This window comes from Olivibacter sp. EAT-5, assembly GCF_044784325.1.
GTDB classification, from domain to species: domain Bacteria; phylum Bacteroidota; class Bacteroidia; order Sphingobacteriales; family Sphingobacteriaceae; genus Olivibacter; species Olivibacter oleidegradans.
The window spans coordinates 692,058-749,728 of record NZ_CP173028.1 but is presented as its reverse complement, the minus strand read 5'-3'; the positions used below and the strand labels follow the sequence as shown (position 1 = coordinate 749,728).

The following is a 57,671-nucleotide window of genomic DNA, read 5'->3' as shown; positions in this document are numbered from 1 at the left end:
ATGAACGAACGGATCGCACATGGCCAACTACTTGGTTTGTACCGAAAACCACAGGAGAAGGCGCGTTTCGTGACGTTTATAGTGTAATGGCTGCTTGGGGCTCCAACCACGGCGCTATTAGTCATGGACATATCGGTGCCGATCTATTGACGCTGGCATCCATGCTTCGGATCCCTGTTTGTATGCATAACGTTGAATCCCCTCGCATTTTTAGACCCAGCGCCTGGAATGCCTTTGGTATGGACCATGAAGGTGCTGATTACCGCGCCTGTGCCAGTTATGGACCACTATATAAATAAGCCATGTTTATGAATAAAAAAACAACAGGGTCGCTTTTCCGAACCAAGGATGGTATAAACTACCTCGTTCCTTTTATGTTTATCTGCAGTCTTTTTTTGCTATGGGGCTTTGCTCATGGTTTATTGGACGTGTTGGATAAGCACTTTCAGGATACGCTACAGGTTTCTAAGGCGCAATCCGGATTTGTCCAATTTTCCCTTTATATCGGTTACTTGGCAATGGCCATCCCTGCGGGCATTTTTATGAAACGTTACGGATATCAAAAGGGAATTATTCTGGGACTAACCCTTTTTGGGATAGGAGCGTTTTTGTTTTATCCGGCAGCAAAATTTGAAGCTTTTATTCCCTTTTTGCTAGCCTTATTTGTAATTGCTTGCGGACTGGCCTGTTTGGAAACAGCCGCGAATCCCTATTCTACCGTGTTAGGCTCGCAAGAGGAGGAGTTTGCAGCACGGCGTATCAATATTTCCCAGTCGTTCAACGGACTGGGGTGGATTTTAGGACCTTTGATGGGTGGTTTGTTTATTTTCGGTGCCGAACAACAGGACGGCGCCGAAAAATTTGATTCGCTGGTAAAACCGTATATGGGCATCGGCTGTGTGGTTGTAGTGGTCGCTGTTATTTTTATGTTGATTAAATTACCCGATATTGAGGAAAAAAGCGAGGAAGAGTCTGAAGAGAACCCGAAAATGGGCCGACTGTTAAAACATCCTGCCTTTATTGCTGCAGTAATTGCTCAGTTTCTTTATGTGGCCGCCCAAACTGGTGTTAATTCTTTCTTCATTAACTACGTAACGGAAGAAATTCCAAACGTAACAGGCCCGGTCGCTAACATGATGCAACACTTAGGTTATTTTGGAGAGGTCTTTATGCCGAAGAATGCAGAGCAGGCAGCCTCCGTAATTCTTGCAATCGGAGGCATGGGCTTATTCTGGATAGGGAGAATATCCGGGGCGTATCTCATGAAATTTCTAAAACCTAAAAAATTGCTGGCTATTTATGCGCTTATTAATACAGCCTTAATGGTTTTCGTACAGTTAGCATTAGGTTGGGGCTCTGTTATCGCCTTATTTAGCTGCTACTTCTTTATGTCTGTCATGTTCCCAACTATTTTTGCTTTAGGAATCCACGGCTTGGGGTCGCTTACAAAAAAAGCATCCTCTTTTCTTGTTATGGCAGTAGCAGGAGGAGCCTTTTGTCCACCTATTATGGGCGTAGTTGCCGATCATTCAAGTATGTCTGTAGCGTTTTTCATTCCGATGCTATGTTTTGCGTTCATTGCTTGGTACGCGATCTGGGGGGTCGGCAAAATAGAACATGATAATGAGATTATCTTGCATCATCATTAATACGTTAAGTAGTTAAATAGTTGAGTGGTTAAATAGTCGACCAACTGTTCAACAACTCCTGTCTGAAAGGCACAACGAATAACCGGTAACTAATCACCAATAACGAACAACAAATAACCAATGGCCTATAGCTTACTGCTTATGGCATAAAGCTGAAGAAATGAATTCCAATTACTGTATAGGTGTAGATTTTGGCACGGATTCCGTGCGCGCGCTCATTGTTGATGCGCATTCCGGGGAAGAGATAGCTGCCGCCGTACACCCCTATCCGCGTTGGCGAGACGGTTTGTATTGCAATCCTATTCGTAATCAATTTCGTCAACATCCCAAAGATTATATAGAAGGCTTAGAACAAACTATTAAGGCTTGTCTGAAACAGGCGGGCAGCGTGGTGCGTGCTAATATTCGGGCCATTTCGGTAGACACGACAGGGTCGACACCTGTTGCAGTGGACGCTGCCGGTACGCCGCTAGCCCTTTTGCCGGGCTTTGCCGATAATCCCAATGCCATGTTTGTTCTTTGGAAGGATCATACCGCGGTAGAGGAGGCTGCTGCTATAAATGCTTTAGCAAAAAAATTTAATATCGATTATTTGAAGTATGTGGGTGGAATATATTCCTCTGAATGGTTTTGGGCTAAACTACTCCATGTAGTGAAGTCCGATGAAGCGGTGTATAAGGCATGTTATACTTGGGTTGAACATTGCGATTGGATGCCTTTTTTACTAACAGGTGGAAAGCACGCTGATCAAATCAAAAGAGGGATCTGCACAGCGGGACATAAAGGGCTCTGGTCAAGTGAGTATGATGGATTACCTTCTGATGATTTTTTTGCGACACTTGATCCTCGTTTGATGAAGGTGGTAAAAACTTATCCCAAAAGGGTTTATACTGCTGACCAACTGGCCGGAAGCCTAAGTGAGGAATGGGCTGATCGTCTGGGTTTATCCACACAGGTTTTAATCGGTATTGGGGCCATGGATGCGCATATGGGGGCTGTAGGAGGGCAGATAGAACCTTATTTTCTAAGTAAGGTGATGGGAACTTCTACTTGTGATATGTTAATCGTGCCGCCCCATGAATTGGGACATCGGGTTGTAAGAGGAATCTGCGGACAGGTAAACGGCTCGATCATCCCGGGGATGATTGGCTTGGAGGCCGGACAATCTGCTTTTGGGGATGTATATGCTTGGTTTAAACAACTGCTTTTATGGCCTGTACAACATTTGTCCAACTCCAATTCTGCAGACCCAATCTTAACGCGCCAGCTGTATGCTCGTTTACAGGACCAATTATTGGACGGACTTGCAAATGAAGCTGCTAAACTAACTTTCGACGAATCGAGCGAATTGGCGGTTGACTGGTTAAATGGGCGAAGGACACCGGACGCAAATCAGCAATTGAAAGGTCTTGTTAGTGGCTTAACTTTAGGAAGCAGCGCCCCTAGTATATATCGTTCATTGGTTGAAGCAACCTGTTTTGGTGCACGTAAGATAGTAGAACGATTTCAAGAAGAAGGCATTCCGGTAAAGGGGCTAATTGGTGTAGGGGGGATCGCTCAAAAATCGCCCTTCATTATGCAAATGTTAGCTGATATTCTAGGAATGCCACTTAAAGTGCATCGATCGGAGCAAACCTGTGCACTTGGCGCTGCTATGTTCGCGGCGACCGTAGCGGATATTTATCCTTCTGTGGAAAAAGCGATGGAAGCGATGGGGCCAGGATTTGATCGTGTCTACCATCCGAATATAACATATACCGAATTGTACGAAAAGCGTTATCAGCGATATAATCAGTTAGGCGTTTGTATAGAAAAGGCTTAACAGCCAGTTTTAAACCTAAAAATATGAATTATGCAACAGAAAAAAGATCGGCGGAACTTTCTTCGTAATCTCGCATTGGGAGGAGTTGCCGTAGGTGCGGCACCTTCAACGCTCTTTGCCTCTACCAATGAAAGCCCTATAGAAAAGGAACAGCAAAGCTGTAGACAATTCACGAAGGAGGAGCATGACCGAGTATTCAACGGACCATATGTTGGTCATCACCTCGATAAGATTGCTTTTCCCATTGGTGGAATCGGTGCCGGTATGTTCTGTTTGGAAGGCTCCGGCGCAATTTCGCACGTCTCCATCCGTCATAAACCGGAGCTGTTTCATGAACCTACCATTTTTGGCGCTGTAGCCATTAAAGGTCGAGCAAACAGTGCGAAAGTGTTGGAAGGACCGGTGCCGGACTGGAAGCTTTTCGGTTATAAGGATTATGGTGGCGGTAGTGGTGGTACAACTTATGGCCTACCTCACTTCGAGCAAGCTGAATTTTTAGCACGGTTTCCTTTTGCGGAGATCCAGCTACGTGATGATAAGTTTCCGTTACAAGTACGACTGGAGGCGTGGAGTCCTTTCGTTCCTTCTGATGCCGATAATTCCAGCCTGCCGGTTGGTGCTTTAACGTACCGATTCATTAATACTTCACAAGAAAACCTCGAGGCTGTTTTTTCTTTCAACAGCCGAAACTTTGTAGTTCAACCGGAAGGAGAGGGATCGATAAAGAAAATACAAAAAGGCTTCCTCCTATCGCAGGCTAAAACAGAGGGTAAAAATAATTTAGCGACCGACTTTGCCATTTTTGCAGATACCAGGGACGAGGTAATTGTTGATTATTGCTGGTTCAGAGGAGGCTGGTTTGATCCCCTAACCATGGTGTGGAATACCATTAAGGATGCCAATGTAAAAGCGGTAGATCCTATTGACAAGGATGCACCTGGAGCTTCCCTCTTTATTCCTTTTCAATTAGGGGCGAATGAAGAGAAGGAAATCCGAATCCTTATGGCATGGTATGTGCCCGAATCAAATGAGAAAGCAGGGCAAGCCATGCCAGACGACAAAACAGGCAAAGAAGCTTGTTGCACTACACCGGCCGCCTTAGGTATGGGGGAAGATAAGCCGATTCCTACAAATTATAAACCTTGGTATAGCCAAAGATTTAAGCATATGGAGGAGCTGGTTGACTATTGGAAAACCAATTACACAACACTTTATAAAAACACGGCCTTATTTCGGGATACCTTTTATGCTTCCACTTTACCGCCTGAAGTATTGGAGGCAGTAGCTGCTAATTTAAGCATTTTGAAAACGCCGACCGTAAGAAGACAGCACGACGGTCGTCTTTGGGCCTACGAGGGAATCTTTCCGCATAACGGTTGCTGTGACGGGTCTTGTACGCATGTATGGAACTATGCGCAAGCATTGCCTCATCTGTTCCCCTCCTTGGAAAGAAGCTTACGACTCACGGAATTTTGTGAAAATCAAAATGCAGAAGGGCATCAGGGCTTTCGAGCTAATTTGCCGATCAGTCCGTTGAAACACGATTTTCACGCTGCGGCTGATGGCCAATTGGGCGGGATTATGAAAGTTTATCGAGATTGGCGAATATCGGGTGATGATGAGTGGATGAAAAAGCTTTACCCGATGGTACAAAAGAGTTTGGATTATTGCATTCAAACTTGGGATCCCAACGGCAAAGGGATCTTGGAAGAACCGCATCATAATACCTATGATATCGAATTTTGGGGCCCAAATGGTATGTGCACAAGCTTTTATTTAGGAGCACTGAAGGCACTGATCGAAATGGGGCGCTATCAAAGGAAAAATATGAAACGTTACGAGACTTTGTATGATCGCGGAAGGGCCTATATGGAAGATCAGCTGTATAATGGCGAATATTTTATTCAAAAGATACAGTGGACAGGTTTGAAGGCCCCGGATCCAACCAAAGCGCAATCCTTTCATACACAGTATACACCCGAGGCCATCGAAATATTGAAAAAAGAGGGGCCAAAGTATCAATATGGTACAGGCTGTCTTTCGGATGGTGTAATCGGTGCTTGGATGGCGGCGATGTGCGGATTGGAAAATCCGTTAGACCAAGAAAAGGTAAACAGCCATTTACGTGCGGTGCATCAATACAATCTCAAAAACGATTTAACAGATCATATCAACCCACAGCGACCGACTTATGCGATGGGACATGAAGGTGGTTTGTTGCTCTGTACTTGGCCTAAAGGAGGCATGCTTTCGCTGCCTTTCGTGTATAGTAATGAGGTGTGGACAGGTATCGAGTATCAAGTAGCTTCGCACTTGATGCAGATCGGTGAAACTGATAAAGGACTTGAGATTATCAGCGCTTGCAGAAAGCGGTATGATGGACGTATAAGAAACCCATTTAATGAATACGAATGTGGAAGTTGGTATGCCAGAGCAATGGCTAGTTATGCTTGTTTACAGGCAATGACGGGAGTGCGCTACGATGCAGTGGACAAAGTGCTTTATATTGATTCCAAAATCGGTGATTTCTCTTCTTTCTTGTCTACAGACAAAGGCTTTGGATTGGTGAGTTTAAAAAATGGTCAGGCAAAGTTGGACGTTGTTTATGGTGAAATACCAGCGAAAGAAATTTCACTATCAGGTAAAAAAGTGAGACTTGGTTAAAATAAAGGCATATGCATTTAAATCTTTTAAGCGGTTTTTTGGGCAGTGGGAAAACTACGGCTATTAACCATGCATGCAAATTATTGCAGATGCAAGGATTTAGAGTAGGTGTTATTACAAACGATCAGGGAACGGAATTAGTAGACACCCAATTTATGGCTCGAGAAGGCATCCTCACTGAGGAAGTGACGGGAAGCTGCTTCTGTTGCAACTTCGAGTCGTTTACTCGTAATATGAATCAGCTGCTTGAGCAGCATCAGGTTGATTTGATTTTTGCGGAGTCGGTTGGTTCTTGCACGGATTTGATTTCGACGATTCTTAATCCTTTACGTCGATATTATGGTGAAATCAAAATAACCTTATCTGTTTTCGCCGATGCGAAGCTTTTGCCTATAGCTTTGGGACATTCCCGAATTTTTAAAGATAGTGTAAATTACATTTATAAGCGTCAACTGGAGGAGGCCGACTTGCTGATCATCAACAAAGTAGACCTTTTAGAGCCAACCGAATTAGCTGTTTTGGATTCGTTGATCAAAAAAGAATTTCCCGATAAGCAGGTGGTCTTTCAAAGCTCCTTACAGCGTGAATCTATTCTGAATTGGTTGCAGAAAACGGAAACATATGAGCATTTTAAGGAAAGAACATCACTTTTTATTGATTATGATATATATGGGAAAGGTGAGGCAGCCCTAACTTGGCTTGATTACAACTTGGAGCTGGTTTCTTCGGAAGGGCGTGCGGGCCACGCTGCTGAGCTATTGATTAGCATGTTAAACAGGATGATTCGCGAGCGCAATTTGCCTATAGGACACCTGAAATTTTTAATCGAAGGCGGAGAAGAGAGTCAGAAATTAAGTTTTACTACCATGGAAACAGCGGATTTTCGTATACAACTATCAGGCAAGCTTGACAAGCTTCGGATGCTTATAAATGCACGCGTCCAATGTCGGCCTAAATCGTTACAAGGTATTGTCGATAAAGCTTTACAGCGGGTTGCAAAACAGAACGGTGTAAAAATAGCCTTGCTGAAGACAAGTATATTTGTTCCTGGATATCCCAGACCTACACATCGAATCATTACCTAGATCATTATTGATTAGTAAGAAATCCTTATGAAGATAAAAAGAAATACGGTGGTGAGCTTGCGCTATAGAATGTCAAATAGCAAGGGTGAAATTCTTGAAGATTTGATGAATGGCCCGGCCATTGAATATCTCTATGGAGATGGAAAGATTGATCCACAATTAGAGCAGGAGCTGGCGGGTTTACAAAAAGGAGATCAAAAGAAAATTACGCTCGAAAAGAATGTAGGGAAAGGTCTTGATGATAGTTTTGAGCTGGAAGTGATTATCGATACGGTCCGCTTAGCTAATAAGGCGGAAATTGCAAGCGGCCTGCATGAGAAACTAGTCAACTGCGACGAAGACTGTGTTTGCTATAAATCATAAAATAATGAAGTCTTTTATTTTTTTCCTTACGTTTTTCTGTTTGCTGCATATTTCATTAAATGCGCAAGATCGTTGGATTAGACCGAATGATGTACACGATGTGGCGAAATGGGGAATCCGGCAAGGCATTGTTTTCAGTTTATGGCCCTACGGTCTCGAAGATGCGCATGCGATTTACGGTGGTGGTCCTAGGGGATTGATACGTGTTGGCGTTGAGCGAAGTGGAAAAATTTATCTACTTAATTTTTTAGCTATTGAACCACTTGTAGATGGAAAGATCGAATTTAGCGAAATATCGCCTTCATCAGTTGATAACCGCTGGGGGAAGATAATGTGGGCAAGCGATCACCCCAATCCCACTGCATTTTATCCAACGGCTAATTGCCGTGGTGTTATTAGTCACCCTGATGACGCTCGTCCCGAGTTGGAGGAATTGTCTATTTATGTATTCCTGGAAAAATATCACTCGGGGGCGCATCCCTACTTAAAACTCTCGATTCGAAGTGATCGACCGGATGAATTGGCTATTCAGTTATTCAATCGGGAGGATAGTAAGCAAATGGATTATTGCAATATCACAGCGACGATGGGAAACTATGCACGACTACGATCGCTACATTTAAAAGAAGGCGCGATTGATTCCCGAGTGCTCTATAAAGGCTATAATGGAATAGATTTTATCGAAAAGGAAAGCTATCCAGCGAGCAGCATGCTCCGTAGTCTTGACGGAAGTTATTTCGCATTTGCAACCGGTAATGAAGATATACAAGCCTTAAAAGCTTGGCCGGTTGATTCCTTGGCGAAAAGCAAATTGGGCTGGAGGTATCGCCCACCCCTGAAGTTTACGCAATACTGGCGTAGCGAACAAAACAATGGAAGTGATAATCGTTTAATGGTAAGAGTGAACGGCAGGTATCGTTATTGGAGCGGTGGAAGTCGGGATTCTACCCATTACATGAAAATCCCAGGAGGGGCAGCCTTTGAAAATTTTGAACTGCGCCAACCTTATCAATCCGGTCAAAAGATATTTTTTGGAATATCAGAACGCACACCTCAGGAAATTTTGGACAGGTTTTAGTCCCGTTATTGAAGACAATAATTAATTGGAATTTGAGATTTAATCGTTTAAACAGTAACTTGCGAACTAAATCTTCTGATAAGATTCTTTAAGCTAAATCATTATTCACGCCATTATATGAATAAAAAAGTTTCGTTAAAGGACATTGCCAAGGCTGTAGGAGTTTCTACCGCTTTAGTTTCTTATGTACTTAATAATAAGGAAAAAGAAGCGAGAGTAGGCAAAGAAATAGCCGAAGTGATTCGTAAAAAGGCAATGGAAATGAATTATCAACCAAATCAGTTGGCGAAAAGCTTGAAGAGTGGAAAGTCATTTACGATCGGATTGATATTGGCGGATATTTCCAACCCCTTTTTTGCAAATATCGCCCGCACTATAGAAGATGAGGCAAAAAAATATAATTATACCGTTATCTTCGGTAGCTCAGATGAAAATGCTGAAAAATCCCGAGATTTAATTGAAGTATTGATTGAAAGGCAAGTTGATGGGTTTATTATAGCACCCACAGAACGAACGGAGTCACAGATAGAGAGCTTAAAAAAAGCCAATATCCCTTTTGTCTTGATTGACCGGTATTTTCCCAAAATTCAAACCAATTATGTGATTACCGATAATTTTGGAGCTGCCTACAGGGCAACAAAGCATTTAATTGATGCCGGTTTCGAACGGATCGGTATGATAGCTTATAAAAATGGGCTTATTCATATGAAAGAACGGGTAAGGGGATATAAACAGGCAGTTAAAGATGCTGCATATGGAAAAGCCTTATTAAAAGAAGTTACTTATGAAATGGGTGAAGGCGAAATACAGGATAAAATTGACGAATTAATTAACGGAAAGCAAAAAATTGATGCGTTGTTTTTTGCTACCAACACACTTTCCATTCATGGCCTGAAATATTTAAACCGCAAAAAGCTAAGAGTACCGGACGATGTGGCCGTGGTCTGCTTTGACGAGTGTGACGCATTTGATTTTTTTTATTGTCCGCTAACTTATGTGAAACAGCCTTTAGTAGAGGTAGGACAACAGGCTGTCAATATTTTACTCAAGAAGATTAATAATCCGGAAAAAGAGGAAGAACAGGTTTCTTTAGCCTCTGATTTTGTTATTAAAAAGTCAAGTGCCAAGTGATAGGTCTCAAAAGTTTAGGGATTGGTCTCCAAATTCTTCGGCTACATCTACTTCTTCGCTAAATGCTTACGAAGCTTACTAATTTAGCTTGTGATCAGGAAATTGACGACTCAATAAGCGGCCTCGTCATAAACAAAAGGAGGAGTAACATGAAGGCTCACATAGAAAGAAAAATCATACGTTGGATACACATTATATTAAGTATTCCAATACTCGGCTACATTTACGGGCCGGTGGCAGCACTAACATATCCGGCTTTAGCCGTAAAGTTTGTATTCTTACCCATCATTATTCTTTCGGGATTCTGGCTTTGGAAAGGGAGTCTTGTCAAAAAGTGGATACGCAAAAGTGCCGATCGTAAGCGGGTGCTAAAATAACTCAATACTATGCTAATATAGTTTGATTGAATCTGCTTTGGGATGTGTATTTATGCATAAACCAAAAATTATATTATGAGAACCCTTCTATTAAATCTACTATTCATTGGATATCTTGGAGTTTCGATTGCGAGCGGACAAGGCAGCACTGAAACGCCCCCATGGGCGAAGGAAAGCCAAGAGCATAAAGATCAGCGTCTGGCTTGGTGGAGGCACGATCGCTTTGGGATGTTCATCCATTGGGGATTATATGCTGTATCGGCAAGACATGAGTGGGTACAGCAGATAGAACAACGGAGTACTGAAGAATATAAGGACAAGTACTTCAATATATTCGATCCGGATTTATACAACCCAAAAGAGTGGGCAGCGTATGCAAAAGAGGCTGGGATGAAATATATTGTACTCACCGCAAGGCATCATGAGGGTTTTAGTTTATGGGATACCAAGGTAAGTGATTACAAAGCACCGAACACGCCTGCAAAAAGAGATCTTTTGAAACCTTTCGTCGAGGCTTGTCGCGAGGCCGGCTTAAAGGTTGGCTTTTACTATTCGCTAATCGATTGGCACCATCCGGATTTTAAGGTAGACGGTACGCATGCTTTGCGCAATAACAAGGAAGCCCGCGAGAGCAACAGTAAGCGCGATATGAGTAAGTATCGGCAATTTATGAAAGACCAGATTACCGAGCTGCTTACTAACTATGGAAAGATCGATCTTTTGTTCTATGATTTCTCCTATCCAGGTCCGGATGGTAAGGGACATGATGACTGGGACAGCGAAGGGATTTTAAAGCTGACCCGCAAGCTACAACCCGAAATTATCGTGAACGACCGATTAGATCTAAACGATACGGATTGGGGCTGGGATTACAAAACACCGGAGCAGTTTATGCCAAGCAAATGGCCGGAGGTGAATGGTAAAAGAGTGCCGTGGGAAACCTGCCAAACGTTTTCCGGTTCGTGGGGCTATCACCGCGACGAAAATACGTGGAAAAGCACCAACCAGCTGATTGCTATGCTGATTGAAGTCGTAAGCAAAGGCGGAAATCTATTGTTAAATGTAGGGCCAACTGCCAGAGGGTATTTCGATGATCGGGCTACTGATCGGTTGGCTGGTATGGGCAAATGGATGAAATACAATAGCCGGTCCATCTATGGATGTACGGCCGCCCCTGAAGCATTTAAAAAACCTGATAACTGTTTTCTGACCTACAATCCGGATACCAAGCGTTTGTACGTCCACCTATTACAATGGCCGTTTAAAACACTGTATTTACCCGACTATAAGGGCAAGGTAAAATATGCGCAGTTTCTGCACGACGGCTCCGAAATTAAGTACACCTCGCGTTCGTCTGCCGCGTCCGGTGCACACACAACAGCAACAGCCGGTGAAAACGATCTCATTGTGGACTTACCGGTGGTGAAACCGAATGTGGAGATCCCGGTTATCGAATTGATCCTCGAATAAAAAAATGCGACCAAAAGGTCGCTTTTTTTTTTTGCCCCTTATATCGTCTTTTACCATTCCCCCTTCTTCAATCTTCTATAAGACAAATTGGCGAATTATTGATACAAATAGAGTATTTAAAGAATTGCTAAATCGTTTTCTTTGAATCCTGAGTCATGTTTATGCAAATAAGCGTGATTCAGACACTAGCCGTGCTAAACCGTTTTAAATTATTAATGCTAACTGAACAAAATTAATGTGCCAATAAACTTAAACAATTTCTTATGAGGAGGAATACGCGCTTTTATTCTGAGTGGCTGCTCATCAAATTGCCTTTGATGAAAACACTGCATCCACCATTTCTATTAAAAAAACCGAGCAGCTATTTTTTGTGCTCAATCATTTGTATTCTTTGCTTTCCTTGGAAGAATACTTATGCAAAATCAACGTTCTTTGCACCGCCAAATTCACACTTAGAAGCACAGCAGCGGGAGATTATTGGCAGTGTAGTAGACGAATCTGATTTACCATTGCCCGGTGTAAGTGTGAAGGAGCAAGGAACAAGTAATGGTACATCTACTGATGAAAAAGGGGCTTTCCGTTTGATACTACAGAAAAGTAACGTCATTGAGATTTCATTCGTTGGCTATATGTCCCAAACTATAAATATCGGTGATGATAAAGAAATACGAATTATGTTAAAACCCGATGCCCAATCTTTAGAAGAGGTGGTGGTTACGGGCTTTGGATTATCACAAAAGAAAGCCTCGGTAACGGGAGCGATTTCGACGATCGGTTCAAAAGATATTGCACGTTCTTCAGCGCCCAACGTTTCTGGTGCGCTCGTCGGAAAAGTTGCTGGGTTGAATACGAGGCAAACTGATGGTAGACCTGGTTCGGGTACACAAATACGAATTCGGAATATGGGAAATCCCCTTTATGTGATCGATGGTATGCAGTCAGATCAAGGGCAATTCAATAATTTAGATTTTAACGATATTGAATCTATATCGGTATTAAAAGACGCTTCTGCTTCTATTTACGGCGTACGAGCGGCTAATGGCGTAATAGTTGTGACTACTAAAAAAGGTGCTAATAACTCAAAAAACACGGTATCTATAAATAGCTACTTTGGTATGCAGGATAATTTTAAATTTGTTGATCCTGCTGACTCCAAAACCTATGTGCACAATTATGTACAAGGTGAAACGTTACGCGGCACCGATAGACAATATTCCCGCGAAGAATACGATAAGTGGATGGCAGGAACGGAGGTAGGTTACCAAGGTTTCAATTGGCTCGATTTTATTTGGGAAAGTGCTCCCCAGTATTACTTGAATGCTAATTTTAGTGGTGGAACGGACAAATCAAATTATTATGTTTCTATTGGACGCTTGCAGCAAGATGCCACTATCAAAAATTACGGTGGTTTTGAACGGACCAACCTGCAAATGAACTTGGACAGCAGAATTAATGATCGCTTTAAGGTTGGTTTTCGTATGAATGGCCGTCTGGAAGAACGGGTGAACCCTGGTGTTCCGGGGGGAGACGACTACTGGTTGCCTCGATTTGCTGTTCTTCGTAATTTACCTACGCGCCGTCCTTATGCAAACGATAATCCACTATATCCACAACGTCCCGGCGACGATCCGCAGACAAATTTTGCTGTTCTGAACTACGAGCGGTCTGGTCGAATGACAGAGAACTGGAGGCATATTCAATTGCAGGCTAACGCCGAATACGAAATCATGGATGGTCTTACGGCAAGAATGCTGGGTGGCTATTATTATGGGAATCGTAAATTTGACAACCAAGAGTATACCTATCAGCTTTACCGCTATGATCCTGCGACAGACAGCTATCCCGTGGATTATTCCATGGACGACCCTTATCGTGAACGAATTTATGAAGAGATCGAAGAGATTACATCGAATGTCCAATTGGATTATAAGAAAACTTTTGGAGACCATAACATCAATACAATCGTGGGATTCGAAACCATTCAGCGCAGTGACCCACAAGGCCAGATTGTCAGCAGACCAACAGCTAACAGTTTGAACCTGATTAGTTTTGATGAATTGCGGACATTCAACGACAGAGGGAGGAATACGCAAGCACGTATGGGAATTATGGGACGTTTCAATTATGATTTTAGAGGTAAGTATTTGCTGGAATTATCGGGTCGCTATGATGGTTCCTGGAAATACCCTCCAGGACACCGCTGGGGTTTTTTCCCATCGGCCTCAGCTGGATGGCGGATTTCAGAGGAGGAATTTTGGAAAGGTCACGGCATTCATGATGTGATCAATAATTTGAAAATCAGAGGTTCCTATGGTACGGTTGGAAACGATGACGTCAACGGCTACAGTGCCTTTGATTTCCTTGCAGGATATAATTTCAGAAATGGTGCCGGTGCTTCAGTAATAGACGGCCAATATGTGATCGGTTCGCGTCCAAGAGGCTTACCGGTGACTACTTTATCGTGGACACGCTCCCACATCTTAGACGTAGGTTTCGAAATGGAAACCTTAAAAAATCGGATGACGGCTACGTTTTCTTATTTTAATCGCTTAACGACGGGCATTCCCGCAGCGCGCTATGACGTGCAACTGCCTTCCGAGCTCGGCTTTGGGTTACCTAATGAAAACTTAAATTCAGATGTTATTAGAGGAGTAGACGGGATGTTGCGCTGGGCGGACAACATCAACGACTTTAATTATAGTATTGGCGGTAACTTTACCTATGCGCGCTTCTACGATTGGGAGCAATACGACAATAGGAGAAGCAACTCGTGGGATATGTACCGAAACAGCATATACAAGCGTTACGGATACCTTAACTGGGGATTGGAAGCCATTGGACAGTTCCAGAGTTGGGAAGAGATTGCCAATTATCCGATCGACAATGATCGGCGCGGAAACACGACCCTCATGCCAGGAGATATTAAATACGCGGATCTCAATGGTGACGGGGTAATTAACAATATGGATGAACGTCCAATTGGTTACCGCGAAGATGCTACACCGATTTTGAATTTTGGTTTGAATTTCGCTTTTAACTACAAAGGATTTGACCTGGCCTTCGACTTCTCAGGTACGGCATTCTCTTCTTGGTATCAACGTTGGGAACAAGCTGTGCCATTCCAAAACAATGGTAATAATCCGACTTTTATTTTTGACGACGCCTGGCATTTGGCTGATGTTTGGGATCCCAACAGTGAATTAATTCCCGGTAAATTCCCTTTGGTACGTTTGAATCAAGGCGACCATAGCAATTATTGGGGTAGTACATTTTGGAAAAGTAATGTAGTCTACGTGAAGTTACGAAATATTGAGCTCGGCTATAACCTGCCCAAAACGTGGTTAAGCAAAGCAAAAATTTCAGGCATCCGTGTATATATGATGGGGCAGAATCTCTTTGCCCTGACAAATGTGCAAGGGGTCGATCCCGAGCAGCAAGATCAGAATGGCTTGGGCTATCCGACCATGCGTATGTATAATTTCGGTTTAAACCTTCAATTCTAACACATGAAAAAAAGATGTTTTTATATAGCAATCCTCGCGGGCGCTTTACTAAATAGCAGCTGCCAGGATTTTCTTGATCAAAAACCCGATACCATATTAACAAACGACCAGGTTTTTGGTGATCCCAACTTAATTCGTTCAGCACTCGCAGATTTTTACGATCGCATCAGCTGGGGGCAACGGCCTGGAGGAGGACAATATGATTATACCGTATTAGATGAAGCGATTAAGTATGATTTCGACCAATTTAATAGTTTTGACCGTAACCGTTGGCGCGTTTACGACTATGGGCTCATCCGAAGTTTCAATCAGTTTTTACAAGGATTGAACGAAACAGATGCCCTGACCGATACCGAGAAAGCGCCCTTGATTGGAGAAGTACGATTATTACGTGCCTGGTGCTATTTCAATACGTGTCGAACATTGGGTGGCATGCCCATAGTAGGCGATGAAGTTTTTGATTATGTGCCTGGTGTAGACGTTACCGCTTTACAATTTCCAAGAGCGACGGAAGCGGAAATGTACGATTATATTATCAGTGAGTGCCAGGCGAGCGCTGAACTGATGAGCGGAGACAAAACAACTAATAATGCACGCGCCAATAAATGGACGGCAAAAATGTTGGCAGCTCGGGCAGCTCTATATGCTGGTTCCTTAGCGAAATACAACAACATGATGCCGGCGCCTATACAAACAGCTGGTAGAGAGGTGGGAATTGAATCGGCAAGGGCTAATGGTTATTATGAAACGGCTCTTGCAGAAGCTACAGAGGTGATCGAACAAAGCCCATACGAACTTCAAGACCGGAGGCCGGAAGACAAGGCGCTCAATTTTTATGAAGCAGTATGCGTTAAAGAGGCCAATACCGAAGTTATTTGGGCGCGTGACTATATTTTTCCTGGGCAAACACATGGTTTTACAGGAGCGAATCTCCCCACATCGATGGCACAGGATGCCAATACCAGCTATTTGTCCATCCTTTTAAATTTGGTCGAGGAGTTCGAACCTATTAATACAACAACGCCTGGCCAAGGTAGTAAATTTGAGGTCGGTAGTTTCGGCGGAACGCCGCAGTTTTTCGAAACGGCAAGTGAATTATTCGAGAGTCGGGATCCACGGTTAGCGGGGACGGTATTATATCCGGGGTCTACATTCGCAGGCGCCGAGGTAGTTTATCAGGCCGGGCAATTGAATAGAGAGGGCAACGCGTGGATGAAACGAGAAGGTGCTGCCAATAGTACGGCGAATGGTCAGTTGCTGACTTCCGAAAATGGGCCGATTTTCAATTCTGCCCTTCGGCTAGTTAATAAGACTGGTTTTGGTATCCGCAAATTTTTAGATGAAACGCCTGCTGCCGGAACCATTGGTAGAGGGTCAGAAATGTGGGAACCCCGTTTCCGCATGGCAGAAGCTTACCTGATTGCAGCTGAAGCGGCCTTTGAATTAAATGGTGGTAGTAATGCCGTCGCCTTGTCGAATATCAATGCCGTGCGTGCACGTGCGGGTGTACAGCCATTGACAGTACTTACTTTTGAAAATATCGTACATGAACGGCGCGTCGAGTTCGCATTCGAAGATCATCGCTATTGGGATCTGTTACGCTGGCGGCGTGCGCATATTGTTTGGAACGGGAATCCACGTAATGAACAAGCCGGCAGAAGAGGCTTGTGGCCTTATCGGGTTGTCGCATCAGGGGATCCTAACAATGGCAAGTGGGCATTCGAGGTACGGAATATGGATTTTATTTATCCAAATCCTTTGTATTTTGAACTGCGTCATTATTACAGTGAATTGGATAACGGTTGGTTAAATAACAACCCGAAACTGGTAAGAAACCCCTATCAGTAACATAGTTTAACTAAAGAATATGAAAAAGTATTGTATATATAGCTTATTAATTTTCGTGACGCTCCTTGCGGGTTGTGGAAAAGACAATTATGATGAACCCACCTCTACATTAACGGGTCGAATCGTTTATCAGGGAGAACCTTTGCAATTGAAAGGGACTAATGAGAGCGTACGCGTTCAGTTATTTCAGGATGGTTACGACTTTCGGACGCCATTGGACGTTTTCGTCTCCCAAGATGGCAGCTTTTCCGCTAAATTATTTGACGGACACTATAAATTGGTTACCAGAGACGGTAATGGTCCCTGGCTTAATACCCGCGATACCACGGAAGTGGAATTAAGAGGGACGGCTTCCGTGGATTTGGAAGTAACGCCTTACTTCACCATCTCTAATTCATCGATCTCCTTGAGCGGTAATGTGATGAATACCTCTTTTACGATTAATCAAATTGTGGATGCCGCGCAGATCGATCGGGTAATGCTGCTCCTCAATACGACCACCTTCGTTGACGAAGTGGCTAACGTTGTACGAGCCGAATATACGGGTGATGATGTTCAGGTCGGACAGATGGCTTTAAATGTGGATTTTTCAGACGAGCCTGACGCGGTCAATGGACGTGCGCTCTTCGGGCGGATATGCGTTTGGCCAAGTGGTTCTGATCAAGGAATTTACTCACCAGTTGTTCGCCTTAGATAAAAATTGCAATGATGTTCTATAAATCCTTAATTGTCGCATCCTGTTTAAGTCTATCGATCCTAAATCCGACGAAGGCTATTGAGGAGGTTACCAATGTAAGCCGCCCCGATACAAGTGCATCTAATAAGCATTACGTATCCAATCGGAAACCGCTGCGATCTGCTTATTTCGTTAAATTGCCTGTGGGTTCTATCCAACCAAAAGGTTGGCTTCGGAAATACCTGGAATTACAGCGTGACGGATTGACGGGACATCTCGGGGAAATCAGTGCTTGGCTAGCAAAGAAAAATAATGCCTGGTTAAGTAAAGATGGAAGTGGGGATCATGGCTGGGAAGAAGTTCCTTATTGGTTGAAAGGTTATGCTAATCTTGGCTATATTTTAAAGGACGAACGGATTATTCAGGAAGCGAGGATCTGGCTTAACGCCGCGTTGGAAAGCCAGCGAGAAGACGGTTACTTCGGTCCATTGATTTTAAAAGATGGCAAACCCGACCTCTGGGGCAATATGATTATGCTGTGGTGTTTACAATCGTACTACGAGTATAGTCGTGACGAGCGGGTGCTATCTTTTATGGAAAAGTATTTTGCCTGGCAAAATCAACTTCCGGAGGAGAAGCTACTCAAGGATTACTGGGAGAACAGTCGGGGAGGGGATAATCTCTATAGCATTTATTGGCTTTATAACCGAACACAGGGAAAGGAATGGTTGTTGGACTTGGCAAAGAAAATCCACCGAAATACGGCCGATTGGAAGCAGCAACATAACCTTCCGAATTGGCATAATGTGAATATTGCGCAATGCTTCCGTGAACCCGCTACTTATTATTTGCAAACTGGCGATCCGAGTGATCTCGAAGCTAGTTATCGTAATTTTGATATTATCCGCGAACGTTTCGGCAATGTACCAGGGGGCATGTTCGGCGCAGATGAAAATGCGCGGGAAGGCTATGCGGATCCACGACAAGGAGTTGAGACCTGCGGCATGGTCGAACAAATGGCCTCCGATGAAATATTAATGGGAATAACCGGTGATCCTTTTTGGGCAGATCATGCCGAAGAGGTTGCTTTTAATACCTATCCTGCGGCCGTAATGCCTGATTTCAAGGCTTTACGTTATATTACGAGTCCGAATATGTCCATCAGTGATAGCAAGAACCATCATCCGGGCATTGATAATAAAGGCCCCTTTTTAATGATGAACCCTTTCAGTTCGCGATGCTGTCAACACAACCATGCACAAGGATGGCCTTATTTTGCCGAGCATATTTTTATGGCCACACCGGATAACGGTTTGGCGGCCCTGCTTTTTGCGGAAGCTGTTGTGACAGCAAAAGTGGCAAATGGACAGGAGATTAGCATTGAATCGGCCGGGCATTATCCTTTTGATGATCAGATTTCCTTTACCGTACATACAGCAAATGGGGTAAGTTTCCCCTACTATATACGGATTCCAAATTGGTGTAATCAAGCCAGTGTACTGGTTAATGGTAAAAAGGTGCAACAAGCCTTTAAAGCGGGTTCTTATGTTAAGATCGAGCGAACATGGAATGATGGCGATAAAATTACCTTAACATTGCCCATGGAACTTTCTATTACAAAATGGAAAGAGAATAAGGGAAGTATCAGTATTAACAGAGGACCGCTCACTTATTCTTTAAAAATCCAAGAGCAATATATCAAAAAAGACAGCAAGGCCTCTGCCATTGGGGATTCTAAATGGCAAGATAATGCAGATCCTGAAAAATGGCCATCTTTTGAGATACTGCCTAACTCGCCTTGGAACTACGGAATCGTGTATGCTGGCCAGAAACCAGGAGAAATAATAGAAGTAATAAAAAGCGAGTGGCTGGAGGATAACTTTCCTTTTACGCCTGACCATGTCCCGGTAAGATTAAAAGTTAAAGGTAAACAAATTCCGGAGTGGAAAATCGATCAATATGGGTTAACGGATGTATTACCAGCCAGTCCGGTACAGGTGAATACGGAGGCAGAAGAGCTAGAACTTATACCCATGGGGGCAGCAAGGTTGCGGATTAGTGCTTTTCCGGTGATTAAGTATTAGTTTTAAGGGATTAGCTAATAGCTAACAATGGATATACTAAAACAAACAATACAATAGAAGATGAAAAAAAACATCATTTTTAGTGCGTTAATGATCAGCTTAGGCCTCCTGTCAAGTTGTGGAAGTGGTGCAGATAAACAGGCCTCAGCGGAAAAGAAACAAGGTTTAAGGGCACCTGCTTATCCCTTGATTACGCATGATCCTTACTTTAGTATCTGGTCTTTCGGAGATACGCTGAATGCACAGTCAACTAAACACTGGACGGGCGAGGATCAACCACTTGTAGTACTGGCTCAGGTGGATGGCAAAGTATATCAATTAGTGGGCAAAGCAATTTCGCTTTTGGAAGATGTAGTGCCTACCGCACAGAAAAAACCTTATGAAGTTCACTACACCTATGCAAATCCGGGAACGGGTTGGGAAGCAACTGATTTTGTCAATCAGTCTTGGGAGGCCGGAACAGCACCTTTTGGCGATAATTCCGTGGATAATCCGATGAAAGCCGCATCACGTTATGATAAGGAAATTTGGTATAAAAGGGAATTTACTTTGGACAAGCTTCCAAATGATCCGAAGTTACTGATTAGCCATGACGACGCGGTGCAAGTTTTTATCAATGGCGTATTGGCTTATGAAGACCCGAATTTTATTCTAGATTATGGACAAAGAGCTCTTTCGCCCGCGAGTATAAAAGCACTGAAGCAAGGTAAAAACACTTTAGCTGTACATTGTCGTAATGATCGGGGTGGCGCCTTTATCGATGTCGGTTTGGTACAGGAACGGAAACTGTTGGATACCGAATTGGCAAAACAGACGTCTGTGCATCTAACGGCGACACAGACTGAATACTCCTTTGATGCCGGCGGCGTAGCCATTGATTTAACTTTTACTTCGCCTTTATTGATGGATCAATTGGAAGTATTGGCTAGACCCGCATCCTATCTAACTTTTAAATCAGTGTCGAAAGACGGGAAAGCCCACGATGTAAAAATCTGGTTTGCATTATCGGGAAAAGTGAGCGCTGATAAAGCTAAACAGGAAGTGAAAGCAGCTATAGAAGATCATGATCAACTACTGGTACAATCGGTGGGGACAACGAGTCAGCAAATATTAGGTAAAAAAGGAGATAATGTTCGGATTGATTGGGGAAAAGCATATATCGCGACCACGAAAAAGGCTTCTATTAAATCAACTCCAAACAGCTTGCAGGGTTTTGTCGCAGATATTGCAAAAAAGGGTGCTTCTTCTGAAGCAAAAATTGGCGCTGCATCCGATATGCTGATCGGTGTGGAGATGACCTTAGGGCAAATAACGGATGCAATCTCAGAACATTTGGTGATTGCTTATGACGATGAATACTCGGTACAATATTTCGGAAAGAATTTGCGCCCGTGGTGGCGTCGGGATAATAAGACAAATGCCCTAGATATGATTCAAGCTGCGGAGAAAGACTATGATCGTTTAATGCAGGCCTGTCAATCTTTCGATGAAAAATTATCGGCCGATGCTCAAAAGGTAGGCGGTGAGCAATATGCCGACTTATGTAACCTTGCCTATCGACAAGCAATCGCTGCGCATAAAGTAGTAGCAAATACCAATGGGGAATTGTTGTTTTTCTCGAAAGAAAACTTTTCAAACGGTTCCATCGGAACGGTGGATGTTACCTATCCTTCTGCGCCGCTTTTTATTTTGTATAATACGGAGCTTGCGAAAGGTTTGTTACGTTTTATTTTTGAATATTCGGAAAGTGGTAGATGGAAGAAGCCGTTCCCTGCCCATGATGTCGGAACGTATCCTTTAGCCAATGGTCAAACCTATGGAGAAGATATGCCGGTGGAAGAGGCAGGTAATATGATTACCCTTACCGCCGCTATAGCTTTGCGGGATGGCAATACGAATTTTGCGGAGAAACATTGGGAAACCCTGACCACTTGGACTGAATTTTTAAAGAAAGAAGGACTCGACCCGGCAAATCAGCTCTGTACCGATGACTTTGCAGGACATCTCGCGCGCAATGCTAACTTATCTGTGAAAGCGATTATGGGAATCGCTTCTTATGCGAAACTAGCAGAGATGCTAAAAAAAGAGGACGTAGCAAAAAAGCATTTCGAATTAGCGAAACAAATGGCCGCCCAGTGGATGAAATTGGCCGACAACGGTAATCATTATACCCTTGCTTTTGGCCAAAAGGATACTTGGAGTCAAAAGTACAACCTCATTTGGGATAAGCTGTTGAAATTGGATATATTCCCTAAGGAAGTGGTAGAAAAGGAAATTGCTTATTACAAGACAAAACAGCAAACATATGGTTTGCCCTTAGATAGTCGAAAAACCTATACAAAATCTGACTGGATTTTATGGACCGCTACCTTAGCGGATGATACGGATTTTGAGACGTTCGTAAGCCCGGTGTGGAAATTTGTGAATGAAACACCGGACCGTATCCCCTTGAGCGATTGGCATGAAACAACCGATGGTAAGTCAGTTGGTTTTCGTGCACGATCGGTGGTAGGCGGCTATTTTGTGAAGATGCTAGAGAAGGAAATGTTGAAAAAGTAAACAGCAGTCGACAGTCCGTTTGAAACGAAGTTTTAACTCTTAAAATAAATTAAATCTGAAAGCTGATTGCTGAAGTCTGACAGCTAAATTGAGACAATATAAAGAAAAATTGACACAGTGCTAATTGGTTTATCGTACGATAATCATTTCCTTTGGTTGGAAGATTTTTTATCAAACGACAAACCAATTAGCAAATCGATATGAAGCTATCAACATTATTACTAGGTATTTCATTTATTCTCGCCGGAGGATGGCTGACGGGCTGCTCGTCAACCAATAATAAAAAAGAAAATGAACATACCGAGGAAGCTGCGGAAACGCGCTGGTCGACAGAAGACGCCAACGAATGGTATGAAAAGCAAGCTTGGCTTGTGGGCTGCAATTTTAGTCCAAGTACGGCGATTAATCAGCTGGAAATGTGGCAAGCGGATAGTTTTGATACCTTGACTATCAATAAGGAATTAGGCTGGGCGGCGGATCTAGGCTTTAACACAGTTCGCGTATATCTTCATGATTTACTTTATGAGCAAGACAGTGCGGGCTTCTTGAATAGAATGGAAACTTTTCTGGCAATTGCCGATAAGCATCATATCAAACCACTTTTTGTATTTTTCGACTCTTGCTGGGACCCTTTTCCAAAATTAGGAAAGCAACGCGCCCCAAAACCACATGTCCACAACTCGGGATGGGTGCAAAGTCCTGGTTCGGAAGTGTTAAAAGATAGTACCCAATACCCTAAATTGGAACGCTATATTAAAGGGGTTGTGACGCATTTCGCCCAAGACAATCGCATTTTAGGTTGGGATGTTTGGAATGAGCCCAATAATCCCAATAAAAGTTCTTACGGAAAAGTAGAATTAGAGAATAAGGACAAGTATGTTTACGAGTTGCTCAAAAAAACCTTCGATTGGGCGCGTGCTAGTCAGCCAAGCCAGCCCCTAACGTCTGGTTTATGGGATGGCGGCGACTGGTCTGATTCAACGGCACTGACCGAAATACAGCGTTTGCAATTGGAAGCGTCAGACATTATTAGCTTCCACAATTATGAAGATCCCGCATCTTTTGAGGCGCGCATTAAGCAGTTGGAAAAGTACGGGCGGCCTATATTATGTACAGAATACATGGCCCGGCCAAACAAGAGTACTTTTGAAGGTAGTTTGCCCATTGCAAAGAAATATAATGTAGGGGCTTACAATTGGGGTTTTGTCGATGGGAAAACACAAACCATTTATGCATGGGATAGCTGGTCTAAGTCTTACGACGCGCCGCCTAAGGTTTGGTTTCACGACATTTTAAGAAAAGATGGCACACCTTATAGTAAAGAGGAGGTTGCCTTCATCAAATCGCTTACTAAAGCAACAAATTAATATTTTATTCACATATAAAAGAACGCATGACACGTAACTTGATTTTTGGATCCTTACTTTTAATTAGTTCGCAGTTCGCTGTGGCGCAAGACGCAAATTGGAAGCCTGTTGGCGATAAAATCATGTCGCCTTGGGCAGAGAAAGTAAATCCGAAAGAAACGCTACAAGAATATCCTAGGCCGCAGCTTGTACGGAAGGGCTGGCAAAACTTGAACGGCCTTTGGCAATACGCCATAACTTCGAAAACAGAACAAAATATACCAAGTAATTTCCAAGGACAGATTCTTGTCCCTTTTGCCGTTGAATCTGCTTTATCAGGCGTTGGAAAAACGGTTGGTAAAGATCAAGCTTTATGGTACAAAAACACCATTAAATTAGAAGCCGTAAATAGCAAGGAAGATGTACTGTTGCATTTCGGAGCAGTAGATTGGCAATGTGACGTATACGTAAATGGCCAACAAGTGGGTAGTCATCAAGGTGGTTTCGATCCATTTTATTTTAATATCAGCAAATACCTTAAAAAAGGAAAGACACAAGAGATAGCGATCCGAGTGTGGGATCCAACGGATGAAGGGCCTCAACCACGTGGTAAGCAGGTGAAAAATCCGGAAGGTATTTGGTATACGCCCGTTACCGGTATATGGCAAACTGTTTGGCTGGAAAACGTTCCAAAAACCTATATAGCTCATACAAAGCAAACTCCGGATGTCGACAAAAAATCGCTAACATTCTACGCGCAAGTAGAGGGCAGCCAAAGCGGTGATCAGGTTAAAGTGCTTGCACTGGATGGTGATAAAGTTCTGGCTGAACAGACTGTAACGGCAGGGTCAGAAGCAAATTTATCGGTCCCCGGCGTAGAGTTATGGTCGCCATCGAACCCTAAACTTTACGATCTACGCGTATCGGTTCTTCGGAAAGGAAGGGTAATAGATGAGACGACAAGCTATTTCGCCATGCGTAAAATATCCATGGCCAAGGATGGTAAAGGTATTCAGCGGTTAATGTTAAATAACGAGTTCGTATTCCAGTATGGCCCATTGGATCAAGGGTGGTGGCCCGACGGTTTGTACACGGCCCCAACCGACGAAGCGCTATTGTTTGATATTGTAAAGACAAAAGAAATGGGCTTTAATATGATCCGTAAACACATTAAGGTAGAACCTGCTCGTTGGTACCGTTACTGCGACAGTCTTGGTTTGCTGGTATGGCAGGATATGCCAAGTGGCGATTTAGGCGGTAACCGTTGGGACAATCATCCAGGGCAGCTCTCAGGGTATAACTTGGATAAAGAACGTTCCGCTGAATCAGAAGCCTATCACAAGAAAGAGTGGAAAGCTATCATGGACGCTTTGCATAACTTCCCCAGTATCGTTGTGTGGGTTCCATTTAATGAAGCTTGGGGACAATTTAAGACCAAGGAGATTACCGAATGGACTATCCAATACGATCCGTCACGTTTGGTTAATAGTGCCAGCGGAGGCAATTTCTTGAAGACAGGACATATTTTGGATATTCACAACTATCCTGATCCTTCGATGCCCGACCCAGCATTATTTGGCGAAAAACAAGTATTGGTACTGGGCGAATTTGGTGGTTTAGGTTTGCCAATAGAAGGTCATACCTGGCAGGAAAAAAATAACTGGGGATACCAAAGCTTTAAAAATAAAGAGGAGCTTTTAAAGCGTTATACTAAACTGATCGAAGACTTAAAACGATTGATCCCATTAGGATTATCGGCTGGTGTATATACCCAAACAACGGATGTGGAGGTTGAAACGAACGGAATGATGACTTATGATCGTGAAGTGATCAAGATTCCTGAAACACAGTTGAATCAACTGCATCAGACGCTCTATCAACAGTCTATACAATAAGGGTTATATTGAAAAAATGGGACTAAATCGAGATGAAGAATCAAATTTAGTCCCACCTCATGAAGACAGATATGAAGATAAAATACTATGTTTATTACATGTTGGGCTGTATAGCCCTTTCGTGTAATAACCCCGCAAGAGAAAACAACGCAAATGAGCACAGCGTAAAAGAAACAACAGCGTTTGATAGCCAAATCGATGGTAAAGAAGCGAAGCTTTATACAATCAGCAATGGAAAGGGATTAACCGCAACACTCACGAATTATGGTGGCAGAGTTGTCAGTTTAACCGTACCGGATAAAGATGGTAAGCCTGTCGACGTCGTTTTAGGTTTTGCGACAGCGGCGGAATACAAGGCCTCTTCAGAGCCATATTATGGTGCTACGATCGGCCGTGTAGGGAATCGGATAGCGAAAGGGAAATTTGAATTGGATGGAAAGGCATATAGTATCTTTACCAATAATGGGCAAAACACCTTGCATGGCGGAAAAAAAGGGTTTCAGGATGTAGTGTGGGATGCAGAACAAGCAAGCGACTCTTCACTTGTTTTGCGATACCGTTCACCCGATGGTGAGGAAAATTTTCCAGGAAACTTAGAAGTTAAAATAACCTATACCGCCACCGCCAATAATGGATTGCGGTTTGATTACGAGGCAACTACTGATAAACGCACGCCCGTTAATCTTACGAACCATGCTTTCTTTAATCTGAACGGGGAAGGCTCGGGCACCATTAATAATCATCTTTTACAAATAAACGCAAATAGATATACACCAGTTGACAGCACCCTGATTCCGCTGGGTAATTTAGCTTCTGTCAAGAATACGCCCTTTGACTTCACAACAGCGCAAGCCATTGGTAGCCGCGTAGATCAGGACAATGAGCAATTAAAATTCGGAGGTGGGTACGATCATAATTTTGTACTCAACAAAGGGAATAAGTATGGTTTAGCAGCTACTGTTACGGGTGATAAGAGTGGCATTGTTATGCAGATCTTTACCGACGAACCGGGATTGCAGTTTTATGGAGGCAATTTTATGAAGGGACAAAATACCCTGAAAAGCGGCGTGAAGGATGACTATCGAACATCTTTTGCTCTAGAGACTCAGCATTTTCCGGACGCCGTAAATCAACCGGACTTTCCGTCGATCATTCTGGACCCGGGCAAGGTCTACAAAACGACTTCGGAGTACGTCTTTTCCGTTACTAAATAGGGTGTAGAATGCGTAAGTTTCTCCTTTTTTCGCTGCTCTGTTTTGCGCTCGAATGTGCTGCTCAAGAGCCTGATCGATATGGCAATCCGGTATTCGAACCTGTACTGGCAGATCCATCCGTCATAAGGGATCCAAAGACGGGTTTGTTTTATGCATTCGGCACAGCTGACGACTGGGGAGATGGAAAAGGGCCGCGATGGGTACCCATGTTGCAATCAAAGAATTTAACCCAATGGCGTTACGTGAAAAATGCTTTGCGGCAAAAACCGCAATGGAAAGAAAAGGGAGGTATTTGGGCACCAGATGTAAATCGAGTAAATGGGAAATATTACATGTACTACGCATTTTCTACTTGGGGAGATCCTAACCCTGGTATCGGTTTGGCAATTGCCGACTCCTTAAATGGAGATTTTATAGATCAAGGAAAAATATTTCTCAGCGCAGAGGTGGATGTGCCAAATTCTATTGATCCATGCTTCTTTGAAGATCGAGGTAAAAAATACCTTTTTTGGGGAAGTTTCAGCGATTTACCAACACAAGGAACTTATGCCATTGAACTTAGCGAAGATGGTAGATCGGTTGCTGACATCCACAAAAAAACAAAAATAGCAGCTGGCGATTGGGAAGCGGTTATGATTCATAAGGAGGATGATTACTACTACTTCTTCGGTTCAAAGGGCTCTTGCTGTGAAGGCTTAAACAGCAAATACCATGTGCTTGTTGGAAGATCAAAGCATTTATTAGGACCTTATCTAGATAAAGAGGGGTACCCAATTACTGAAAGAGGACGAGGTACTTTACTGATTCAAGGGAATGACCGGTTTGTAGGAACAGGGCATAATGCCCGTCTTATTAGTGATGACAATGGGCAGGACTGGTTCTTGTATCATGGTTTCAATGCCCGGAAAGGAAAGTTAAGCAATGGTACGGATCGTCGAGTCCTACTCATGGAACCTTTGTTTTGGAAAGATGGTTGGCCTGAAATAAAAGGGCAAGGAACTTCTTCTGCCAAACAAAAGGCTCCTGTATTTAAATAACTCTTTTCTCGTGCTGTTTTAACAGCTATTTACCTTATTTTATTCCTACTGTTAAAAACCTGAAGGAATTCGAATCGACTTGAAGGATGGGCGGATTTCCGCTATGCTTGAATTTAAGACCAATAAATGCTGTCTTTCTAGGTGCAACCTGCCCATTTTTGAAATGGGTATGAAATACATAATGCAAGTTACCCTGCTTGTCTTGAATAAGGTCTCCATGGCCGGCGCCATCTTCCCCAATTAATCTTTTACTTATAATGGGATTGCCTCGATGCTTTTTCCACGGCCCCATGGGATGCGATGAAGTGGCATAACCGACGGCATAATCGGGGTTTCGAAAATCATTGGCTGAATATAGAAGATAATAAAGTCCGGCATGTTTAATAACGGTAGGTCCCTCCGTAACAGGCCAGCGCGCGTCGGATGTATTTTCCCAAGGTTCATCGGCACGAAGGCATTCGCTGGCAGTTTCCTCTTTAATTTGACTTAAATCATTTGACAATTCCGCACAGTAGATCCGATTGCCATCCTGTAAGCGCACAAAATAGAGATAGGCTTTATTTTTATCAAAAAATATAAACGGATCGATTTGTTTGGTAGGTCCATTGAGGGCGCGTTTTGTGTCTTGCGTAAAAGGACCAAGTGGGCTATCGCTGCTAGCGATCGCAATTTGTTCGTTAGCAGTATAAGCCATGTAAAACCTATTTTTATATTTAAAGACCTGCGGCGCCCAGAAGCCCATTGTGCCGAATGTATGGTCTTTATGCAAAGCGTAACCGTTACGATCGCGACCAACAGGACCTGTCCAGTTTTCGAGGTCTACGGAGCTATATACTTGAAAACCATCAGGTGCTCCAGTACCGTACAAGTAGTAGGTGCCATTGTCATAGAAAATGTGAGGATCAGCTAAAGTAAGCGGTGCGGAATGGGTGCTCGCATCTTCGATCTTAGGCCAGCCCTCCTGATAATGGATTCGCTTGATAAGGGCTACACGTCCGTAGCCATCTGGTTTGCCCGTGTTGGGATTGATGGGAATGGCATGATAAGCGATAAAGATATTGCCCCTCGGATCGCGGAAAATGGAATTATGCCCCGGAGCCAGCCATAAACTATCCTTTTCAAGCAAAACACTCCTGTTAGACCCCTCAAAAACACCCAATCGTTCGAAGGGCCCAAAGGGGTTTCTTGCACGAGCGATCATCACCGCATAACTGGCTTGAGGCCCACAGCAATTATCACCTGAATAATAAAGATAATAATAGCCTTGGTGGTAATCTACCCATGCTCCTTCAATTAATTTATCGTATTGTGCTTCTTGTTCCGGATGCATAACGTCAATCGATTTTGAGCCCTCACGAAATGCTGACCAATCATCCGTCATTTCTTGCACCTTAATCGGCGCATGACCTGACCCCCAATAAAGTAGTTTCTTTTTGGTTTTAGGGTCTATAAAGGCCATAGGATCGATATTCACAAACCCTTCTCCACATAACAAAGGTTTGCCCGAATCCTTAAACGGTCCAGCGGGGTGTTTAGCGTAAGCGACACCTAGGCATTTTCCGTTCCCCGATTCGCCGGAATAAAAAAGCACAAACTGATTTATGGCACTATCAAATAGCACGTGAGGAGCCCAAAAATCGCGATCCGCCCAGCTTGGTTTTTCGGGGAGAGCGTCGCCTAAAATAGTCCAATTTTGAAGATCTTTGGAACGGGCCACCTGGATATGGGCTAGTTTATCATCGATATTGCTATTGGTTGCATAAGCGTAATAAAATCCTTCAGTGTAAATAATGGTTGGATCAGGAAAATCTTTATTGATGATCGGGTTCTTGATGGCCTGCCCGAACGAATAATGGATGAACAAAATCGATAGAATCGAAAAAATAAAGCGCCTCATGTAATAATTGGTTATTAGACCTCAAATAACGTAAAATGAAAGGAAAAGTGGCTCATCCGATTGTATCAAACTTTCGACAAATTATCTTTCGCTACATGTCTCGCCCAGGCCAGGTAGCATAGAAGCGTTAAGAACGGGTACTATCAACGAGCATATCACCACTTAACCAATTATTAATTTATTTGAATATAAATAAGACCTTATTTGTCTGTATCCGAATGAGATCCGAACAAGGTCCGAATAAAAGCTGACTAAAGTCCTGTTTTATTGATAGTCATTCATACTAAAAGTCAGATGCGACCTTGTTCGAAATGAAAAGAAATATTAAGTTTGAATTAGCCATGATAAAAAAACTAATCAGCGTATTCCTGTTTTGCCTGTTCGTAAAACTACTGTATTGTCAACCTTATTACTTCAAGCATTATCAGGTTGAAAACGGCCTTTCTAATAATGCGGTTATTTGCAGCATGCAGGATAGTAAAGGTTTTATGTGGTTTGGTACACGCGATGGTCTCAATCGATTCGATGGTTACACCTTTAAGGTCTTTAACCACAATCCACAGGATTCACTTAGCTTAGGAAATAACTTTATACACAGCCTGTTTGAAGATCGCCTCGGGAATATTTGGGTTGGGACCGACTTAGGAATCTATATCTATGATCCACTTACGGAGAAATTCAGCCACTTTGTTCATCATCAAGACGCGGCGATCGCTCATATTCAAGCAGACGAGGAAGGTAATATCTGGTATACGGCCTTTTCATCCTTAGTCCGATACCAGACCCAAACAGGGCAAATTAAGAACTTCGGAAAGCTAGGAATGAGTTCAGTAGATGCAGTGTCAGTAAGTAAAACGGGTGTATGGGTCGGCTCTAGCAATGGTGAAATTAAGCTGCTTGAACCTAAATGGGAAAAGACAAAACGCTTTGAAGTTTTCGGAAAACAATCGTCCATCGGTTCGAGACCGGTTACATGTCTTTTATGGGACGAGAACAAAGAAAGGCTCTGGATCGGCACGGCTAAGGAAGGACTAAAGTTATTATACCCGCTAGACGGATCCTATCAGGATCTATTAAAAAAAAGTGAAAATCAACTGCCCATTTATGTGCATGATATCAAAAGGACGGATGAGGGGCAATATATGGCAGCTACTGAGCTGGGCGTTTTCATCTACGAAGATCGACACAAACGCTTTGTACATTTAAAAAAGGAAGATAATAATCAATGGTCCATCAGTGATAACGCTGTTTATACTATTTGTCGTGATACCGAAGGCGGTATTTGGGTTGGCTCTTGGTTTGGAGGTGTCAGTTATTATCATAAGCAGCATACTTTCTTTGAGAAATTTTTCCCGCAAAAAGGAGAGAATAGTCTTATAGGAAGTGCTGTTCGTGAAATAACGGCAGACAGCTATGGAAATTTATGGATCGGAACGGAAAATGGTGGATTAAACAAATTGTCGCTGACAAGCGGAAGATTTGAACATTTTTCGGTTCAAGGTAAACCTCAAGAACTATCTTCTTCCAATATTCATGGCTTATTAGCGACTGGGGATACTTTATGGGTGGGAACCTTTCACCAAGGCTTAAACCTTATGCGTATATCCACCGGCGAAGTTTTTAAACAGTATACTGCTTCCAATGCGCCATTCCATTTGGGAAGTAATTTCATTTATACCATGTTACGCCTCCGTTCCGGCGAAGTACTATTGGCGACAGACAGAGGAATCTATGAATATTTATATGAAAGAGAGGGGTTTCAACTTGTACGTAATTTTCCGTCGAATATTTTTTATACATCGCTTTTTGAAGACCGGGAAGGTACGATTTGGGCGGGCTCTTGGCGAGATGGCTTATACTTTTACAATCCTAAAACAGGTAATAGAGGAAGGTATAGTCATCAACCGGGCAATATCGCTACGTTGACAAGTAATCGTGTGACTTACATTACGGAAACAAAAGACCGACAGCTCTGGGTCGCTACCGAGGAAGGGCTCTGTCGCCTGGACAAGTCGTTGGGAAAGTTTAAGCAGTATCAATTTCCTCAATCTATGCAAAGCCTATTGGTATGTACAGTACAAGAAGATAATCATGGGGACCTTTGGATCAGTACATCAAAAGGCTTGATCCGTTTTAATCCGCGCGCAAATACCAGTCGTTTTTTTGGAGTTGCAAACGGGCTTTTAAGCGATCAATTTAACTATAATTCCGTTTATAAAGCACAAAATGGTATGTTATACTTTGGTACCGTAAAGGGTTTAATTCGTTTCAATCCGCGGCGATTGCAAGACAAATCCTTTGTACCACCCGTTTATTTTACCGGATTTCAGGTTTATAATAAAGACCTGACGATTGGTGAAAACGGCTCGCCCTTGAAAAAGTCGATTACGTTTACCGATACCATCATTTTAAGACATAACCAATCTACCTTTAGTATCGACTTCGCTGCGCTTAGCTATACATCTCCTGAAATGACAGAATATGTTTACAAGATGGATGGCTTGGATCCCGACTGGACCCACCTTCAGGCAAACCGAAAGGCTTACTTTACTGAATTACCACCCGGCGAATACATTTTTCGGGTTAGTACAATCAATAGTTTAGGGGCCCGTATCGGGAAGGAGGCAATCTTATCCATTCATATTTTACCGCCATTTTGGGCTAGTAAAGCGGCTTATCTTTTATATACCGTATTGATTATAGTATTAATCTATTATATCGTAGGCTCCTATCACCGCCGTCTGCGGGAAAAGAATAGGTTAAAATTGGAACAGCTTGCACATAAAAAAGAAGAGGAAATGTATCGCGCAAAAATAGAATTCTTCACGCAAGTTGCACATGAAATAAGAACACCCTTGACCCTTATAAAGGGACCTATGGAGAAAATTATTAAACAAGTGGACGAAGTGCCGACTATTCGAAAGAATTTGTTGATAATGGAAAAGAATACCAATCGTTTGTTGGAGCTATCGGGGCAACTGTTAGATTTTAGGAAAACCGAGGAACAAGCCTTTGTGCTCACTTATCAACATCTTGAGGTAACACAATTTCTAAAAGATCAAGTAGAAAGGCTCGGTCCAACAGCGATGGAGTTGCGTATAAAGATTAAGTTAGAAGTGTTAAAGGAGGAATTATGGGTATATGTTGATGTAGAAGCCTTAGACAAAATGTTAAGCAACTTATTAAATAATGCCCTTAAATATGCGGCTAGTAAAATTGTTATTCGTTTACAAAAGGAAGAACTCTTTTTTCGAGTCATTATCGCTAGCGATGGAGAACGAATACCTCCCCATCTACAAGAGAAAATTTTTGAGCCCTTCTACCGGATCAAAGGGAATACGAAATCTGTTGGTAGTGGTCTGGGCCTAGCTTTAGCGCGTTCGCTTGCCGAAATGCATCGAGGCAGCTTGATTTTAGATATTAAGAATAACGAAAACTTTAATACATTTGTATTATCGCTACCACTTAACCATAAAGAATCTGATCTATGATAAATACCCTACAAACCACTACAAACAAACCTGCTTTGCTGCTGGTAGATGATCACCGTGAGATCTTGGATTTTTTAGCAGATGATCTGCAGGAACATTATCAAGTATTTACCGCTAATGATGGACGAGAGGCTTTGAACTTTTTAGCGGATGAAAGTGTACAGCTCATCATCAGTGATATTATGATGCCCGTAATGGATGGCTATGCTTTATGTGAGACCGTCAAATCTACCGTTGAATACTGTCATATTCCCGTTATTCTACTAACAGCAAAAAATACGTTGCAATCCAAGATACAAGGGCTGGAACTGGGTGCGGATGCTTATGTCGAAAAACCGTTTTCTCCAGAGTACCTGCAAGTTCAAATTGCCAATTTGCTGGCCAATCGGAATAAGTTGCGCGAGTACTTTGCATCCTCTCCATTGGTACACATAAAAACGATGGCCCATTCGAAGTCAGATGAATTGTTTCTCGAGAAATTAAACGATTTGATTCATCAGCGATTGGAAAATCCAAATCTAGACGTGGAGCATTTAGCCGACTTAATGTGTATGAGCAGGCCTACCTTATATCGGAAAATTAAAGCAATATCTAACTTAACCCCGAATGAACTGATTAATGTTGCTCGACTTAAGCGGGCTGCGGAATTGTTGGCTGAAGGCGGATTGAAAATATATGAGATAGCTGAAATGGTAGGATATAGTTCGCAGACCCATTTCGGTAGGAATTTTCACAAGCAATTCGGCGTTTCTCCTTCAGAATATGTAGAGAATCTTAAACAGCGAAACTAACCGTTTTTTTTTTCTTGTAGGAACTTGTCAGTATGTTGATTGCTTAAGATTCGTCTGAGTGCAATTGAATGGGTATTTGGAAGCTTCTTGATACAGCTAAATTGACACAATATGCTGAAATATTGATACGCTTCGTTTAGCATTAACAAGCATGCAGCACCTACCTTTGGTTATCGACGAGGGAGTTCTTCGCTCCTTTTTTACTAACCAATGAGAACGTATGCATACTAGTCAATTGTTAAATGGAAAGGGCAGTGTAATGAAGGTATTCTTTTTACTGATTTTCTTCATCTGCCTTTCGGTTTGCCTGTGGGCGCAAACCACCATCACCGGCTTAGTCCGGGACGAATCAGGCGCACCTTTAGCCGCCGTAAGTGTAAAGGTTAAGAATACAAATACGGGTGTTTCAACCAATCAAGAGGGGCGATACCGTATTGAAGTTCCCAATCAACAAGCCGTTTTGGTTTTTTCCTATGTTAGCTATACCACACAAGAGGTTGCCTTACAGGGAAAGGAGGAAATAAATGTAACCCTCTTGCCTGAAGAAAATTCGCTTGATGAGGTAGTAGTAGTAGGATATGGTACACAACAGAAACGGGATTTAACGGGCGCCGTTTCGGTGGTAAAAACGTCTGAATTGACAAAAAGGCAAGTAACAACCATGGGAGAAGCGCTTCAGGGACTGGCGTCGGGTGTTAAAGTGCGCGGAGCGGGACGGCCTGGAGCGGAAGCCAGAGTGGAAATTCGTGGTTTGAAAAATTTAAGCGGTACCAATCCACTCTACGTGATTGATGGAATGATTACAACCGCCAATCGGGATTTTAATCCCAACGACATCGAGTCCGTACAAATTTTGAAAGATGCTTCTGCTGCGGCAATTTACGGTTCGCGCGCTGCTAACGGTGTAATCATCATCACAACAAAAAAGGGAGCCAAAGGGCCGATGAAGGTACAGTTCTCGGGAACAACGAGTGCGCAAACTACACCTCGCTACAAGTTGGCGCAAACAGAAGAGTTTGCCAGACTTAATTATATGGCCTATGACAATGCAGGAGCTACTAGACAAGATTTAGATTTAAGTCAAAATACCGACTGGCAGGATGCGGCTTTCCGCACAGGGAACATGCAAGATTTGAATCTCACTTTTTCGGGCGGTGGAGAGAGTGGTAATTACCTGGTATCGGGGAATTATTTCAAAAATGATGGAACCGTAATCAGCACCGGGTTTGATCGCATAAGCTTTCGCGTAAATACACAAGGTACAAAGGGTATTTTTAGTATCGGTGAGAACCTAGCAATCAGCAATGCAAAAGCTGATGAAATGTCGGGCAACCCTATTGCAGATGTCGTACGGCTTTTGCCCACCATTCCGGTATATAACCCGAATAACCCGGGAGGATATGGATATGGTGATGAACGGAGGGCGCGGACCTTTGGTAGCAATCCCGTGGCGATTGCTGATTTGGATGATCGGTATAACGAAAATCTACGCATTCGCGGAAATGTCTGGTCTGAGTTGAAGCCGGTTGAATTTCTAAAGTATCGGTTTAACTTAGGTTACGAAACTAGCAGCGATCATTATGCCCATTTACGAAAGCAGGGTAACTGGTCCTTAAATCAAGAATTTCAACCTTCCATCGCCGATGAATATCGTGCTCGCTTTCAATCGATATTAGTAGAAAATACGCTAGCATTTAATAAAGACTTTGGTAAACATTCGGTCAACGCGGTAGTTGGTCAAACCTATCAACGGGATTTATATGCACGTATCTCCGGGATGAAAAGGAATTTAGTCCCTGATGGAAAGGGCGGCTATTACAGTGAGCTCGATCAGGGAAATGAGCCGCAAGCAGGGGGGTATCGGCAAGAAGCTATTATTTTATCTTACTTAGGGCGTATTGAATATAACTACGATAATCGTTATTTATTAAATGGTGTTATCCGTCGCGACGGAAGTTCTCGTTTGGGTCGATCCAATCAATGGGGAAATTTTCCCTCCATATCAGGAGCTTGGCGAATCAGTAATGAAAAATTCTTTCAGAAAGAATGGGTTAACGATTTAAAGTTAAGGGCTAGTTATGGACGGCTTGGAAATAGCACGACGAGTACAGACCTAGCTGGAAATAGTAGTGCCAATTATTGGGATTACTTAGCGGTTATCAACACATTTTCGACTATCGCCATGGGTCGTGATCAGTTGATTTATCCCGGTGCTACCCAGGTCGCGCTGGTTAACCCTGACCTTCGCTGGGAAACCTTGACGCAAAAGAATTTCGGTGTCGACGCTACGTTATTCAATAATAAAATTACGTTAACAGCCGAATATTTTATTGCCGATACGAAGGATGTCTTAACGGCCATGCCTATTGCATTGACAACAGGCCATGATGGAAGACCACCAATAGCCAATGCTGCAAGTCTAAAAAATACCGGTTTTGAACTTTCTTTGGGTTATAATGAAAGCAGCCGAGAGTTTAAGTATTATGTAAACACCAATATTACGACGCTCAAAAACAAAGTGACAAGCTTAGGGTATGGTCGGAACAACATTTTTGTGGGGAATACCGTCACGCAAGTCGGGCAATCTGCCGGTATGTGGTATGTGCTGGAAACGGATGGGCTTTTCCAATCCCAAGAGGAGGTAGACAATTATAAGAATGCAGAGGGAAGAGTTATACAACCTTCGGCCAAACCAGGTGATATACGGTTCAAAGACCACAATGGTGATGGACAGATTACAAATGATGATAAATTGGTGCTAGGATCTCCTTGGGCAGATGTTGAACTGGGAATTAATCTAGGTGCTTCTTATAAGAACCTTTCTCTTACCATGAACTGGTTCGGTGCTTTCGGCGCTACGGTTTACAACGGTTATCACAGCTTAGTAGATCGTTTTGATGATAACTCCAATTATCGCGCCGGCATACAACCCTGGACGCCTGAAAATCCTAATACAGATGTGCCAAGAATGTACTACGGTTCTACGTTGAACTCGCGCGGAGACACCGACCGCTGGCTTGAAAGCGGTAATTTTATGCGTCTTAAATACATCAGTTTATCATATACACTTCCTGAAAGCTGGTTGAAACGCATTGGCTTCCAAAGCGGACAGGTAACACTTTCGGGACAAAACCTGCTGACCTTTACCGGCTATAAGGGGCTCGACCCCGAGTTTAACAATACGAATATATACGAACGCGGGTTTGACAATTTTAGTTATCCAAATCTCAAGACCTATTCGCTGGGTTTGCAATTTGGATTTTAAATTTAATTAGGATACATCATGAAAGGCTTATATATATTGCTCTTTATCTCCCTTTTAACGCTTTGTGGAAGTTGTAAAAAGGATCTATTGAATATAGAAAACCCGAACACACCGACGACGGACGTGTTCTGGAAAACGGAGGAGGATGCCCAGAGAGGTGTCAACTCTATTTATGCTATGTTTTATAAACCGGCTTTGTGGTCGAGATGGATATACTTTCGATTGGATCTTACTTCTGACGAAGGATTTAGCAAAAGTCCTTGGATAGAGTTAGGCGATTGGACGCGATTTCAATATGTGAATTACAATTTCGGCGAAGGAAATGTCTTCACTTGGAAGGATACGTACAAGGCTATCTTTCGATGCAATCAAGTATTAGATAATGTGCCAAATATCACTTTTGCCGACCAGGTAAAAAAAGACAGAATATTAGGGCAGGCTAAGTTTTTAAGAGCATTACATTATTATTACGCGGCTTTATTATGGGAGAATGCTCCGCTGGTTCTCAAAACTTCTAAGCCTGATGATTTGCCTCTTCAAAGCACCTTGGCAGAAGTTTGGGCGCAGGTTGAAAAGGATTTAAAAGAGGCCCTGGAAGTGCTCCCGGTTGAATGGGATGACAATAATGTCGGACGGCCGACAAAGGGTGCTGTCAACGCTTATTTGGCAAGGGCATATATGCAACAGCATAAATGGGCAGAAGCTAAACAAGCCTTGGATTATTTCTTTACCGGTGAAGGTAATGGTAAATATAGCTTGGTAAGCGATTTTCAGGACAATTTTACCCACACTAATGAAAATAATAGCGAGTCTGTATTTGAAATTCAATTTTCGGACGTAAACAAAACACCGGAGGATGCCGATGGCCCCGGCCAAATGATGAGCAGTCAGCGTGCACAATTCTTCGCGCCAAGGAGTATCGGTTGGTCAGATGGTCAGGCGCGTTACTGGATTGTAGATGAGTTTAAGAAGGAAAAAACAGTCGACGGAAACATTGATCCTCGACTGCGTTATACCCTATTCTATCCCGCTTTGGAAGCGGATTTTGGCGATAAAGTATATGGCAGAAGTTGGCAATGGGACGCGAATGAAGCTTGGTTTCGTAAATATGCCCGAGATTACTTTCGCGATAACGAGGATTACTATGCGCAAAATAATTTCCGTATGGTACGTTATGCTGATATCTTGTTGCTCTATGCAGAGGTCTTGAATGAGTTGGGAAGTACAAGCGAGGCGATTACCTATGTTGATCAGGTGCGGAGCCGTGTAGGATTACCAAACTTGGCGGTTAATCATGCCGCTGCAACACAAGATGCCAATGCTTTTAGAGAACGACTGAAGATGGAGCGGGAATTGGAACTATGTGGAGAAAGTGTGCGCTGGGCAGATTTGAAGCGTTGGGGTGATTTGGAAACGCAAGAGAAGGTGGCAGCTGTTGCCGAGCGGGATCCGGATTTTAAGAATTTCGTGGTTGGTAAACATATTCGTCTGCCAATTCCGCAAATCGAGGTGTTAAATAATCCTAACTTAAAGCAGAATTCGGGATATTAATCAGCGATCAAATCAATGAGAGGTGCCTTTCTTCTAGTGTTTCTATTTTGCTTTTGTGCAACGCAGATATATGGACAGCCTATTGTTTGGGATCGGGGCTCGATGCGAAAAGTATCGGCCCCGGCCAAGCATTACACGAGTTATCCTAGAATGATTGAGCTGCAGGATCAATCTTGGCTATGCATTTACGAATCGGATGGGAATATCGTATGCGCTGAAAGCGTGGACAAAGGCAATTCGTGGAAAAGAATCAGTATTGTAGCAGAACGTAAACCGAGCGTGAATATGTGCGTTCCGAGCATGATTCAGCTGAAAGATGGTTCACTTTTAGCTATGTACAACCCAAGACCAACAAAGAATAATACGGAACATCACTTTGAGATCAGAACAAAAAAAAGCAACGATCTGGGATTAACCTGGCATGATGAACGTTTAGTTTATCAAGCGGGAAATGAATTTAAAAACGGCTGTTGGGAACCAGCTGCTATACAATTGCCAGACGGAGCAATCCAACTGTTTTTTGCTAACGAAGGTTTGTACTTAAGCAGCGATGAACAGAATATCTCGCGATTTACATCCTTTGATAATGGCTTAACTTGGTCTAAAGTGCCAACGATTGTAAGTTTTAGAGCTGGTTTTCGTGATGGTATGCCGGTACCCTTACTAATTGACGATCATAGGTTGGCAATTGCAATCGAAGATAATGGAATGCAGCAATTCAAGCCCTATATAATTTATGGGAATGCAAAGAATGATCGAGCTTATCCGGTGCTGGCTAAGGATTCGAATCGTGCTTATGCCTTAAAGCATAAGCTGGCAGATACGATTTATGCAGGTGCCCCATATTTGTGCCGAACACAAAACGGGCTAACGCTGCTTTCCTACCAAGGGACCGAAGGGCGAAAAAATAAAATGAAATATGCTGACATGAAAGTAGTGGTCGGAGATCGGTTTGCTGCTAATTTTGAGCATTGCACGACGCCTTTTCTTATTCCTCCAGATAAATCGGCTTTATGGAATAGCCTAGCAGTTACCTCCGATGGTACTGTTGTTGCCCTGACGGCCACCAATGCCTTTGGTAAAGGTCAAACGGAAATATGGCTAATTAAAGGGCAACTAAAACATCGGGAGCCTGAAAGGTAAAGTAAAGATTGGTAAAATTGATGTTGCAAATGGAGGGAAATTTTTGTTTCGCTTAAATATTTATTTTAGCTTTAACACTTCTAGTAGGCTGATAAGTATCTCGTTCAATACAAAATCAGCTAAATAACAAGGACGAAGAATATCCTGATCTATTTTAGTCGATATTTTAAGCAAGCTAAACAATGAATAAAACCGACAATAACAATTCCCGAAGAAAGTTTCTGAAAAAATTGGGTGGTTCTGCTGTGCTGGCAGCAGCAAGTCCGAGTTTATTAAGTGCAGCAACGAATTTTGCCGATAAGCACGTTCAAATCTTAAAGAAGCGGGGGAGAGTACCTGCTAATGACCGGATTAATATTGCAGCAATAGGTTTGGGTATTATGGGGTTTGGCAACCTAAAAGCGGCACTAAGCAGAGAGGGGATTGAGCTAGTTAGCGGGGCCGACTGCTATGACGGACATTTACAAAAGTTAAATGAGTTGTATGGTAGCCATGTTAAAACAACGCGTCACTACGAGGAGATTTTAGATGACCCGGGAATTGATGCGGTGATCATTTCTACACCGGATCATTGGCACGCCCGGCAAGCGATCGCTGCGATGAAAAAAGGGAAGGCTGTATACTGTGAAAAGCCGTTGGTGCATAAAATTGAAGAAGGCGAAGCTTTGATTCGGGAACATCGGAATACAAAAGTAGCCTTTCAGGTAGGAAGTCAATGGGCAAGTTCTATTGTTATTCATAAGGCAAAAGAGTTATACCAACAAGGAGCCATCGGAAAGCTGAATTTTGTGGAAGTTTATACCGATAGATTCGATGCAAAGGGCGCTTGGCAATATTCCATTCCACCGAATGCTTCAGAAACTACATGCGACTGGAGAACGTTTCAAGGCGGAGCAACGGCGCTTCCTTTTGATCCGGTACGTTTTTTCCGATGGAGAAATTATCAAGCCTATGGTACAGGCATGGCAGGTGATTTATTTGTGCACTTGTTTACTCGCTTGCATACCATTACAGGCTCGTTGGGGCCGGAGAGAATTTATGCAACCGGAGGGCTGAATTATTGGAAAGACGGACGTGACGTGGCGGACTTGATGTTGGGGTTATTTGATTATCCTGAAACGCAGCAGCATCCCGCTTTCAACCTTTCTTTACGCGTTAACTTTGTGGATGGTTCCGGAGGGGGTGATAGCATGCGCCTTGTAGGTAATGAAGGAGAAATGGTTTTGGATGGAAATAGTGTCAGTATTCGAAATAAAAAGCTTCCACAAGCACCTGGTTACGGAGGTTGGGACACTTTTGAAACTTTTCCCGAGAAAGTGCAACAGGAATTTGTGTCTCAATACAATGAGAAATATCAGGGCATCAGACCACAGGTATTATCAGTAGGCGAAAATATTTTTCAGGCGCCCAAGGGTTACGATATGCGCGTGGACCACTTTGATGACTGGTTTAATGCTATACGGACTAAAGGTGTTGCCATAGAAGGTCCTGAGTTTGCCATGCGAACCGCAGGACCAGCTTTAGCGGCGAATATCAGTTATAACGAAAAGCGGATCGTCCATTGGGATCCAAGTCAAATTAGACAGAAGCAAAGTTCATAACTTCTCTGCATTTGTCAGTTAGCCATTGAAAGCCGGCTGCCTCAGCTGGCTTTTCAAATAATTTGGAGCCCATACCTACCGCACTAACACCTGCTGCAAACCATTTGGAAATACTATTTTCATCAGGATTAACTCCACCTGTAGGCATAAAAAGCATGTCAGGAAAAAGCGGTTTAATAGCTTTTAGAAAGTCTGGGCCTAAACTGCTTCCCGGAAACAATTTTACCAGGGGTGCTCCTAGAACTTCTGCGGTATTGATTTCTGTAGGAGTCATGCATCCGGGTATCCATAGAACGTCTACGTCCAATGTAATTGCAGCAATTTCCGGCTTCACAATTGGACTTACGATAAAATCAGCTCCCAAGGAAAGGTAGTCTTCAGCCTGTTTCGCCGACTTAATGGTGCCTATGCCTAGGTGTAATTCCGGTAATTGCGCGTCGCGAAAAGCTTTCAATTCTTTAAAATTTACCAAGGCTTGACCACCTCTGTTAACAAATTCAAAGACGCGAATACCGCCATCATAACATGCTTTCACGGTATCTAAACATGTTTGCAGGTCATCATGGTAATAAACCGGAATGACTGGATATTTTTTTATTTGTACAATACTTTCTTCAATTGTTTTCATTTGGATAAAGTAAAAAGTAAAAAGTAAAAAGTAAAAAGTAAAAAGTAAAAAGTAAAAAGTAAAAAGTAAAAAGTAAAAAGTAAAAAGTAAATTTCACTAACAACTAACAACTAACAACTAACAACTAACAACTAACAACTAACAACTAACAACTAACAACCAATAACCAATAACTAATAACTGCCGTCTCCTAAATCACCTTTAACGAATAACTTTTTAAAGCCGGCAGAAGTTGCTATGTCAATTACCTCCTGGTTTTCTTTTCCTGTAGTAAGCGCGCGAATGAGTCCGCCCATAAAGGCGTCCCCGCTTCCAATCCGATCGATCACTTCATTCGTCTCTAGTGTTTGTGATACATAATGCCCCTTTTGAGTATGATAGGTGCCATAGAAAAGATTGTGGGACGGGTTATCCATGAATCGGAAAGTATAGGCTATGTGCTTACAGTTTTCGAATCGCTTGAACACTTCTTGGGCCGATTGATTGGCATGTTCCACATAAGTTTCTTTCGTAGTGTTACGATCAAGGTCGGGATCTATGGAAGTGCCCAACATGGTGTTGGCTGCCCAGATGTTACCCATAATGACATCGCAATAATCGACTAAGGAAGGCATTACGTCGATAGGGGACTTGCCATAGTTCCACAGTCTATTTCTGTAATTCAGATCAACCGATATAATAAGCCCCTTTTTCTTGGCGGCTTGTAGAGCCTCTTCGCAAACGGCGATCATGTTTTCATTTAAGGCTGGAGTAAGGGCCGTCCAATGGAACCAGTTGTGGCCTTCCAATACATTGTCCCAATCAATGTCTCCAGTTTTAAGCGCGCTGAATGAAGAATATTTCCGATCGTAGACCACTTCTCCTTTGCTAAGCCCATTGGCCGACAAAAGGAAATAAAGGCCTAGCCGATCACCTGCAAATCGGCATTGGCTAATGTTTACGCCTCGCTCCTTTAGACTGTTAAGAGCTTGGTTTGCCAACTGATTGTCGGGCACACAACTTATGTACGAGACTTGCGCATGCATACAGGCTAAAGAAGAAGCTACATTTGCTTCCGACCCGCCAGCGTAAATAGAAATGCCTTCGCTTGCATTGATAAAATGACCGGTCTGTGTGCTGACCCTTAGAAGAAATTCGCCAAAGACGGCTATCCGATTACCTTCGTTTAAACTCATGAATTAAATTTTTTAAGGCAAGCCTAATGATAATAGATCATGACAAGTATCTTGCTGGAAAGCATAGCTGTTGTGTCTTGTCAAGAGTGGCTAGTTTTTTTGTCGAAAATAGTTATTATTCCCGTGTATAAAAATATCCATTCCTTTTAAAACTACGCAATCGATATCGTAAAATCTTTTCGCAAAATAATTGAAATCGATTTTAATTTGCTAAAATTGAATCTTAATAGTTCATTATTGATTCTTGCCAAAGACAACTGAGCCCTTTATAAGCTGTTAAATTCTTTGCAAGGCATCTTTTTGATGAGTTGATATAAAAAGCTAAGCAATGAATAAAACTTCACCTTTTTCTTTAGAAAATAAAGTTATTGTTATTACCGGTGCAACCGGTGTGTTGGGTAAACACTTTTCTTTAGCCGTAGCCGAAGCTGGAGCAAAGGTGGTTGTCATGGGTAGAAATAAAGAACGCGCCGATGCGGTAGTTGAGCAAATTAAGGGTGTTGGTGGTGAAGCAATTGCTGTTTTAGCAGATGCGATGGATGAGGATCAAGTGCTTCTTGCCAAAGAGCAGATTTTGCAGCATTTCGGAACCATCGATGGTTTAGTGAATGCTGCAGGTGGTAATATTCCAGGGGCGACTATATCGCCTGATCAGAATCTTTTTGATGCCAAGATAGCTGATACAAAAAAAGCAGTTGATTTAAATCTTTTTGGTACAGTGATACCTACGTTTATATTCGGGAGAGTAATTGCAGAGAAGGGAAGGGGTTCTATTGTGAATATCTCCTCTCTTTCGGCACATCGACCTATAACCCGTGTATTGGGATATACAATGGCCAAAACTGCCATTGAAGGTTTTACGAAATGGATGTCTGTAGAGTTAGCACAACGTTATGGTGATGGTGTGCGTGTGAATGCGATATCGCCGGGTGTTTTCCTCACGGAGCAAAATAGAACTTTACTAACCAATGCCGACGGATCGTATACAGATAGAGCAAATCGATTCGTAAATGGAACTCCTTTTGGCCGATTGGGTAATCCCGAAGAGTTGAAAGGAACCCTGGTATATTTATTAAGCGATGCTTCTGCTTTTGTGAGCGGAACAAGTATTTTAGTTGATGGTGGTTTCAACACCTATTGTGGCGTTTAAATTCCGGGTATTTAGTCTTTAGGCGCGGGCTCTGGAAATCACTGTTGGCTATCAGTCGTTGGATAGCTGTAACAGCGGTTTATAGTTTAAGTTTCCGCCTAATAGTCATATCATTTAATTTAATCTAAAAAGAACTATGAAGTTATTACAAAGTTGGCGTTGGTATGGACCAAATGATCTGGTGTCCTTACAAGATGTAAAGCAGGCAGGTGCTACAGCGATTGTAACGGCTCTTCATCATATTCCACATGGAGAGGTATGGCCGCTAGAGGATATTAAGGAACGCAAGCGGATTATTGAAGCAGCGGGACTTACCTGGGCCGTAGTAGAAAGCGTTCCGGTACATGAAGCCATCAAAACTGATCGGGAGGACGCAGAAAAATACCTGAAAAACTACATACAAAGCTTAGAAAATCTTGCAGTCTGCGGTATTAAAACCATATGTTATAATTTTATGCCCGTGCTCGACTGGACCCGTACCCAGTTGGATTTAGTAATGAAGGATGGGTCAAAGGCTTTATATTTTGATTGGACAGATTTAGCGGTGTTTGACTTGTTTATTTTGAGACGGAAAGGGGCGGAGCATAATTACCCAACATCGATATTGGAGAAGGCGAAGGAGCGGTATAGTACAACCAATCAGGATGTATTAGCGAAGTTGAGTGAAGTTGTTTTGATGGGCATTCCTTCCGAAGACCCAATCGGCTTAGGTGATCTACAAAAGAGTATCGAAATTTATAAAGAGATTGGTACGGATGGCCTACGTAAAAATCTGCTTAAATTTTTAGCGGCTATTTCGCAAGTATGCGAGAAGCATGGAATTCATATGACCATCCATCCGGACGATCCTCCTTATCCCATCTTGGGCTTGCCGCGTGTAGTTAGTAATAAGGATGATTTATTGTTTTTGATGAAGGAAGAGCCTCGGGAATTTAATGGCCTTTGTTTCTGTACCGGTTCTTTGGGAGCCGGTATAAGCAATAACATCCCTGACATTTTAGAATCGGTCAAAAACCGAGTTCATTTCGCGCATTTGCGGAATGTGAAAAAAGACGAGGAAGGTAATTTTTATGAAGCAGACCATTTAGATGGAGATGTGGATATGTACGCGGTTATGAAGATTCTTACAGAGGAAAATCAAAAGCGTGAGCTGCCCATTCCCTTTAGGCCCGATCATGGACATCAAATGCTTGATGATTTACATAAGACCTCGAACCCTGGTTATTCTGCCATCGGAAGGTTACGTGGCTTGGCTGAATTACGTGGTTTAGAATTAGGGATACTCGGAAGTTAATTGGCTATTGTGATAGATTAGCTAATCATTTTATTATTGATATTAAGTAGGGAATATGAAAGAATTTCTTGACGAAGACTTTTTGTTACAGTCGGATCTGGCGGTGCGTTTATATAATGAGTACGCGAAAGACTTACCCATTATTGATTATCATTCCCATTTACCCCCGGATGTTATTGCTGCTAATCAACACTTTTCGAATATCACGCAAATATGGTTGGCGGGTGATCATTACAAGTGGCGAGCACAGCGGGTTTTGGGAATCGATGAAAAATATATTACAGGAAATGCGTCCGATCAGGAGAAATTTAAAAAATGGGCTGCATGTGTGCCCTACACGGTGAGAAATCCACTTTATCACTGGACGCATATGGAACTAAAAAACCCTTTCGGTGTTCAAGAAATACTAACAACAGAGAATGCTGATCGGATATACGAAGTAACTGGCAATAAATTACAAGATCCGGCGTTTACACCACGCGGCTTACTTACACATTTTAATGTGGAGATGGTAGGAACAACGGACGATCCGCTCGCTAATTTGACTGAACATGAGCAAATTGCTGCATCTGATTTCGCTACCCGAATATTACCCTCTTTTCGTCCTGATAAGGTATTCAATTTAAGTGGTGGTGATACGTTCAGACAGTACATTTCCTCGTTAGCAGAAGTTTCGGATGTGGTGATTAAAGATATCGACTCGTTGTTAGAAGCCTTGCAGAAGCGGGTGTTTTATTTTCATGACAAGGGTTGCCGCATAGCTGATCATGGCTTGGCTCATATGCCAACGATTCACTTTAACAAAGCTGAGTTGGAAAAGGTCTTCAAAGAAGTTTTACAAGGAAACGATTCGAAAGCGTTGGCTAGTCAGGACGCCTTTACAGGATGTGTGCTTCAAGCTTTGTGTAAAATGTACCATCAACAAGAATGGGTACAGCAGTTTCATCTGGGTGCTTTACGGAACAACAATACACGATTACTTAAAGAGCTGGGACCCGACACCGGATATGATTCAATAGGTGATTTTCAGCAAGCATCTAATCTTTCTGCCTTTTTGAATTTACTTGAGAGCGAAAACCAGTTAACAAAGACTATTTTATATAATTTAAACCCTTCTGATAATGAGGTATTTGCATCTATGACGGGCAATTTTCAATCAGGAGGCATTATTGGTAAGATACAGTTTGGTTCAGGCTGGTGGTTTTTAGATCAATTAGAAGGAATGACGAATCAAATGAATAGTTTATCAAATATCGGTTTGATTGCTTGTTTTATCGGTATGTTGACAGATTCAAGAAGCTTTCTATCATATTCACGACATGAGTATTTTCGCCGCTTACTTTGTAATCTGTTTGCCTCCGATATAAACAATGGCTTACTGCCAAAAGATATCAATTGGATCGGTAAAATTATTAAGGACATCTGTTATTATAATGCCAAAAATTATTTCCCTCTATAGGACACAAGATAAAGAGGTTTTCCGCCGACCTCTTCATCTTTGTTATACCAATCGCCTGCTGGAAGCCCGCTCATGAAGTTGGGCAGCCAGGTAAACGGTTTGCTTTTCCTCCTCGTCTGTACCTTCGATAATATCAATTAATCGGTTAGCGGCGGCTTCACCTATTGCAATTGCGGGTTGATAAATAGTGCTGAGGGGTGGGTGTAATGAATTTGCAAGGCTTGTATTGGTGAACCCAATGAGTGCCATATCTTGTGGGATTTGATAACCCATTTCCTGAAGTATAGAAATGCTGGAAGTGCTGATTTGGTCGCTTAAGGTAAGAAGCGCTGTCGGCGGGACAGTTAAAGCGCTGAGTTTTTGCATCGCTTGGTGAATACTCTCTTCTAATAGGGCTGTAGTCTGTAAATTACAGGGTTGTATATATTCATCCATCAATTCAATCCTATGGTCACGTAATGCTTTTTTATAACCTTCCAAGCGTTGAATATTAATATTTAGACTTGTGTTACTATGTAATACGGCAATTCGCGTATAGCCATTTTTTATAAGATGTTCGGTTGCTTGGTAAGCGGCGTCCAGGTTATTGATACTGACTCTTGGAACGTCCAGTTCATCGCTATATCGATCAAATAAGACAATAGGTAATCCTAATTGCTGAAATTTTTTTAAGTGGTCGACATTAGGCGTTTCGCAAGCTGGCGAAATGAGTAAACCGTCAATCGAGCGACCATAGAGTACCTCAGTACATTTTATTTCTTGTACGTGCGATTCCTTACTTTGCATGATCATGATACTGTAGCCCCGTTCATTGCAGGCACGGTCAATACCATTGAGCATTTGGGATACAAAACTGTTGTCAATGGCACATATTACTACTCCTATGGTGCGACTTTTTCCCTCTTTAAGGCTTTTGGCGAGCGTATTAGGTTGATAGCCAACCTGCTCGGCGTAGGCTATCACCCTCTTTTTTGTGTCTTCCCCGATTTCGTAACTGTCTCGGAGCGCCTTAGAGACGGTTGAAGTAGATAAGTTCAACGCTTTGGCTATATCTCGTAAAGTCATAATAGTGATTATCCTAGCTGATTATAGGTTAATAATTCGCCATTCTTTTGGGTAATAGTTGTTTACCCGATTCGGTAGTATTTTCATCCATCCCAAGGGATGTCCGTCATAGCAGGCTAAAACCCAGCCCTTCACTTCTGTTGTTAACTGAATATCTGCTTTTCTTAAATATTGCAAGGCGGTTTCTAAAGAAAGCTCAATGCGAGGTATTTGATTACTAATAGCTGTACTTAAGGCAAGCTCGTGATGTGGAAGTAATTCTTTTTTTGTAAGCCTTCCTACGTTTGTTCCAGCCTTTTTCAGATACAAAACATGTTGAAGTGCTTTTACATTTAGTTCGTGTTGTGTCGGAATAATAAGTATATCGTCCTTAAAAAGGAGTCCGGTAAATTCGGTTTCGGTTTTTATCCAATTCTTTAAATATGCTTTATCTAATTGAGTCTTTTCGATTTTAATTTTTTTCGTATTAAAAGTGGGCTGATTTTTTTTCTTACGGAAACAGGCGACGTAAAAACCTTCGCCTCTCACTTTGTGTGGATAAAAGCGATAACCATGACATTGAAACTTTGGAGATCGTGTTTCCTCTATTTGCCAAGCAAGATCATGGGGGATTGGAATGGATTGCATATCATGATTGGCAACCAACCAATCTGCGATCTCTTCGTTTTCTTCTATAGAATAGGAACAAGTGGAATAAATCAATATGCCATCTTCCTTAAGAGTGGAAAGACTATCTGATAGAATTCGCTGTTGCCTTTGACTGCACAAATTTACTGTTTCCTCAGACCACTCACTGATGGTTTGTTCGTCTTTCCGGAACATGCCGGAACCTGAACATGGAGCGTCAACCAGCATGAGGTCGAAGAAACCAGGTAACCTGTTAAAAGACTGTGGATCATTATTAGTAACCACAACATTGAAATTTCCCCATTTTGTCAAATTATCTGCCAGAACGTTAACCCTGGTTTTTATAATTTCGTTTGAGACTAATAAACTATCAGGGTGTAATACGCTATTTAATAAAGTACTTTTTCCACCAGGTGCAGCACATAGATCGAGTGCTAAAGAGGCTTTCTTATCTATATTGAGCGAGCGAATAATATGGTCGATAAACATAGATGAAGCTTCTTGAACATAATATGTGCCTGCGTGAAATAGCGGATCTAATGTAAATATAGGGCGTTCATTCAAATAATAACCTGTAGGACACCAAGGGATGTGATCTTTGTTTTCAAAAGCTTTCGTCCATTTTGTCGGATTGAGGCGTATCGAGGTGATCTGTTCCTGCTGCCGATGTATACGACGGAATTCCTCCTCGTCAATTTGGAAGTCTTTCTTTAATGCTGTGATAAGCTTAGAAGGCAAAAAATTGCTCATAGTATTTACAAACCTAACATGAAATTATGAGATTTAGAACATAAGCGATTAAAAAAGAACATTGAATGGCTCAATGATTAGGGTATCGTGTAATCATTTTTTTCCCGATTTAATGAATGTTTGTCTGATGAAAGATTATTATTATAAAAAAAACGGTTTGATTTCCAGTTTGTTGTAAAAAAAGCTGTTGTCCGGGGCGCGAAACATTTGGGGGAACGGGGGAAATTCGTACCTTTGCCATCCCGTTCGGAAGGCGGGCGCTCCGCAAACGAAGGGATGCGGTTGTTTTTTGAAGTACGGAGGTGAACGGCGGGGGAGGAAAAAATATTTTAAAAAAATATTTTGGAGAAAAGAAAAAAGCTGTTACCTTTGCACTCCCAATCGGGAGAGAGGGGACGACGGAACGGGCGCAATGCCCGGGAAGGTGAAAGGAAAAACAGGAAGTACCGGAGGGGAGACCCGATGGATACGGCGGAGGCCGAAGCGTGAGCGGAGGCGTTTAAAGTTCTTTAAGAAATCAGATTCATGTAGCGTAACGGGCGGCCTGTTTTTTGGCGAGAGTCAAAAGGACAGGCCTGAACGGTCCGTCGGCCGGAAGATACAAAAAGATCGGAAGGCTGCACTGAAAGAAGTGCGAATGCCGAGATCGGAAACTTAACATTATACAATGGAGAGTTTGATCCTGGCTCAGGATGAACGCTAGCGGCAGGCCTAATACATGCAAGTCGAACGGGATCGGGGGCTTCGGTCCCCGTGAGAGTGGCGCACGGGTGCGTAACGCGTGAGCAACCTGCCCGTCCCAGGGGGATAGCCGGAGAAATCCGGATTAATACCGCATGAGAATGCAGGTCCGCATGGGCCTTCATTTAAATATTCATAGGGGACGGATGGGCTCTCGCGTGACATTAGCTGGTTGGCGGGGTAACGGCCCACCAAGGCGACGATGTCTAGGGGCTCTGAGAGGAGAAACCCCCACACTGGTACTGAGACACGGACCAGACTCCTACGGGAGGCAGCAGTAAGGAATATTGGTCAATGGGGGAACCCTGAACCAGCCATGCCGCGTGCAGGAAGACGGCCCTACGGGTTGTAAACTGCTTTTGCACGGGAATAACCCCGGTATGTATACCGGGCTGAATGTACCGTGAGAATAAGGATCGGCTAACTCCGTGCCAGCAGCCGCGGTAATACGGAGGATCCGAGCGTTATCCGGAATTATGGGTTTAAAGGGTGCGTAGGCGGCGCGCTAAGTCAGGGGTGAAAGACGGTGGCTCAACCATCGCAGTGCCTTTGATACTGGCGCGCTTGAATGTACCTGAGGTAGGCGGAATGTGGCAAGTAGCGGTGAAATGCATAGATATGCCACAGAACACCGATTGCGAAGGCAGCTTACCAAAGTACGATTGACGCTGAGGCACGAAAGCGTGGGGATCGAACAGGATTAGATACCCTGGTAGTCCACGCCCTAAACGATGAACACTCGATGTCGGCGATAGACGGTCGGCGTCCAAGCGAAAGCGTTAAGTGTTCCACCTGGGGAGTACGCCCGCAAGGGTGAAACTCAAAGGAATTGACGGGGGCCCGCACAAGCGGAGGAGCATGTGGTTTAATTCGATGATACGCGAGGAACCTTACCGGGCTTGAAAGTTACTGAATTGTCCAGAGATGGACAGGTCCTTCGGGACAGGAAACTAGGTGCTGCATGGCTGTCGTCAGCTCGTGCCGTGAGGTGTTGGGTTAAGTCCCGCAACGAGCGCAACCCCTATGTTTAGTTGCCAGCACGTAAAGGTGGGGACTCTAAACAGACTGCCTGTGCAAACAGAGAGGAAGGCGGGGACGACGTCAAGTCATCATGGCCCTTACGTCCGGGGCTACACACGTGCTACAATGGGGGGTACAGAGGGCAGACACCGCGAGGTGAAGCCAATCTCAGAAAGCCCCTCACAGTTCGGATCGGGGTCTGCAACTCGACCCCGTGAAGTTGGATTCGCTAGTAATCGCGTATCAGCAATGACGCGGTGAATACGTTCCCGGGCCTTGTACACACCGCCCGTCAAGCCATGAAAGCCGGGGTACCTAAAGCATGTAACCGCAAGGAGCGTGTCAGGGTAAAACCGGTAATTGGGGCTAAGTCGTAACAAGGTAGCCGTACCGGAAGGTGCGGCTGGAATACCTCCTTTCTAGAGGGCCCTCGGGCCGTTCGGTTACGCCATGAAGATTTCTTGAAAAAAGAGAGAGAGAAAAAAGAGGAAAGTGCCACAGTGCCCCTTCGGGGTCACCGGTGCGGAAGCGAAGCAGTCCCGTAGCTCAGTTGGTCAGAGCACTACACTGATAATGTAGGGGTCAGCAGTTCAAATCTGCTCGGGACTACCTGAAAAGGGAGGATGGTCACGGGGACAGTCCGCAGTGATATAATGCAGGGTGCTGTCAACGGTTCGAATCCGTTATTCTCCACGCTTTTCAAATTCAAAAGTAAAAATTCAAAATTCAAAAACGCGGTACGCCGGTCGTTTTTATTTTTTTTTTTTTTTTTTTTTTATTTAAAAAAAAATTATTTGACATATCGGAAGAAAAAACACAAGAGAAGACAACAGCAGAGACGTTTCTTTCCTACGGGGAAGGGACATGACACAAAAGCATCCCCGTACGGCAAAAGGGTACGGGGAGAAGAAAGTAAGAAAGGGCACACGGGGGATGCCTAGGCTCTCGGAGGCGATGAAGGACGTGATAAGCTGCGATAAGCGCCGGGGATCTGCAAATGAGATGAGATCCGGCGATTTCCGAATGGGGAAACCCGGCATGTTGAAGACATGCCGTTTAACAACGCGAACGCGCCGAACTGAAACATCTAAGTAGGCGCAGGAAAAGAAAATAAGAATGATTTCCTGAGTAGTGGCGAGCGAAAGGGAAAGAGCCCAAACCGGATATGTTACGGCATATGCGGGGTTGTAGGACCACAATGTGGTACAGTCGGAAGAAGTGGAAGGGTCTGGGAAGGCCCGCCGTAGAGCATGAGAGCTGCGTACACGCAATGAAGACCGGCCTAGTGAGTTCCTGAGTACCGCGGGGTCGGAGACGCCCTGTGGGAATCCGGCGGCACCATCCGCCAAGGCTAAATACTACCGAGAGACCGATAGTGGACCAGTACCGTGAGGGAAAGGTGAAAAGAACCCCGAACAGGGGAGTGAAAGAGAACCTGAAACCGTGTGCTTACAAACTGTCGGAGCCCTTTATGGGGTGACGGCGTGCCTTTTGCATAATGAGCCTACGAGTTACACTTCACTGGCGAGGTTAAGCGGTTAAGCCGCGCAGCCGAAGCGAAAGCGAGTCTGAACAGGGCGTACAGTCAGTGGAGGTAGACGCGAAACCTTGTGATCTACCCATGGGCAGGTTGAAGGTGCGGTAACACGTACTGGAGGACCGAACCGATAAACGTTGAAAAGTTTCCGGATGACCTGTGGGTAGGGGTGAAAGGCCAATCAAACTGGGAAATAGCTCGTACTCCCCGAAATGTTTTTAGGAACAGCGTGGACATTGAGTCTTCCGGAGGTAGAGCTACCGATTGGGTGCGGGGGAGTCACATCCTACCAAATCCAGACGAACTCCGAATACCGGGAGATATGGTCCGCAGTGAGGCGCAGGGTGCTAAGGTCCTGCGCCGAGAGGGAAAGAACCCAGACCACCGGCTAAGGTCCCCGAGTGTACGCTAAGTTGAACTAACGAGGTCCGGTTGCCCAGACAGCTAGGATGTTGGCTTGGAAGCAGCCATTCATTTAAAGAGTGCGTAACAGCTCACTAGTCGAGCGGCCGGGCGTGGATAATAAACGGGCATTAAGTGTACCACCGAAGCCGTGGGATAGAAATATCGGTAGGGGAGCATTCCGGCACGGGAGAAGCGGTTACGTGAGTATCCGTGGACGTTCCGGAAAAGCAAATGTAGGCATAAGTAACGATAAGGCGGGCGAGAAACCCGCCCACCGAAAGACCAAGGTTTCCTGATCAACGCTAATCGGATCAGGGTAAGTCGGGACCTAACGCGGACCCGAAAGGGGCAGCGGATGGCCAACGGGTAAAGATTCCCGTACTCTTGTATGCTGCGAAGCGGGGACGGAGGAGTGACACCGCCGCGCACTGACGGAATAGTGCGTTGAAGGCCGTAGGTAAACGTGACCCAGGCAAATCCGGGTCGTGTGCCGAAGGCCGAAAGTACGGCAAACCTCCGGGGGCGCCGATAGCGCGGGTAACCATACTCCCGAGAAAAGCCGCTAAGCTCCAGGCATATAAGACCCGTACCGCAAACCGACACAGGTGGTCGGGGAGAGAATCCCAAGGTGCTCGAGTGAATCATGGCTAAGGAACTCGGCAAAATGGCCCTGTAACTTCGGGAGAAGGGGCGCTTCCTCCGGCGACGGAGAAGCCGCAGTGAAAAGGCCCAGGCGACTGTTTAACAAAAACATATGGCTTTGCCAAATCGAAAGATGACGTATAAGGCCTGACACCTGCCCGGTGCCGGAAGGTTAAGAGGGGATGTCAACCTTCGGGTGAAGCATTGAATCGAAGCCCGGTAAACGGCGGCCGTAACTATAACGGTCCTAAGGTAGCGAAATTCCTTGTCGGGTAAGTTCCGACCTGCACGAATGGTGTAACGATCTGGGCGCTGTCTCGGCCATGAGCTCGGTGAAATTGTGGTACCGGTGAAGACGCCGGTTACCCGCAACGGGACGGAAAGACCCCATGAACCTTCACTATAGCTTAACATTGGGACTGGGTGCAGGATGTGTAGGATAGGCGGGAGATTGTGAAGCGGGTTCGCCAGGATCCGCGGAATCGTCCTTGAAATACCGCCCTTTCTGTATCCGGTTCCTAACCCCCCTTTGGGGGGGACATTGTTTGGTGGGTAGTTTGACTGGGGTGGTCGCCTCCAAAAAGGTAACGGAGGCTTTCAAAGGTAAGCTCAGTACGCTTGGTAACCGTACGCGGAGTGCAATGGCAAAAGCTTGCTTGACTGTGAGACATACAAGTCGGACAGGGTCGAAAGACGGACATAGTGATCCGGTGGTTCTGCATGGAAGGGCCATCGCTCAAAGGATAAAAGGTACTCTGGGGATAACAGGCTGATCTCCCCCAAGAGCTCATATCGACGGGGAGGTTTGGCACCTCGATGTCGGCTCGTCACATCCTGGGGCTGGAGAAGGTCCCAAGGGTTCGGCTGTTCGCCGATTAAAGTGGCACGCGAGCTGGGTTCAGAACGTCGCGAGACAGTTCGGTCCCTATCTGTTGTGGGCGCAGGAAGTCTGAGTGGGGCTGACCTTAGTACGAGAGGACCGGGTTGGACCGGCCGCTTGTGAATCTGTTATGCCGCCAGGTGTACGGCAGAGTAGCTATGCCGGGAATAGATAAGCGCTGAAAGCATCTAAGTGCGAAACTAGCCACGAGATGAGACTTCCTTACAGGGCCGTGGGAGACTACCACGTCGATAGGCGGCAGGTGTAAAGGTAGAGATACCACAGCCGAGCCGTACTAATAGCCCGAAGCTTTCTCAAGCGCAGCAGGCTGTTGTCTTCCTGTTTTTTTTCTTCCGTTATATATGTCGACCGGGTTATAAGTTGTAGGTTATAGGTTATAAGTTGCAGGTTATGGGAACTTAAAACGAATAACTTAAAACGTAAAACTCAGATAAGATATTCAGGTGCCTATATCGGCGGTGTCCACCTCTTCCCATCCCGAACAGAGAAGTTAAGCCCGCCAGAGCCGATGGTACTGCAGTAACATGTGGGAGAGTAGGTCGGTGCCGATCTTTACAGAAGGCCGCCGTGCATTGCACGGCGGCCTTTCCTGTTTTGATGTCCATCGGTCCGCAAACCCGAAATATAGGCCGCTTTCCATTCCTTCAGAAACCAATTCCTTCCTTCTTTTTTCCTTTGTAATAAGATTTTTATTTCAATAACTATGGGTCTAAATAAATTATACTATTTTTATTGAATACATAAGTTTTCATTCATGAGTATCGCTAGAACGCCATTTTTCTTATTAGTTTTCATTACCCTCTTTTCATTCAATACATATGCGCAAACAAAAAAGGCGAAAGATAATTGGCATAATCTCGATTTGCAAATGGACGGTGTGCCTGGGATAAGTACAGAGAGAGCTTATAACGAACTTTTAAAAGGAAAGGAAGCGAGACCTGTAAAAGTGGCGGTAATTGATGGTGGAGTGGATATCGAACATGAAGACTTAAAAGAGAAAATCTGGCTGAATAAAGGAGAGGTAGAAGGCGATAGCATAGATAATGATTCTAATGGCTATATAGACGATCTTCATGGCTGGAATTTTATAGGTAATAGCGAGGGAGAAAACGTTCACTATGATAACCTTGAAGTTGTAAGACTAGTTAGGGACCTACATCCAAAATATGTTTCTGTACTACCAACAACCCCCTTGAGCGAGGAAGAGCGCCGCAAGTTTTTAGCATATCAAAAGATGACGACCGACTATATGAGTAAATTGCAGATTGCTCAGATAACCGAGCGAGTTATAAAGGCGTTTAAACAACAGGTTGATTCTATTGTGAGCGATATAGGAAAAGATAATCCAACAATTGCCGACTTTAAACGCTATGAGCCTAAAAATAAAATGGCACGGAAGACGTTATCTATGATCGAAAAGGGCATCCATGAAGAGGGCAGCTATGAGAAATTTTATGATGATCTGGTCGAAGGAGTGAAGCATTATGAGGCTGAGGTTAATTATCATCTGAACATGGATTATAATTCTCGGCATATTGTGGGAGATAATTATAATGATAGTAAGGAACGCTATTACGGAAATAACGATGTCAAGGGCCCTGATGCTTTACATGGAACCCATGTTGCCGGCATTATTGCCGCTGATCGAAGCAACCAAAAGGGAATTAAAGGAGTGGCTGATCAAGCTGTTATTATGGTATTACGTGTGGTGCCTAATGGCGATGAACGGGATAAGGATGTGGCCAATGCTATTTTCTACGCTGTCGACAATGGAGCAAAAATAATTAACATGAGTTTTGGTAAGGCATATGTGAAAGATAAACAGATAGTTGATAGTGCTGTAGGATATGCCATGAAACATGACGTCCTTATTATCCATGCTGCAGGGAATGAAGGGCAGGACAATGATTCAGAACCAAACTATCCCAATAAAAATTATGTGGATAGTTTAGGAATAAATAAAGGAGTTGCGGAGAATTGGATTGAGGTGGGTGCTACAGGCTGGAAATATGATGAAACGCTGGTGGCAGACTTTTCAAATTATGGTAAGCGTACCGTCGATGTTTTCGCTCCCGGTGTAGATATTTATTCAACGGTGCCAGGGTCAAAATACAAGGAGGAACAGGGAACGAGTATGGCAGCTCCTGTTGTAAGTGGCTTAGCTGCTCTTATACGATCTTATTACCCTGATTTGACAGCTTCTGAGGTTAAGAAAATTATATTTGATTCTGTTGTAAAGCCTACATATCGTGTGAAAATTACACAGGATAAAACTAAGAAAAAGGTATGGCTTTCCGATATTAGTGTAACAGGTGGTATCGTAAACGCATACAATGCGTTGAAGCTTGCCAACGACTTTGCAGAAAAACACTAACTGTATGAAAAGCTACACAATATGTGTACAAAATCGACGTTATTAAATTATATCTTCAGACTTTAAAATATAATCTATGGTAGAAACTTTTACATCCAAAATTCTAGAAAACCTCGCTAGCGATACCTCTTCATACGATGAAGTATCAAATGCAGAGGATAGGCTTTTCTACGCTATGCTTCAGCAGCCGTTGGATAACCTCTTAATAGAGCCGTCTCAACGGAGCATTGACACTATTTTGACCTTTTCAAAGCAGCACAAGACTTCCCGTAGTTAATAATTATAGGGAGTATCTCTTGCTATAGTTAAATTTGATTCGAGTGACAAAATCGAATCAATGGATAGCTCTATATTCGGATTTGA

At 43.4% G+C, this 57,671-nt stretch carries 35 protein-coding genes, 2 tRNA genes and 3 rRNA genes (1 of these 40 only partly in view); 35 read left to right on the top strand and 5 right to left on the bottom strand.

The window, feature by feature from the left end; translation table 11 throughout:
- The 19 genes from ACH11B_RS03080 to ACH11B_RS02990 all read left to right on the top strand — a co-directional run.
- Nucleotides 1-299: the 3' end of an L-fucose isomerase gene (locus tag ACH11B_RS03080; RefSeq protein WP_130858077.1), read on the top strand. Its footprint begins 1,465 nt before the window's first position; 299 of the gene's 1,764 nt are visible here — the last part of the coding sequence; its start codon lies off the left edge, out of view; its stop codon occupies nt 297-299.
- A 9-nt stretch (nt 300-308) separates the two neighbouring features.
- Nucleotides 309-1,649: an L-fucose:H+ symporter permease gene (fucP, locus tag ACH11B_RS03075; protein ID WP_130858076.1), complete on the top strand. Its 1,341-nt coding sequence runs from the start codon at nt 309-311 to the stop codon at nt 1,647-1,649.
- A gap of 160 nt (nt 1,650-1,809) precedes the next feature.
- Nucleotides 1,810-3,471 (top strand): ribulokinase, encoded by a 1,662-nt coding sequence (locus ACH11B_RS03070; RefSeq protein ID WP_130858075.1) that lies wholly within the window; start codon nt 1,810-1,812, stop codon nt 3,469-3,471.
- A gap of 30 nt (nt 3,472-3,501) precedes the next feature.
- The gene (locus ACH11B_RS03065) at nt 3,502-6,135 is read left to right on the top strand and encodes a GH116 family glycosyl hydrolase (RefSeq protein WP_130858074.1); all 2,634 of its coding nucleotides are present in this window, start codon (nt 3,502-3,504) and stop codon (nt 6,133-6,135) included.
- An 11-nt stretch (nt 6,136-6,146) separates the two neighbouring features.
- Nucleotides 6,147-7,220, top strand: a complete 1,074-nt coding sequence (locus ACH11B_RS03060) for a GTP-binding protein (protein WP_149106288.1) — start codon at nt 6,147-6,149, stop codon at nt 7,218-7,220.
- 27 nt (nt 7,221-7,247) lie between these two features.
- A complete protein-coding gene (locus ACH11B_RS03055; RefSeq protein ID WP_049794939.1) occupies nt 7,248-7,583 on the top strand; it encodes a hypothetical protein in 336 nt (111 codons plus the stop codon).
- Nucleotides 7,584-7,587: 4 nt separating this feature from the next.
- Nucleotides 7,588-8,661: a hypothetical protein gene (locus tag ACH11B_RS03050; RefSeq protein ID WP_130858072.1), complete on the top strand. Its 1,074-nt coding sequence runs from the start codon at nt 7,588-7,590 to the stop codon at nt 8,659-8,661.
- Nucleotides 8,662-8,778: 117 nt separating this feature from the next.
- Complete coding sequence (locus ACH11B_RS03045) at nt 8,779-9,792, top strand: LacI family DNA-binding transcriptional regulator (RefSeq protein WP_130858071.1); 1,014 nt, start codon at nt 8,779-8,781, stop codon at nt 9,790-9,792.
- A 149-nt stretch (nt 9,793-9,941) separates the two neighbouring features.
- Complete coding sequence (locus tag ACH11B_RS03040; protein ID WP_013663913.1) at nt 9,942-10,169, top strand: hypothetical protein; 228 nt, start codon at nt 9,942-9,944, stop codon at nt 10,167-10,169.
- Between the two features lie 75 nt (nt 10,170-10,244).
- Nucleotides 10,245-11,639: an alpha-L-fucosidase gene (locus tag ACH11B_RS03035; RefSeq protein WP_377611627.1), complete on the top strand. Its 1,395-nt coding sequence runs from the start codon at nt 10,245-10,247 to the stop codon at nt 11,637-11,639.
- A 263-nt stretch (nt 11,640-11,902) separates the two neighbouring features.
- The gene (locus ACH11B_RS03030; RefSeq protein WP_377611625.1) at nt 11,903-15,142 is read left to right on the top strand and encodes a SusC/RagA family TonB-linked outer membrane protein; all 3,240 of its coding nucleotides are present in this window, start codon (nt 11,903-11,905) and stop codon (nt 15,140-15,142) included.
- Nucleotides 15,143-15,145: 3 nt separating this feature from the next.
- Nucleotides 15,146-16,990, top strand: coding sequence for a RagB/SusD family nutrient uptake outer membrane protein (locus ACH11B_RS03025; RefSeq protein ID WP_377611623.1), 1,845 nt, complete (start codon nt 15,146-15,148; stop codon nt 16,988-16,990).
- Between the two features lie 19 nt (nt 16,991-17,009).
- Nucleotides 17,010-17,687, top strand: coding sequence for a DUF3823 domain-containing protein (locus ACH11B_RS03020; RefSeq protein ID WP_130858067.1), 678 nt, complete (start codon nt 17,010-17,012; stop codon nt 17,685-17,687).
- An 8-nt stretch (nt 17,688-17,695) separates the two neighbouring features.
- Nucleotides 17,696-19,750, top strand: a complete 2,055-nt coding sequence (locus ACH11B_RS03015; protein ID WP_377611621.1) for a beta-L-arabinofuranosidase domain-containing protein — start codon at nt 17,696-17,698, stop codon at nt 19,748-19,750.
- 60 nt (nt 19,751-19,810) lie between these two features.
- Entirely contained in the window at nt 19,811-22,309 is a 2,499-nt protein-coding gene (locus ACH11B_RS03010) for a glutaminase domain-containing protein (RefSeq protein WP_130858065.1), read from the top strand.
- Between the two features lie 200 nt (nt 22,310-22,509).
- Entirely contained in the window at nt 22,510-23,676 is a 1,167-nt protein-coding gene (locus tag ACH11B_RS03005) for an endo-1,4-beta-xylanase (protein ID WP_130858064.1), read from the top strand.
- 26 nt (nt 23,677-23,702) lie between these two features.
- A complete protein-coding gene (locus ACH11B_RS03000) occupies nt 23,703-25,550 on the top strand; it encodes a glycoside hydrolase family 2 protein (protein WP_377611619.1) in 1,848 nt (615 codons plus the stop codon).
- Between the two features lie 59 nt (nt 25,551-25,609).
- Entirely contained in the window at nt 25,610-26,764 is a 1,155-nt protein-coding gene (locus tag ACH11B_RS02995) for an aldose epimerase family protein (protein ID WP_377611617.1), read from the top strand.
- Between the two features lie 8 nt (nt 26,765-26,772).
- Complete coding sequence (locus ACH11B_RS02990) at nt 26,773-27,801, top strand: family 43 glycosylhydrolase (protein ID WP_377611615.1); 1,029 nt, start codon at nt 26,773-26,775, stop codon at nt 27,799-27,801.
- A 34-nt stretch (nt 27,802-27,835) separates the two neighbouring features.
- On the opposite strand, the gene ACH11B_RS02985 is transcribed toward ACH11B_RS02990, so the two are convergent.
- Nucleotides 27,836-29,698 carry a family 43 glycosylhydrolase gene (locus ACH11B_RS02985; RefSeq protein ID WP_377611613.1) on the bottom strand — a complete coding sequence of 621 codons (1,863 nt, stop codon included), beginning with the start codon at nt 29,696-29,698 and terminating at the stop codon, nt 27,836-27,838.
- A 341-nt stretch (nt 29,699-30,039) separates the two neighbouring features.
- Between ACH11B_RS02985 and ACH11B_RS02980 the strand changes: the two genes are divergently transcribed.
- The 6 genes from ACH11B_RS02980 (at nt 30,040) to ACH11B_RS02955 (ending at nt 41,540) form a co-directional block, all read left to right on the top strand.
- Nucleotides 30,040-33,189 carry a two-component regulator propeller domain-containing protein gene (locus tag ACH11B_RS02980; RefSeq protein WP_377611611.1) on the top strand — a complete coding sequence of 1,050 codons (3,150 nt, stop codon included), beginning with the start codon at nt 30,040-30,042 and terminating at the stop codon, nt 33,187-33,189.
- Complete coding sequence (locus ACH11B_RS02975) at nt 33,186-33,980, top strand: response regulator (protein WP_130858060.1); 795 nt, start codon at nt 33,186-33,188, stop codon at nt 33,978-33,980. Before ACH11B_RS02980 ends, ACH11B_RS02975 begins: the two co-directional genes overlap by 4 nt.
- 220 nt (nt 33,981-34,200) lie before the next feature.
- Nucleotides 34,201-37,245: a TonB-dependent receptor gene (locus ACH11B_RS02970; RefSeq protein WP_130858059.1), complete on the top strand. Its 3,045-nt coding sequence runs from the start codon at nt 34,201-34,203 to the stop codon at nt 37,243-37,245.
- 18 nt (nt 37,246-37,263) lie between these two features.
- Nucleotides 37,264-38,796, top strand: a complete 1,533-nt coding sequence (locus ACH11B_RS02965) for a RagB/SusD family nutrient uptake outer membrane protein (protein WP_130858058.1) — start codon at nt 37,264-37,266, stop codon at nt 38,794-38,796.
- 150 nt (nt 38,797-38,946) lie between these two features.
- The gene (locus ACH11B_RS02960) at nt 38,947-39,939 is read left to right on the top strand and encodes a sialidase family protein (RefSeq protein ID WP_168204604.1); all 993 of its coding nucleotides are present in this window, start codon (nt 38,947-38,949) and stop codon (nt 39,937-39,939) included.
- 182 nt (nt 39,940-40,121) lie between these two features.
- Nucleotides 40,122-41,540, top strand: coding sequence for a Gfo/Idh/MocA family protein (locus tag ACH11B_RS02955; protein WP_130858056.1), 1,419 nt, complete (start codon nt 40,122-40,124; stop codon nt 41,538-41,540).
- Here ACH11B_RS02955 and ACH11B_RS02950 read toward each other — a convergent pair.
- Together ACH11B_RS02950 and ACH11B_RS02945 are read right to left on the bottom strand one after the other, a co-directional pair.
- Complete coding sequence (locus ACH11B_RS02950) at nt 41,518-42,168, bottom strand: bifunctional 4-hydroxy-2-oxoglutarate aldolase/2-dehydro-3-deoxy-phosphogluconate aldolase (RefSeq protein ID WP_130858055.1); 651 nt, start codon at nt 42,166-42,168, stop codon at nt 41,518-41,520. The genes ACH11B_RS02955 and ACH11B_RS02950 overlap by 23 nt on opposite strands.
- A 173-nt stretch (nt 42,169-42,341) precedes the next feature.
- Entirely contained in the window at nt 42,342-43,343 is a 1,002-nt protein-coding gene (locus tag ACH11B_RS02945; RefSeq protein ID WP_130858054.1) for a sugar kinase, read from the bottom strand.
- Between the two features lie 328 nt (nt 43,344-43,671).
- Here ACH11B_RS02945 and ACH11B_RS02940 point away from each other — a divergent pair, with 328 nt between their 5' ends.
- From ACH11B_RS02940 to uxaC, 3 genes are all read left to right on the top strand, one after another.
- On the top strand, nt 43,672-44,493 hold the full coding sequence (locus ACH11B_RS02940) for an SDR family oxidoreductase (protein ID WP_013663888.1): 822 nt from the start codon (nt 43,672-43,674) through the stop codon (nt 44,491-44,493).
- 136 nt (nt 44,494-44,629) lie between these two features.
- Nucleotides 44,630-45,787, top strand: a complete 1,158-nt coding sequence (uxuA, locus tag ACH11B_RS02935) for a mannonate dehydratase (protein ID WP_130858053.1) — start codon at nt 44,630-44,632, stop codon at nt 45,785-45,787.
- Nucleotides 45,788-45,842: 55 nt separating this feature from the next.
- Nucleotides 45,843-47,246 carry a glucuronate isomerase gene (gene uxaC / locus ACH11B_RS02930; protein WP_130858052.1) on the top strand — a complete coding sequence of 468 codons (1,404 nt, stop codon included), beginning with the start codon at nt 45,843-45,845 and terminating at the stop codon, nt 47,244-47,246.
- Between the two features lie 42 nt (nt 47,247-47,288).
- On the opposite strand, the gene ACH11B_RS02925 is transcribed toward uxaC, so the two are convergent.
- Both ACH11B_RS02925 and ACH11B_RS02920 read right to left on the bottom strand, forming a co-directional pair.
- Nucleotides 47,289-48,311 carry a LacI family DNA-binding transcriptional regulator gene (locus ACH11B_RS02925; RefSeq protein WP_013663885.1) on the bottom strand — a complete coding sequence of 341 codons (1,023 nt, stop codon included), beginning with the start codon at nt 48,309-48,311 and terminating at the stop codon, nt 47,289-47,291.
- Between the two features lie 21 nt (nt 48,312-48,332).
- Nucleotides 48,333-49,688 carry a methyltransferase RsmF C-terminal domain-like protein gene (locus ACH11B_RS02920; RefSeq protein ID WP_130858051.1) on the bottom strand — a complete coding sequence of 452 codons (1,356 nt, stop codon included), beginning with the start codon at nt 49,686-49,688 and terminating at the stop codon, nt 48,333-48,335.
- Nucleotides 49,689-49,875: 187 nt separating this feature from the next.
- Here ACH11B_RS02920 and ACH11B_RS02915 point away from each other — a divergent pair, with 187 nt between their 5' ends.
- The 7 genes from ACH11B_RS02915 to ACH11B_RS02885 all read left to right on the top strand — a co-directional run bounded on the left by ACH11B_RS02915 (nt 49,876) and on the right by ACH11B_RS02885 (nt 57,308).
- Nucleotides 49,876-50,346, top strand: a complete 471-nt coding sequence (locus tag ACH11B_RS02915) for a hypothetical protein (RefSeq protein ID WP_404274007.1) — start codon at nt 49,876-49,878, stop codon at nt 50,344-50,346.
- 6 nt (nt 50,347-50,352) lie between these two features.
- Nucleotides 50,353-51,868: ribosomal RNA gene (locus ACH11B_RS02910) — 16S ribosomal RNA — on the top strand.
- A gap of 116 nt (nt 51,869-51,984) precedes the next feature.
- Nucleotides 51,985-52,058 (top strand) — tRNA-Ile (locus tag ACH11B_RS02905).
- Between the two features lie 9 nt (nt 52,059-52,067).
- Nucleotides 52,068-52,142: transfer RNA gene (locus ACH11B_RS02900), tRNA-Ile, on the top strand.
- Between the two features lie 213 nt (nt 52,143-52,355).
- A 23S ribosomal RNA gene (locus tag ACH11B_RS02895) occupies nt 52,356-55,231 on the top strand.
- A gap of 142 nt (nt 55,232-55,373) precedes the next feature.
- Nucleotides 55,374-55,485: ribosomal RNA gene (gene rrf / locus ACH11B_RS02890) — 5S ribosomal RNA — on the top strand.
- The 16S, 23S and 5S rRNA genes sit together here with 2 tRNA genes alongside, the layout of an rRNA operon.
- 203 nt (nt 55,486-55,688) lie before the next feature.
- Complete coding sequence (locus ACH11B_RS02885) at nt 55,689-57,308, top strand: S8 family peptidase (RefSeq protein WP_149106287.1); 1,620 nt, start codon at nt 55,689-55,691, stop codon at nt 57,306-57,308.
- Nucleotides 57,309-57,671 lie beyond the last annotated feature (363 nt).

Excerpts from the sequence above, each read along its gene's own strand:
- ACH11B_RS02960 (WP_168204604.1), top strand. The coding sequence starts at position 38,947 with ATGATTGAGCTGCAGGATCAATCTTGGCTATGCATTTACGAATCGGAT.
- ACH11B_RS02995 (WP_377611617.1), top strand. The coding sequence starts at position 25,610 with ATGAAGACAGATATGAAGATAAAATACTATGTTTATTACATGTTGGGC.
- ACH11B_RS03045 (WP_130858071.1), top strand. The coding sequence starts at position 8,779 with ATGAATAAAAAAGTTTCGTTAAAGGACATTGCCAAGGCTGTAGGAGTT.
- ACH11B_RS02970 (WP_130858059.1), top strand. The coding sequence starts at position 34,201 with ATGCATACTAGTCAATTGTTAAATGGAAAGGGCAGTGTAATGAAGGTA.
- ACH11B_RS03055 (WP_049794939.1), top strand. The coding sequence starts at position 7,248 with ATGAAGATAAAAAGAAATACGGTGGTGAGCTTGCGCTATAGAATGTCA.
- ACH11B_RS03065 (WP_130858074.1), top strand. The coding sequence starts at position 3,502 with ATGCAACAGAAAAAAGATCGGCGGAACTTTCTTCGTAATCTCGCATTG.
- ACH11B_RS03050 (WP_130858072.1), top strand. The coding sequence starts at position 7,588 with ATGAAGTCTTTTATTTTTTTCCTTACGTTTTTCTGTTTGCTGCATATT.
- ACH11B_RS03060 (WP_149106288.1), top strand. The coding sequence starts at position 6,147 with ATGCATTTAAATCTTTTAAGCGGTTTTTTGGGCAGTGGGAAAACTACG.
- ACH11B_RS02990 (WP_377611615.1), top strand. The coding sequence starts at position 26,773 with ATGCGTAAGTTTCTCCTTTTTTCGCTGCTCTGTTTTGCGCTCGAATGT.
- ACH11B_RS02980 (WP_377611611.1), top strand. The coding sequence starts at position 30,040 with ATGATAAAAAAACTAATCAGCGTATTCCTGTTTTGCCTGTTCGTAAAA.
- uxuA (WP_130858053.1), top strand. The coding sequence starts at position 44,630 with ATGAAGTTATTACAAAGTTGGCGTTGGTATGGACCAAATGATCTGGTG.
- ACH11B_RS02945 (WP_130858054.1), bottom strand. The coding sequence starts at position 43,343 with ATGAGTTTAAACGAAGGTAATCGGATAGCCGTCTTTGGCGAATTTCTT.
- ACH11B_RS03015 (WP_377611621.1), top strand. The coding sequence starts at position 17,696 with ATGATGTTCTATAAATCCTTAATTGTCGCATCCTGTTTAAGTCTATCG.
- ACH11B_RS03025 (WP_377611623.1), top strand. The coding sequence starts at position 15,146 with ATGAAAAAAAGATGTTTTTATATAGCAATCCTCGCGGGCGCTTTACTA.
- uxaC (WP_130858052.1), top strand. The coding sequence starts at position 45,843 with ATGAAAGAATTTCTTGACGAAGACTTTTTGTTACAGTCGGATCTGGCG.
- ACH11B_RS02955 (WP_130858056.1), top strand. The coding sequence starts at position 40,122 with ATGAATAAAACCGACAATAACAATTCCCGAAGAAAGTTTCTGAAAAAA.
- fucP (WP_130858076.1), top strand. The coding sequence starts at position 309 with ATGAATAAAAAAACAACAGGGTCGCTTTTCCGAACCAAGGATGGTATA.
- ACH11B_RS03035 (WP_377611627.1), top strand. The coding sequence starts at position 10,245 with ATGAGAACCCTTCTATTAAATCTACTATTCATTGGATATCTTGGAGTT.
- ACH11B_RS03010 (WP_130858065.1), top strand. The coding sequence starts at position 19,811 with ATGAAAAAAAACATCATTTTTAGTGCGTTAATGATCAGCTTAGGCCTC.
- ACH11B_RS02975 (WP_130858060.1), top strand. The coding sequence starts at position 33,186 with ATGATAAATACCCTACAAACCACTACAAACAAACCTGCTTTGCTGCTG.
- ACH11B_RS03040 (WP_013663913.1), top strand. The coding sequence starts at position 9,942 with ATGAAGGCTCACATAGAAAGAAAAATCATACGTTGGATACACATTATA.
- ACH11B_RS02985 (WP_377611613.1), bottom strand. The coding sequence starts at position 29,698 with ATGAGGCGCTTTATTTTTTCGATTCTATCGATTTTGTTCATCCATTAT.
- ACH11B_RS03030 (WP_377611625.1), top strand. The coding sequence starts at position 11,903 with ATGAGGAGGAATACGCGCTTTTATTCTGAGTGGCTGCTCATCAAATTG.
- ACH11B_RS03020 (WP_130858067.1), top strand. The coding sequence starts at position 17,010 with ATGAAAAAGTATTGTATATATAGCTTATTAATTTTCGTGACGCTCCTT.
- ACH11B_RS02925 (WP_013663885.1), bottom strand. The coding sequence starts at position 48,311 with ATGACTTTACGAGATATAGCCAAAGCGTTGAACTTATCTACTTCAACC.
- ACH11B_RS03000 (WP_377611619.1), top strand. The coding sequence starts at position 23,703 with ATGACACGTAACTTGATTTTTGGATCCTTACTTTTAATTAGTTCGCAG.
- ACH11B_RS02920 (WP_130858051.1), bottom strand. The coding sequence starts at position 49,688 with ATGAGCAATTTTTTGCCTTCTAAGCTTATCACAGCATTAAAGAAAGAC.
- ACH11B_RS03005 (WP_130858064.1), top strand. The coding sequence starts at position 22,510 with ATGAAGCTATCAACATTATTACTAGGTATTTCATTTATTCTCGCCGGA.
- ACH11B_RS02940 (WP_013663888.1), top strand. The coding sequence starts at position 43,672 with ATGAATAAAACTTCACCTTTTTCTTTAGAAAATAAAGTTATTGTTATT.
- ACH11B_RS02950 (WP_130858055.1), bottom strand. The coding sequence starts at position 42,168 with ATGAAAACAATTGAAGAAAGTATTGTACAAATAAAAAAATATCCAGTC.
- ACH11B_RS02965 (WP_130858058.1), top strand. The coding sequence starts at position 37,264 with ATGAAAGGCTTATATATATTGCTCTTTATCTCCCTTTTAACGCTTTGT.
- ACH11B_RS02885 (WP_149106287.1), top strand. The coding sequence starts at position 55,689 with ATGAGTATCGCTAGAACGCCATTTTTCTTATTAGTTTTCATTACCCTC.
- ACH11B_RS03070 (WP_130858075.1), top strand. The coding sequence starts at position 1,810 with ATGAATTCCAATTACTGTATAGGTGTAGATTTTGGCACGGATTCCGTG.